Origin of the sequence: Streptomyces sp. NBC_01077 (assembly GCF_045162855.1) — a bacterium.
Classification (GTDB): Bacteria; Actinomycetota; Actinomycetes; order Streptomycetales; family Streptomycetaceae; genus Streptomyces.
In genome coordinates, this window is record NZ_CP108669.1 from 864,063 (window position 1) to 921,733 (window position 57,671).

The following is a 57,671-nucleotide window of genomic DNA, read 5'->3' on the forward strand; positions in this document are numbered from 1 at the left end:
GTCGGTTTCCAGACCGCCGCCAACTTTCTCGCGGGCAGCATGCGCATGCCGTTGCCGCGCTACCTCCCTGCCCTTTTCGTGGGCGGCGCGGTCTGGGCGCTGATCTACGCGACCGCGGGGCTCGGCGTGCTCGAGGTGCTGGGAAGGCTCTTCGCCGAGCGGACGGCCCTCGGGCTGTCCGCCGTGGCCGCCCTCCTCCTCGCAGTGTGCGGGGTGGTGGTGTACCGCAGAAGAAGGGCGGCCCCGTCCTCCGGTGACACCGTGGCCGACGAATCGTGAACCCGTCCCGCAAGGGGCAGATACCGGCGGCGGGCGAGATGTACGTACGGCCTCAGCTCTCCTCGGACTGCGCGCCGGACAGGACGGGGACCGGCGGAGATCCGGCCACGAGGTTCGGGAAGAGCGCGCCGCCTGCGAGGACATCGTGCCTCCACAAGCGTGCTGATTGCACCCTTGTCGCGCGGCCGCTGGAGCCAGCGGTCGCACTCCCTTCAGTACCTCGCCGGAGAGCAGCAGTGATATCCGGCTCCGGTAGTGAGGGGCGATCGTCCCGCATCGGTGGTGTTGGGTCCGGGCGGACGCCTACATCTGCTCGAAGTGGAAGGAGCGGATGAAGCAGTCTCGCGGCTGGCCGATCGCGAACAGGACGCAGTCGAGCACGGATTGGGCGGTCAGCGGGTCGTCTGCGGTCCGGGAAGTGTGATCCCAGGTGGGGTGGAGTGGGTCGCCGTCCATGAAGTCCGGCGGGTAGAGCGAGATGACACGGATGCCCTCGGGGCGGAGTCGGTGGGAGAGGATGTCGGCAAAGCCGGCCTGGGCGGCTTTGGCCGCGTAGAACGCGGGGTGTGCCTGCGAGCGGTGGTTCCGGGCTTCCGCGGCCGAGGAGACCAGGTTGACCACGTCCGCACCAGCAGAGGCGCGTAGCAGCGGCAGGAAGTGTTTGACCGTCAGCAGTGTGCCGGTGGCTCCGGAGGCGATGGTGTCGGTGATCGCGTCGTCGTCGGCGTCCCACATCTCGGGACCTTCCAGGTAGCGGGCGCCGTTGTTGACCAGCACATCCACCCGGTCGGCGTGGGCGGTGATCCCATCCGCGAAGGCCCGTATGGAGGCCGGGTCGGCCAGATCGCAGGCGAACGCTTCGGTCTTCGCCCCGCTGTCGGTCGCCACCTCCTCGGCCACTCTCTGGGCTGCAGCCAGAGAACGCGCGGACACGAACACGCGCGCACCCAACCGACCTGCCTCCAAGGACAACGCTCGCCCGAACCCACGCCCGGCCCCGGTAACCACCACCGTGTGCCCAGTGAGATCCACGCGCACACCTCCTTCTACCTCTTGTTGATCACCGTGAGCGTAGCCCTGCCGTCCAACGCGCTGAACCCCTCAGTCGAAGCACGAGTGGAGAGATCCACTGAGCACGTCTGGGCAGGACATGAGCATCACCCGGACGTGTTCACGGCTCTGGCCGGAGTTTCGTGAAGGGCCAGGTCGTCGGAGTGGAGGTGGCTGGGATGCAGCGGCCCCCTTCGTAGGTCGCTACCCAGCAGCCACAACCATGCCGGCCGTGACCTGAGGACGGTTGGGGAGCAGCGACGCGAGGTTGTCCCTTACGAAGTCCGCCGCCTGCTCGATCGACTCTTCGGCCCCGGACTGGTCTTCAAAGACGCTGGTAGAGACCATCACTCCGTCCCCGGCGTCCACCCAGTAGTAGGCCACGAAGCCGGGGACTCGGCGGAGGAGAGGCACGAATCCCTCATCCACTCGGCGTCCCGCCTCGGCAGAGTCAGTCACTCCTTCGTAACGCCGAATTACTGCGTACACAGCTGATCTCCTCACGGATCCCAAGGTCACCTTGCGCGAAGCGACCTACCCCCACCGAGCGTCTTTCGCTCGGAGGACGCCCGGAAGTGACCCGTATAGGCGCACGGTGATCCAAACCGGGGATCTGCTGTGGCCAGGGCTGGGCGAACCGGGACATCACCCAAGTCCGGTCAGAGCCGTGTTCACAGAGCGCCATCAGTAGCGCGCGGGCGGGATGCGCGGTCGGCCACGCGGAGGTGCCGAGATCCCGGACAGGACAGACGATCTCTCCCTGAGGCGACTTCCACCCGGCCACCCACCGGCGGCAGCAGCTCCGTCTGAGAGTGTGATGGCAGAACCCAGGCTCAGGCCCGTCGCAGGCGAGCTTCAGGTACCAGCTTCCGCAGCTCAGCGGGCTCCTTGGGGCGCATCTCGCCAAGCGTCTGCGATCGCGATCGCGAGAAGCGCCTCCCACGCGAGCTCGGCAGCGACGCCGGGCTGACCGGTGTCTTCGGCGAACAGTCGCTTGCAGAGTTGATCTCGGGTCGGCAGGGACGGCCGGGCGATGCACTCGGTCACCAGCCGACTCCATCGGTGCCGCTCCCGCCTGCCGCCCCGACGCTGGTCCCAACTCCCGTGGCCGGGTTCCCACTCCCGTGTCCCGGCTCAACCCTGCGGGCCACCCACCCCGCCCAGTGGACGACCAGAGCGCTCAGGGGCCAAGCAGAACGCTCAGTCGCAGCGCTCGCGCCGGCTCGCCTTCGCGCGCGAGGCACAGGGCGGGGCGTTCGGTCGCTATTCGATGCCGGTGTCGCCGAGGGCCTCCAGTACGTGTCGCAGGCCGGCGCCGGTGTTCGCGACCAGGTCGCGGTCCACGTCGGCGAGCAGCCGTGCGTAGTTCGCCAGGTGATCGGCGAAGGCGGCCCGGGTGACCTCGTGGCCGTGCTCGGTGAGGCGGATCTTGATGGTGCGCCGGTCCTCGCCGTCGCGTACCCGCTCGACCAGCCCCTTGGCTTCCATCCTGTCGATTCGGTTGGTGATCGCGCCCGACGTCACCATGGACGCCTTGAGGAAGGCCCCGGCGGTGAGGGCGTAGGGCGGGCCCGAGCGCTGCAGCGTGGTCAGTACGTCGAACTCTCCGTGTTCCACGCCGTGTGCGGCGGCCGACGCCTTGGCGGACTTGTCGATCACCCGGGCCAGTCGCTGGATCCGCCCGAAGAGTTCCACCGGCCACAGGTCCTCCGCCACGTCGGGACGCTCCTTGACCCACTGACCGATGATCGCGTCCACGGCATCACTCATCGCCGCACTCCTCTCCATAGGGATCCTCTCAACGTTAAGACACTTGACGTTGAGAGAGTCGGGCTGCTTTTATCTCAACGTTGAGATTATCAAGACTGAACGACAGGAGCATCCCATGTCCGCGCTCGCCCTCCACCCCGACGCCCAGGACCTCCTCTTCCGCCAGGCCCGTACCGCCAACACCTTCACCACCGAGCCGGTGACCGAGGATCAGATCCGGGCCATCTACGACCTCGTCAAGTACGCCCCCACCGCCTACAACCAGTCGCCGCTGCGGATCGTCGTCATCCGCACGGACGAGGCCCGCGAGCGGCTCCTGCAGCACATGGCCGAGGGCAACCGGCCCAAGACCGCTGCCGCGCCGCTGGTCGCAATCCTCGCCGCCGACAACGAGTTCCACCAGGAACTCCCCACACTGCTCCCGCACTTCCCTCAGGCCAAGGACCTGCTGTTCGCCGACCGCCCGGTCCGCGAGGAGTCCGCCCTGCTCAACGCGACGCTCCAGGCGGCCTACTTCATCCTCGGCGTACGCGCGGCAGGGCTGGCCGCAGGGCCGATGACCGGCTTCGACTTCCCCGGCGTACGCAAGGAGTTCCTGGACGACGACCACACGCCGCTGATGGTCGTGAACATCGGCCGCCCCGGTGCGAACCCCTGGTTCCCCCGAGGACCGCGGCTCGCCTTCGACCAGGTCGTCACGACCCTCTGAACCGACTCCCCCGCGCCGAGCACCCGCGCCCCTCGGTCCGCACCAGCGCCCGGACCTACCTCGCCGTCCCGGACCTACCTCGCCGTCCCGGCACTCGCAGTCCTGGTACCTCCCCGGCGCACGGGCCGTCCTCCGTGCGCCGGCACGCTCCGCCCACTCCCCCATCCCTCCCGCGCCGATCGGCCCCCCACCCCGACCTCCGGAGTCCGCCGTGTCCCTGCTCGACCGAACCCGCCCCCTCCACCCCACCCAGGCGCCACGCCACATCCCCGCCCTGTGGCTGGCGTTGCTCGCCACTCCCCTCGCCGCGAGCGCCAACAGCCCCGTCCTCATCCTCCCCGACATGGCCGAATCCTTCGGCGTCCGCACCGCCACGGCGACCTGGCTCGTCACCGTCTTCGCCTGGGCCGTCGCCGTCGGCACCCCGCTCATGGCCGCTCTACTGCGCCGCCGCGGACTGGGCGCCACGCTCCGACTCGGCGCCACCTTGATCGCAGCCGGCACCGTCGTCGTCGCCGTCGCCCCCTGGCTGCCCCTGGCCATGGCAGGCCGCGCGGCCCAGGCGATGGGCGGCGCCGGCCTGGTCACCGCGGCAATGAGCCTCGCGGGCTCGGTCCGCAGGATGGGCGTGATCACCGCCGGCTTCGGAACGCTCGGCGCGGTCGGCCCGCTCCTCGGCTCCACGATCGCCGGCGCAGTCTCCTGGCGCCTTTCCCTCGCCGTCGGAGCGGTCGCACTCCTCGCCCTCCCGGCGATCACCCGCCGCGCCGACCTGTCCGCCCCCCGAGACGACACCCCCTTCGACGGCCGCGGCGCTACCCTCCTCGTCCTCCTCGCCACGGCCCTGGTCCTCATCCCGCGCTTCCCGCTTCCGGCAGTCACCGCCTCCCTCATGGCAGCCGCGCTGCTGGCCCTGCACATCCGCACCCGCCCCACCGGCTTCGTCCCCGCAACGCTCCTGCGCACCAGGACCTTCGTCCTGGCGACACTGCTCGCGTGCACCTTCGCCACCTCGTACTTCACGCTCCTCTTCACCGTCCCCCAACTGCTCGCCGACCGCACCGACTGGACCACGTCCACGATCGGCACAGGCCAGCTGCTCGCCCTCCTCGCCGGCTCCGTGCTCTCCATGGCACTGGCCGCCGCCTCCGCCCGGATGGGCCGCCCGCGGGTCCTGACGATCCTGCTGACCACCGGAGCACTCGCCCCGCTCACGACAGTGCTCGCCCCCTGGCCGCCGATGCTCCTGCTCGCCGCGACACTGGCGGTCCTCACGACAAGCGCGGGCCAGGCCACCCTCGCGGTGTACGCGACCCAGGCCGCACCCACCCACCAACGCCCCACAGCGATCGGTCTGTTCAACCTCGGCTACCAGCTCGGCGGCGCCTTCGGCCCCGCCATCGCCACCCTCATCACCCTCAACGCCTGAGCCACACCGCACCCCACCAACCCCCACCACAGCCCGCCGAGCCTCGCAAGCGCGGGAGCGCGGGAGCGGACCGCGCAAGCGGCTGGGACGCGCGGGCGGCGACGACCCGGGTCTCACGGGGTGGCGATGCCGAACTAACCTTCGCACCATGGCTTTGCGACCTGACGAGTTCTACGACCACGCGCTCTCCGCCGCGAATGGTGAGCGTCGGCTCCCCCTCGCGCGCATGACAGGGTGGGATATCAGCCCGTTCGAACCGGACGGATTGCGCGTCGCGCAGCTGCGCCCTCCGGTTCTGCCCGAGCCTCCGCGACACGGTGACGACCCGTCGGACTGTGAGTCGTGCCGAGCCCGAGGCGAGGGGATCTGGTTCAACGACAGTTGGCGGCTCACTCGGATCAAGGGGGTCGGTGTGCCGCTGGTGCTCATGCTGCATCCGCTTGAGCACCATGACATGGCGGACCTGCCCGATGAGCTGGCGGCCGAGTTGGGGGTCCTGTCCACTCACATCGTCCGCCACGTGCAGGCCCTGCCGCACATTTCGCGAGCCCACGTCTACCGCATCGGAGATGGGGGCGCACACCTGCACATCTGGTTCTTCGCACGGCCCGAGGGACAGACCCAGCTGTACGGATCGTGGATGCCCGTCTGGGACGATCTGCTCCCGGAATACCCGGCAGATGTCGCAGAGGCGGATGCGGCGATCGTGGCAGACGCATTGATCGCCTCCATCGGGGGTCGCCGCTCGGCTGCCGGCGAATCGCCGCACGACTGATCCCCACCCGGCAAACTCATCCGTACGACCTGCGGCTGCTTCACGTGCGCTCCTGGTGGATGCGAAGTCGCAGCACCAGGTCGTGCGGGTCAGCCGCCCTGGCCTGCGCTTCCGACCGGGCCGACCTTCACCGGAGAGCCGGGGCCTTCCGTGACGGGCAGGGTGGCGGCGCCCGGCCAGTCGAGGGTGACCGTCTTCGTCTCGTTCGGCGGGGTCACCAGGAGTCCCGTGATGCGGACTCCGGAGCCGCCCGTCTTGTTGATCGGGTAGTTGATGCCGAAGGCCGCCGACTTCCCGCTCTTGAGGGTGATCGAAGTGGCCTGCTGACCCGTGCGCTTCGCGGACAGCGGGCCCGCGCCGGTCTTGAGGTCGACCCCCGCGTACCCGGAAACCACACAGTCCCGGCCGCCGCTGTTCGTCAACTGCACGACGACGGTGCCGTCGGGGTCACCCTCGATGGTGTTGTCCGTCGCCGTGATCTCCAGATCGTCGGCGCGGCACCTGCCGGCCTTGCCGCTCTCGTCGGAGCCGGTCCCGGCGGCCGCGCCCTGCCCGCCGGAGCCATTCCCGGCCGAGTCCCCTCCGGTCGAGTCCGCTCCGGCGGAGCCCTGTCCCGCCGAGTCCTGTCCGGCGGAGCCCTGTCCGGCGGAGCCCTTCCCGTCGCCCTGATCCGAACCACCCGAGTCCGGACCACCCGAGTCCGAACCGCCGGTCGAGGAAGACGTGGTGGACGCGGACGGCGGTGCACTCTGCCCCGTGCCGTCGTCGTCGTTGCAGGCCGTCAGCGAGAGACCCGCAGCAACGACCAGGGCGGCGGTGAAGGTGAGCTTGCGAACGCGCATCGATTCTTCCTCAGTGTCGGTGGGGGGCTACAAGCTGCTCGGTACGAGCGAGCGTTTCCGATCACCAAGACCTGCCCGGGACGGCGAGCCGTTCCGCCCAACCGCCCCGTAGTACAACTCTGTTACAGACAACCAGGCACGTCTTCACCCTCCCGGGCGTGACCAGTGGGCCGGTCGTCGGTCACTGGTCACTGGTCACGCCCGGTGGGTCACATCCGTGTCGAGAGGGGGACCGTGATCTGCTTCAGCCAGGTGCCCGCCGCGAAGTCGCGCGCCTTGACGACCACACGGTCGCGGTGGACCTCGATCTGGAGGCCCTGGTTGAAGGTGCCGGGGACCGTGACCTCGCCGCCCTTGCCGTCGTCCTTGTAGCCCGTCTGCACCGCGCCCGTGTTGATGACGGAGAAGCCGTCCAGGTTGGCGGTGCCGGGGACGACCCGGCGGACGTACCAGTCCGACAGGGCGAGATCCCAGTGGGTGTGTCCACAGAAGAGGAAGACGTCCTTGTGGCGGCCGAGGATCCCGAGCAGCCGGTCCGCCTGGAGGTAGTCGCGCGAGTACAGGCGGTTGTGGCTGCCCGAGACCGTGTTGGGGAGCGGATGGTGCGTGATGACCATGACGGGCCTGCGGCGGCGCGCCCAGTGCGCGAGGCGCTCCTCCAGCCAGGTCAACTGCGCCTCGCTGAGCCACACTTCGTCCCAGAGCTTCGGGTCGTGGAAGTGCATGTACTTCTCGGTGCCGAGACTCAGCACCGGGATGCCGCCGAAGGAGTGCTCCGCGTACACCGTGTTGCGGCCGGCGAAGTGGTGGAAGCTACTGAACAGGGAGTCCTCGGTGGTGCCGTTGGGCCAGGTGTCCTGTGCCAGGGTCGACGGGTCACGCCACTTGGGGACGTAGAACTCGTGGTTGCCGATGGCCCAGGCGACCGTCCTCGCGTGGGTGTGGTGCGCGAGTTCGGCGGTGACCGCCGCGTACTCGGCGTCGTACCCGCGCGGCGTGATGTCGCCCGCGACGGCGAGGCCCGAACTCGCGGGGTTGGTACGGTTCATGTCCTCCAGTGCCACACCGAGGTCCCGGAGGTCGCCCTGGATGTCGCTGATGACGTTGAACGTGGCGACCGGCCGCCCCTTGCCCGTGTGCGTGGGGGGCGCCGCGCCCGCCGGTACCTGGGAGGCGGCGAGCGCGCCCGCCGCTCCTGTCGCGACGGTGAGCAGAGACCTGCGATCCACTGGGAGTTCCTCTCGGATGGGCGGTGGCCCCGGCGAGCATGCGACCTGACGCTCCCCGTGTTCAGGTCGCATGCGCTCGCGTCCCGGGGTACCGCGTTGTGAACTAGACCCGTTATGGATACGCAACCTGATCGGCCCGTTGCCCGGCTCCGGGATGTCTGCCGTATGAACGTATCCCGACGGGAGGGCTGAGCACTCCGGGGCGTCACACGGGCTGGGTGTCCGGTGTCCTCTGTGTGTCGTGTGCGTCGTGAGCCCCGGTGCCGGTGCCCGTGCCGGTGCCGAGTTGTGCCGTCGGTACCCGGAACGTCTCCCGCAGGCCCCAGGCGCACAGGACGAGGACCAGCGCCGCCGCACCGGAGTACAGGCCGACGCCGATCGGGTTGTTGTCGTACGCGATGAACAGTGCGGTCGCGGCGGTCGCGGCCGTGCCGCCGCCCAGCGCCGCGCCGGTCTGGTACGTGGCGGAGATGGACGAGTAGCGGGTGGCGGCCGGGAACTGCTCGCCGAGGAAGGCCGGTATGCAGCCCTGCGGGGCGGCCATCAACACGTTCACCAGCACGTACGCGAGGGTTGCGAGACCGAGCACATGACCGTCCACCAGGGGGAAGTAGACGAAGAAGAAGCCCGCATAGGCCAGCGTGCCGACGATCACCACCGGCTTGCGGCCCCTCCTGTCCGAGAGCATCGCCATGGCCGGCACGGCGAGCGTGAACGCGATCGAGCCCGCCACCTGCAGCAGCAGCGACTCGGTGTAGTCGTAGCCGCGCTCCTCGGCGTACGTCACCGTGAAGATCGTGCCGATGTAGGCGAGGGTGTTGTAGCCGAAGGCCACGCCGATGGCCAGCAGCATCTGGCGCGGGTGCCGCTTGACTGCGTTCAGGATCGGCACCCGGGGAGCACGGTCGGTACGGCGCTCCTCGTGCGGCATGCGGCTGCGGGCCACGACGCCCACCAGGACGAGCAGGCCGCCGAGCCAGAACGGCACCCGCCATGCCCAGGCCTGGAGTTGCTCCTCCGGCAGCAGGGTGATCACGGTGAACACGCCCGTACCGAAGAGGCTTCCGATGCCGATCCCCGCGCTGGTGAAGCTTCCCCACAGGCCGCGCCGGTTCTCCGGAGCGTTCTCGATGCCGAAGAGCGACGCGCCGCCCCACTCGCCGCCGGCCGCGAAGCCCTGGACGAGACGGAGGGCGACGAGCATGACCGGTGCGGCGACTCCGACGCTCTCGTACACGGGCAGACAGCCGATGAGGAAGGTGCTCCCGCCCATGATCAGGAGCGTGAGCACCAGCATGGCCTTGCGCCCGATCCGGTCGCCGAAGTGACCGAACACGACGCCGCCGAGCGGGCGGGCGATGAACCCGCTGCCGAACGCCGCGAAGGCCACCAGGGTGCCCACCGTGTGATCGAAGCCGGGGAAGAAGACGGTCGGGAAGACGATCGCGGCGGCAAGGCCGTAAATGATGAAGTCGTAGAACTCCAGTGCCGTTCCGAAACCGGAGATGAAGAAGGTGCGTGCGCCTGTGGCCGTTCGGGCCTCAGGGCTCGGTCGGACGGTCTCCGTCATGGCGGATCCTTCGGGGTGGGGAGGGATGAGGTGGGGAGGGGAGGAGCAGAAGAGGACGGCGAGGAGGGGAGGGAGAGACGGGAGGGCCGAGGAGCGCGGCCGGGAGGGAGGGGAGCGGTGTGTCAGAAGCGGGCGAAGTCCCGCGTCGTGGCCTCGTGCGGCGCGCCGGTGAGGTGGTCCAGCGCGCAGTGGGTGACGTCGAGGCCGATGGTGAGGAGGGTTCCCCACTGCTGGTGCGGCGGCTTGCCCTCGTCGGGGCGCATGCAGACGACGGCGCCGGCTCCGTCGTCCCCGCACAGGGCCTTCGCTCGCCCGGCGGGCGACAGCCCCGGCATCGCGGCCCGCACGTCGCGCAGGTGCGCGAGGCGCTCCGTCGTCAGCGAGTCGGCCGGGCCCGTGTCCCCGGCCGCGAGTCCGGCGTCGAGGAAGTGGTTGGTGTGCAGCAGCCAGCCGCCCTCGCCGGCCGGGACGACCGCCAGGCCGGCGGGGGAAAGTTCCAGGCTCGCGGCCGGAGAGCCGGGGGTGACCACGGTCAGCGAGGTCGACGCGCTGACACGTGCCGTGGAGGCGATGTCGACGGCCTGGTCGAGGGTGTCCGCCTCGTCGAGGATGCGGCGGGCCACCGCGTGGACGGGCACGCCGCCGCTGCCCGAGTCGGACGCGTGGAACAGGATGTTGAAGTGCACGCCCAGGCCGGCGCTGTTGACCCCGATCTTGCCCGGCACCCCGAACTCGGTGAAGAGCTTCACCGTGCGTCCCGCGCTCGGCGTCAGCTCGTGCAGAAGTCCGTCCGGGACGAGCAGGTCGTGCCAGTCCCAGGTCTGCAGGGTCTGCGGCGTCGCTCCCGGGGGCGCGAACACCGCCGTCGAGCACTCCCCCACACCGGGCTCGGGACAAGCGGCGAGGATCTCGGTACGGGCGCCGACGGCAGCCACCTTCCAGCGCTGGACGCCGGCCGCGTCGGCACAGGCGTCCGACTCCTCGGCAAGGGCCGGCGCCCATGCCCGTAGCGCCTCGTGGCTCCGTGTCGCGACGGAACGCACCTGGTCCTCGGGCACACCCAGGGCGGCGAAGTGCTCCAGGTAGAGCTCCGCGACGCGGCGGACCTGGCCGGCGAATCGGGTGCCGAGCAGGCTTCCGCGCTCGCGGGGGTCGGTCGTCCCGGTGGTGAGGGTGTGCAGTTCCATGTGCGTTCCTTCGGGGGCCGTGACCAGGGCAGGGATGCACCGGGCGGGGCCACGTGATGGGGAGGCCACACGGCGGGGCCTCCTGGTGGGGCCGCTCACGGATGGTGTGCGGCGCGCTTCAAGCTAGGAACGTAAAACGTTTTATGCAATGCTTGGGGCACATGCCCGGGGAGCTACTTGTCGGTAATGGTCGGCGGCGGCACCCGGGCGGAGTTCACTTCGGGAGGGCGGTGCGGTGGCGCGGGCACGGGCACGTGGCATCACGATCAAGGACGTGGCCCGGAAGGCGGGGGTCTCCATCACCGCCGTCTCGCACGCCCTCAACGACAAGGGCACCCTGAGCGCTGCCACGCGTGAGCACATCCGTGCCGTGGCCGATCAGATGGGGTACGAGGCCGATGCCCTGGCCCGCGGCCTGCGGCGTTCCACGATGGGCGCGGTCGGGTTGGTGCTGCGTTCCCTCGACGTCCTGGGCGACTACGCGCCCGCCGGCGTGGACGTCTTCGAGAGGTTCGTGGGCGCCGCCGCCTCACAGGCCCTGGCCCGCAATCTGAGCCTCATGCTGGTGCCCGACCTGACGCGAAAGCCGGTTCCGCCGCTCGCGTTCTCCCTGGACGGCTACATCGTCACCAACCCGCACGTCGACGACCCGGTCATCGCCCTCCTCGAGGATCGCGGCATCCCCTACGTGACGTACGGGCGCCCTCCGGGCCGTACGGACTTCACCCACTGGGTCTCGGAGGACGACACGGCCTCCGCGCGCCTGATCCTGACCCATCTGGAGGCCGGTGGGGCCCGTCGTGTCGCCCTGGTCCGGGGCACCGACCCGAACGCCTGGAACCTCGAACACCAGGACACCTACCTGCGGTGGTGCTCCGAGCAGCGCGTCACTCCACGGTTGTACGAACTGGCCGAGCGCTCGGGTGTCGAGGGCGGCGTGGAGCTCGCCGCGCGGATCGCGGACGACGGCGTACCGGACGCGGTCTTCTGTCTCACGGGACGGCACGCGGCCGGGGTGCAGCGGGGTCTCATGGCGCGCGGGGTACGGGTGCCCGAGGACACGATGGTGGTCGCCGGCTCCGACTCCGAGCACGCCCGCAACAGCCGGCCCGCCATCTCGGCCCTGGAACTGAACCCGGTCGACAGTTCGGCGGCCCTGCTCGACATCCTCCAGTCCCTGATCGCCGGACGGCCCGCCACCGCGCCACGGCTCACCACGGCGCGCTTCCGGCCGCGGGCGTCGACGCGGCGGTAGTACCGCCGGTGCGGTGGTGGTCCCGCCGGGGCAGTCATCGCCGCCGCGGTGGTCGCCGGTGCGGCCCGTCAGCCGAGTTCCTCCGCCGGCTCGACGATGACCCTCGGGTGTGACAACCGGATCTTCTGACGGATGTTCACGCTTCACGAGGCAACCCCCGCCCCGTGGTTGTCATCCTCCGAAGGCGAGAGAGGCACCGAGGAACCCGGGGCGTCCGGGAGATCCGGAGTCCCCGACGGCGCTCCCGAGCGCGTTTCGAGGTGCCCCCGACGAGACCGATCGTGAGGAAGACCGCTTTGATACGTGTCACACGCGGCGTGGCCGCCGCCGCGGCGTTACTCGCGCTGGCGGCGGTGTCGCCCGGAGCGGCGTACGCCCAGCCGTCGCCGTCGTCCGGACCACCGTCGACCACGTCCCCGGGGAGCCGTCTCGGCAACCTCGAACTGCCCGAAGGCTGGCAGGTGACCGGGGCCGGTGCCGGCAGGCAGTTGGTCTGGACGTCGCCCGAACCCGTACCCATGGGAGACGCACGGGTCGAGTTCCATGCCGGTGACCGGCTGCTCGGCCACCCGGTGGCCCAACGGGACGGCCGTTCCTTCCGGTTGCCCCTGCGGGACGTCCAGCTCGCCGAAGGGACCCGGTTGCGCGTCACGGCCGGCGGGCGTCGGCTCGACGCGGCCGGGCCCGCCCGCTCCGCGCGCATCGCGCCCCTCGCCCCGAGCGCTCGGACCGAGGCCCCGCTTCCCGCGAACCGGGTGGACCCCGGTGTGCCGGGTCGCTACCGCACCGTCAGCGGCGAGTACGACCTGAAGTCCGTGCGGCTGCCCGGGTTCCCCGAGCCCGTAGAGATGCGCGCCACGGTCGTGGGACCGGCGGACGCACCGGGGAAGAGGCCGGTCGCCCTGTTCCTGCACGGCCGCCACGGGACCTGCTACACCCCCGGAACCGAGGACGTGACCGGCGACTGGCCCTGCGCGGCCGGTTCCAAGCCGATACCGAGCCACCAGGGGTATCTGCGGGCCCAGCGACTTCTGGCCTCCCAGGGGTACGTGACGCTGTCCATATCCGCCAACGGCATCAACGGCCAGGACTACCGTGCCGACGACGGCGGCGCCCAGGCCCGCTCGTCCCTCATACGGCTGCACCTGGCCCGCTGGGCCGACTGGTCCACGAACCGAGCCGCCGCCCCGGCCGCCGTACGCCGTGCTTCCGCCGCGGACCTCTCGCGCGTGCTCCTTGTCGGCCACTCCCGGGGCGGCGAGGGCGTCAACCGGGCCGCACTCGACAGCCTCTCCCCGGCGCCCGCCGACCAGGACGGCTACCGGGGGCCCGTACGGTGGAAGATCCGCGGCACCGTCCCGATCGGGCCCACGATCTTCGGCAACAACCCGGCGCCCGACGTGCCTTCCATGACCATCCTGCCGGGCTGCGACGGCGACGTGTCCGACCTCCAGGGCCAGAACTTCGTCGACGGCACGCGCGGCGTCAGCCGGGGCGCCGCTCTGCACAGCGCGGTCTACGTGGTCGGCGCCAACCACAACTTCTTCAACAGCGAGTGGACCCCCGGCCAGGCGCAGGCTCCCGCCTCCGACGACTTCTGGTCCGACGAGGCGACCGACCCGGTCTGCTCCCCCGGCACGAAGACCCGTCTCACCGCCACCCAGCAGCAGGCCGCGGGCGCCACCTACATCGCGGCGGCCGCCCGGCTGTTCGTCGACGGTGACGACCGGGTCCGTCCGCTCCTCGACGGCACCGGCCGCCGCGCGCCCTCGGCCGACCCGGCGCGGGCCCTCACCCACGCCGTCGGCGCGAACCGTACGCCGGCCTTCGTACCGGGTTCCTCCTCTCTCACCGTGTCCGGCGGGGGGCGGCTCTGCGCCCAGATCGACCCCGACGCCGCCCGCGCGTGCCTGTCCCCCGACGCGGGCGGATTGTCACCGCACTTCGCGTACTGGGAGGCCTCTCGCGAGCCGGGCCGCGACGCCGTCGCGCTGGAGTGGACGCGTTCCGGAACCCCGGTCGCGGTGCGCTCGGCGCGGCCGGTCTCCCTGGCCGGTTCCGACGCTCTGGCCCTCCGGGTCATCGTTCCGCCCAACAGCACGGGCACCGCGCTCGACGTCGCCGTGACCGACGCCTCGGGGCGCCGCGCCCACCTGGGCCGTACCCGTGTCGACGGGCTGCCGGGCAGCGAGCGGACCGCGTCCTACTGGGCGCGCGAGGTGCGCGTGCCGCTGTCCGCGGCGGCCCGGTCCGGATTGGACCTGAAGCGGATCACGGCGCTTGAGCTGACTCCGCGCGGTACCTCCGGCCGGGCGTGGCTGATGGACGCGTGGGGCTGGCGCCCCGGCACTCCGGCGGTACGTCCGGCCGCTCTCGCACGTGTCGACATCGGCCGCCTGACCGTCTCGGAGGGTGACTCCGGGGTCCGGACCTACCGGGTTCCGGTGCGGGTGTCCGGTCAGGGCAACGGCCAGGTCCGTCTGTTCGTCCCCGATCCGGCCACGGGCGAGTTCACCTCGCGCACGGTGACGGTACGTCCGGGACGCCACGACATCGACGTGCCGGTGGAGGTACGGGGCAACTCCCGCTTCGGCTACACCGTCACGCACGACGCGTTCGTCAAGGCGGTGCGCGGCACAGTGGTCGGCGCGCACCGCGGAGGCGTGACCGTGCTGAACGACGACCCCATGCCCAAGGTGAGCGTGACGCCCGTCGCCGGCGAGGTGACCGAGGGCGGCGCCCTCACCTGGCGGGTGACGCTGTCCGAGCCCGCCGACGCCGAGATCATGGGCGGCGTCACCTTCCTGCCGCCCCGCGACGGCACGGAGCTGTCCACGGCGGACGTCGACCAGGCGTGGCTGAAGGAGCAGCTCGGGGAGGTGCCGGGTACGGTCACGCCCCTCTCGCAGATCGAGTCCGGCAGCCTGTACTTGTCCGTCTCCGTCCCGGCCGGCGCGACGTCCACGGAGGTGAGCGTGCCCACGGTCAAGGACGACGTCAGCGAGCCGGTGGAGTCGCTGCGGGCTCAGCTGACCATCTACGACGGCGGCTGGGAGCCCCTCCCCGGGCCGGAGTTCACGGGAACGGTGCGGGACGCTTCGTAACGCGAAGCGCCGACCCTGTCCGGTCCTGACGTGACGTGATCCGGGGCGGGCACCGATCCCTTCGGGGTCGGTGCCCGCGTTTCGCGTCGCTGGGGTGCGTGGGCCCCGTCACCTTCGTTCACGATCGGCACCCCGACGGTCGCGGCATCGTGGCGGTCGCCGCGTCGTGACGTTCGCGGCAGACGTGATCCGTACGCTCAATCGGTGTGATCACTCGTTCGTGAGTTCCTCCTCGTTCGGGCCCACCGCGCCACGACGCTGGCGTGTGTGGCGCGTGACCTGCGCCGTATCGGTGCGTGCGGAGGGGGAGATGTCATGACGTGGGGAGCGACGGGGCGCCGCGGCGGGCCCGGGGAGCAGGCGGTGCTCCTGGTGGCCGGGCTGGCCGATGTGGCCGTCGGCACGCTGGGGTCCGCCCTCGGCGTCGTACGGGGGCTGGCGCGGCGCTCGGACGCGGCGGAGTTGGTCGCGGAGGCCGAGCGGGATCTGACGGCACGTGGGCGTCTCGTGCTGGATCGCTACGCGGCCGTGCCCCCGGCGCATCTGGAGATTCTCGCCCGGCACGCCCTGGCCCGGCGGGTGGGCGACAGTGGCTGAGCGGTGGGAGTCGGCCGCGTTCAAGGCGCGTGTCGACGAGGTCCTGCACCGTTTCGTCGCCGACGAGGCCGATCTGCTGGCGGCGGTCGATCCGGCCCTGGCGCCGGTGGCCGAGCAGCTGGAGGCGGCGGTCGCCGTCGGCAAGCGGTTACGGGCGGCGTTCTGCTACTGGGGGTGGCGCGCGGCGCGGCAGCCCGAGAGCGACGCGTTGGTGCGGGCGGCGGCCTCCATGGAGCTCGTGCACGCGGCCGCCGTCGTGCACGACGACCTCATCGACGACAGTCCGCTGCGGCACGGGCGGCCCACCGCCCACGTGGCCCTCGGCCGTGTCGTACGGCACCACCCGCAGGCGGCGGACGCCGCCCGGTCGCTCGCGATGCTGGTCGGGGACCTGCTCATGTCGCTGGCCGGGCAGCTGTTCGCCACGAGCGGTCTGCCCGCCGCCTACCTCGGACGCGCCCGCCCGCTGTGGGCGGCGCTGGCCCGCGAGCTGATCGCCGGCGAGTGTCTGGAGATCCTGCACACCGGCGTCACCCCGGACACGGCGGCGTCACTCAAGGTGATCCGGTACAAGACCGCCAAGTACACCGTCGAGCAGCCCCTGTTGATCGGTGGCGCACTGGCCGGGGCCGACCGGCGGCTGCGCGAGGGGTACAGCGCCTACGGGCTGCCGCTGGGTGAGGCCTTCCAGCTGAGGGACGACCTCCTCGGCCTGTTCGGGGACACCCGGCACACCGGCAAGGCCAACGCCGATGACGTACGCGGCCATCGGCCCACCGCACTCCTCGCGGAGACCTGGCGCATCGCCGGTGCCGACGAGCGCGAGCGACTGCGCGCCCTCCTTGGGCGCCACGACCTGGACACGGACGGTCTGGAGGCCGTACGCGAGGTGATGCGACGGCTCAAGGCGCCCGACCGGGTCGAGAGCATGATCGCCGCCCGGGTCGAGGAGGCGCTCGGTGCGCTCCACGAGCTGGACGTACCCGCGCCGGCGGCCCATGCGCTGACCGGCCTGGCGCACTCGGCCGCGGTCCGCTTGTCGTGACCTTGTCCCCACCTTGTCCGGTCTGGACCGGCCTCGATCGGCCTCGATCGGTCTGCCGTGGGCGGTCCGACCCGGCCTCACCTCCACTCACCTCGCCCCACCCCCAAGGAGTCCCCCGTGCCCCGCACCGCCGCATCGGTGAACGCCCTCCGGCAGAGCGGCGACGCGCTCGCCGACGCCACCGTCGCCGCTCTCTTCGAACGCGGCGAGATGGGCACCTTCAACACCCTGATGCGGTTCTTCTCCACCGCCGGCGCGCCCGTTCCGGACGGGTTGCCCGATGTCGCCAGGGAGTATCTGGAGGCCACGAGCGCGCCGCCGGCCTGGGTGGACTGGGACGAGATGGAGCGGGCCCGGCTGTTCTTCATCGACAACAACGTGCACATCGCCACCGCCCTGTCCTTCGCCTCCATGCCCGCCTGCTACCTCGTCCCGCACGTGGCGAAGCTGCTGTCGACGACCCACGGTCTCGACTACCCCTCCACGCGCATGGCGGCGACCGGCCAGTTCACCGTCTACCTGATGCAGCCCGACGCCTTCGAGTCCGGAAGCCGCTTCATCCCGGCCGCGCAGAAGGTCCGCCTGCTCCACGCGTCCATCCGGCACCACCTCACCCGCGAGGACCGCTGGGACGCCGAGGAGTCGGGGGTGCCGATCTGTCAGGAGGACATGATCGGAGGGCAGATGTTCTTCTCGCTGCTCGTCCTGGACAGCCTGCACCGCCTCGGCATCCACATGTCCGAGGAGGGAGCGGAGGCGTACTACTACGCATGGCGTGTGGTCGGCGCGATGCTCGGCGTCGACCAGGACGCCGTCCCCAAGTCCCTCGACGACGCACGCCGGTTCCTCGACCAGTACATGATCCGGTACATGGGGCCGTCCCCGGAGGGCGTCCAACTGACCCGGCAGCTCATCCGGCTCTACGAGGACATCGTGCCGGGGACCCTGCTCGACCCGGTCGTGCCCGCTCTCGTCCGGTACCTGGTCGGCGACACCAGCGCCGACTGGCTCGAGGTCCCCACCACCCCTTGGGACACCCTCGTCAAGGCCGTGCCCCATCTACTGGGGGTGCTGGAGACCATCGAGGACCACTCCCCGCTCGGCGCCTGGGCCCTCGACCGGCTCGGGCACCTCACCACGATCTTCGAGCTGTCCTCGCTCACCCGTGGGCGCGTCATGCACTACGCCGTCCCCGAGAACCTCAGGAAGGAGTACGGCGTCCCCGACGCGCCGTCCCGCACCCGTCGCTGGACTCCGCCGGCCGCCACGCTCTCCCTGTGAGCCGGCCCGCGCAAAGGCCAGGGGAGGGTGGCCGCGAGCGCCAGGCGCGTGGCGCGTCGGCTGCGGTACGCCGCGAGGTCGTCCGCGAGATGCCCGGGTGGCCGGAGCGCGCCATACAGCGCGACCAGTGGCCGTTCACCCTCCGCCACCGGGAGTCCGCTGCGCGGAAGTACTGTCGCGACCCCTCTACCCGACGGTAACCTTCAGGCCCGTCCACGACTTGGGGGAGTTGTATGGGTGCCGTCACGAGGTTCGATCCCGTCGCAGAGCACGAGAGGGCCCGTGCCGCTCTGCGGGCCGTGGTCCTGCGGCTGGTGCGGCTGATGCGGGAAGTTCCGGATGTGAACGCGGCTTCCGGTGTCCCCGTGTGGACGGTGGGAGACGTCGCTGCGCACCTCGCGGGCGTGCACTTCGCCTACTCCGCCGGCTTCACCGACGAGGCCGTGGAGTGGGACGCCGTCCTCCCGCCCGGCAACGGACCGTTCGGTGAGCGGATCGCGGCCATGAACGCCACCGCCATCAGCCTCTTCGACGGCGAGGAACGCGCCCGTCTCGGCGACTTCATCGCCGAACGGAGCGAGATGTTCCTGCGGGTCACCGAAGGACTCTCGCCGGACACGCCCGTCACCGCCCCCTGGCTCGGGAAGGACCTGCCCCTCACGCTGGCGGCGGCGACCGGGCTGATGCTCAGCGAAAGTCTCGTCCACGGCCTGGACATCGCCCGAGGCGCCGGACGCCCCTGGCCGATCGGCGCCGACGAGGCGAGCCTGGTGCTCGGGCAGTCGATGCCGACGATGATGCCGCTGGGCCTGGACACGGCGAAGGCGCGGGGCGTCACCATCGCGTTCGACCTCGCCATCAAGAGCGGTCCGCGTCTGGCCGTCGTCATCGACGACGGGACGGCGACCGTGACCCGTGACGCCCCGCCGCGCGCGTACGACTGCCGGATCACGGCGGCACCGGCGGCGTTCCTGCTGGTCTCGTTCCGCCGCACACCCATCTGGAAGGCGATCGCGCGCGGTCAGATGAGGGCGGGTGGGCGCAGGCCGTGGCTCGCCATGCGGCTCGGCGAACTCATCGGCAGTCCTTGACCCCTGCCCCCTGCCCCTGCCCCTGCCCCCCGGCTCTTAGCTCCTGGCCCCTGACCCGAGGGTGTTCGAGGATTCTCACAGGTCGCGCCGCTGCACCCCGATGATCGCCACGGCCGCCGCGCCCACCGTCCACGCCGCGTAGACCGTCCAGGCACCGCCGTTGGTCCAGGGAAAGTCGGTCGGCGAGGGAGTAGCGACGTCCACGAGTCGGACCCAGGCGCGGAAGGGCAGGGCGTGGCTCGCGAGCGCCGACCAGTAACGGCCGTCGGTGAGGACGTTGGGCAGGACGAGGACGACCGCGACCGTCGTGATCATGGTGGTCGCCGTGTGGCGGATGACGGTGCCGAGGGCCATCCCCGCCAGCGCGCACACCGGGGCGAGCAGCGCCGAGGCGAGTACGACGCGCTGGGCGCCCGGGTCGCCGAACGAGACCCCGATGCCCCGGGCGTCGAGGATCTCCTGGGTCAGGACGAACGAGGCACCTGAGACGAGTGCACCGAAGGTGGTCGCGACGGCCGCGACGACGACGGCCTTGGCCGCCATCACCGAACGGCGCGCAGGGACGGCCGCGAAGGTCGTACGGACGGTGCCCGTGCTGTACTCCCCCACCATCACGAGAGCCCCCATGGCCCCGATCGCCATCACCATGACCATGGCCGCGTTCCCGGTGAAGGCGATCTGCAGGGGAATGCCGTCCCGAAGGAAATCGGCCCGCTCCCCCGCGTTCTCCGCGGTCCAGTACTTGTACGTGTCGTACGCGGTGCCCACGTTGAAGGCGATCACGGCCAGCGCCGCCGTGCCGTACGCGATCCAGGTCGAGCGGAGCGACCGGAGTTTGAGCCACTCGGAGGCGACCAGGTCGAGGAAGCGGGGGCGGGGCTCCACGGTCGGGCCGGTGGGCGGGGTCGCGCCGACTGTCCCGGTCGCGCCGGTCGCGCCGGTCGTGCCGGTCGTCGGGGTCGACGTCGCGGTCGGGGTCGGGGTCGGGGTCGACGTCGCGGTCGGGGTCGGGGTCGGGGTCGAGGTCGGGGTCGGGGTCGAGGTCATCGGGGTTCTCCTGCGAGGTACTGGACGCTGTCGGCGGTGAGTTCCATGAACACGTCTTCCAGGGACGCGGACCGGGTGCTGAGCGCGCGCAGCGGGATGCCGTGCTCCAGGGCGATCTCGCCGATCCGGTCCGCGGTCAGGCCGGTGACGGTCAGCTCGTCGCCGGCCCCGTCCACCACGGCGCCCTCGGTCACCAGTAGGTCCCGCAGTGCGGCCGCGGCGCGCGTGCCCACCCGCACGCTCCGGCGGGTGCCCCGCGCCGAGAACTCCGCGAGGCTCTCCGCCGCGATCAGTTCGCCCCGGCCGATGACGATCAGCTGGTCGGCGGTGTGCTCCATCTCGGACATCAGGTGACTGGACACGAACACCGTGCGGCCCTCGGCGGCGAGCCGCCGGAACAGCTCCCGCACCCACTTCACGCCCTCGGGGTCAAGGCCGTTGAGGGGCTCGTCGAACAGCAGCACCGGTGGGTCACCCAGCAGCGCCGCCGCGATGCCGAGCCGCTGTTTCATGCCGAGCGAGAATCCGCCGATGCGGCGCCGTGCGACGTCGGCGAGACCGACCTCCCGCAGCACCTCCGTCACCCGCTGCTGCGGGATGCGGTTGGAGCGCGCCAGCGCGGACAGTTGCGCCAGCGCGCTCCGTCCGCCGTGCACGTCGTGCGCGTCGAGGAGCGCGCCGACGTGGCGCAGGCCGCGGGCCCGCTCGTGGAAGGGGCTTCCGTTCACGGTGACCGTGCCGCCGGTGGGCTCGTGCAGGCCGAGGATCATCCGCAGTGTCGTGCTCTTGCCCGCGCCGTTCGGGCCGAGGAACCCGGTCACCTGGCCGGGCCGCACGGTGAAGGACAGGTTGTCGACGGCGGTCGTGCCGCCGTATCGCTTGGTGAGTTCGTTGACTTCGATCACTTGACCAAGGTGCCGGTGCGTCACCCCTCCCGTCGTCCTGCCGCCGCCGACAATTCCCCGGCCCGATGTCGACCCCGGTCGTACAGCCTCGGGTTGACGACCCTGGCCCTGACTGGCCGTGATGGGCCCCGACCAGCCCTGACCGGCCCTGACCGCCGGGTTTGGAGCATGGTCCAAGATTCACATGGATGGGGCTCGGGGTCTTCTGTGGAATGCGCAGCTCCGCAATAGTGGCGCGCACAGCGGAAGTTGGTTTCCGCATGACAGAAGTCCGCTACGGAGGAGTGCCCGTGCCGCACGCCGCCCCACCTGCTCCACCCGCGCCGTCCCTCGCGCGCCGCGCAGCCCGTCTGCTGCGCACCTCGCTCTTCGCGCAGGTCGCCTGCGCGCTCCTGCTCGGAGTCCTCGTCGGACGACTGTGGCCCGAGGCCGCAGCGGCCGCCCAGCCACTCGGCGACGGCTTCGTCCGCCTCATCAAGGCGATGATCGCCCCGCTCGTCTTCTGCGTGGTCGTCGCCGGCATCACGAAGGCGGGTGACCTCAAGGCCTTCGGCCGCATCGGGATCAAGGCCCTGATCTGGTTCGAGGTGGCCACCACGGTCGCGCTCGTCTTCGGTCTGCTGGCCGGAAACCTCGCCGGTCCCGGAACCGGGATGAACGTCGACCCGGCGAAGCTCGACGCCACCGCCGTCGACGAGAAGACCGGCGGCGGCGAGCTGCCCTCGACCTCCGAGTTCATCCTGCACTCGCTGCCCGACAGCGCGGTCGGCGCCTTCGCCGAGAACTCGCTGCTCCAGGTGCTCGTACTGTCCTGCCTGGTCGGCGCGGCCCTGCTCCACCTCGGCCACACCAAGGTGCCGGCCATCCTGCCCGTGATCGAGCAGGCGCAGGAAGTCGTGTTCGCCATCGTCGGTTTCATCATGAAGCTCGCCCCGCTCGCGGTCTTCGGTGCGACGGCACATCTGGTCGGCGAGTACGGGCTCGGCGCGCTCTCCACGTACGGGAAGCTGATCGCCGTCTGTTACGGCGTCGCCCTGCTCTTCCTGCTCGCCCTGGCGCTTGCGCTCAAGGCGCTGACCGGGCTCAGCCTATGGAAGTTCATCCGCTACACCCGCGAGGAAATGCTCCTCGCGCTCGGGACGGCCTCCAGCGAGACCGTCATGCCACGCATGATGCAGAAGCTGCGCGCCGCCGGCTGCCGGGACGACGCGGTCGGGCTCGTACTGCCCACGGGCTACTCGTTCAACCTGGACGGCGCCTCGATCTATCTGTCCGTCGGTACGCTCTTCATCGCCCAGGCGGTGGGCGTCGACCTGACGCTCGGCCAGCAGATCACCGTCGTCCTGGTCCTGATGCTGACCAGCAAGGGCATGGCCGGCGTCCCCGGCTCGGCGTTCCTCGCGCTCTCCGCGACGGCCTCCGCCCTCGGGGTCATCCCGGCCGGCGCCGTGGCCCTTCTGCTCGGTGTCGACCGGATCATGGACGCCATGCGCGTCGCGACGAACCTGCTCGGCAACTGCGTGGCCGTCTTCGTGGTCTCCCGCTGGGAGGGCGCGCTCGACCGCGTGACCGCCCAGAAGGTACTGAACGGCGAGATCGAGTTCGTACCGGAGAAGACCACGGAGGTCTCGGAGGTCGCCGAGGTCGCCGAGGTCGCCGAATCAAAGACCCTTCAGGCGTAGGCGAACTGTCGGAGGTACGACGGTTGCGGGGCCCGGCCGGCGCGAGCCGGGCCCCGCTCGCGTAGCCGCTAGTGGCTGATCGGATGGGTCACGGGTGGTGCGGCGGAAGGTGCGACGCGCGACAACTTCGCCGCCGTGCCCCGGGCGAGTTCGAAGGCCACCTCCGGGCTGCCGTCGCCCCTGCGCCAGGGAGCGGCACCGCACCACGGGCCGATCAGGCGGAACTGCTCCAGCGCGGCGGCGTACATCCTCGCTCGCATCATGTGGTGCGCGAGCAGGTGACGCAGCGCGGGCAGGTGCTGGTCGTCGGGGCCGACCTCGGCGAGCGAGGCGGCGACCTCCTCAAGGCGCTTCTTCGCCGCCTGTGTGGGCAGCGTCGAAGGAGCGGAGGGTTTCACCAGCTCCTCCAGGGCGTGCAGGTACATCCCTGCGAGCGGACTGCCTTGCGGGGCCTTACGGACCGCCTGCTCGGCGAATCCCATCATCGACTTGTCGCTGCCGAACCACTTGGCGCACCAGTACTGAAGAGCCTGCCCATGGCCCTCGTAGTGGTACGGCGCACGGGCGGTCAGTCCGTCCCAGAGTGGCTGGAACTGATCGTGGTCGTACTGAGCTCCGCGGGCGGCGGTGACCATGACGACCCAGGGGCTGGGGTTCTCGGGGTCAAGCACCGCGGCTCTGCGCGCTTCGGCGATCGCGGCCGGGAGCAGGGTGCGGAATTGGCGCATCCGCTCGGACGGGACCTCGTGTGCGTACTCGCTCCCGCGGATCTCCCAGGCCTTGTGGACCATCCGGCCGGCAAGGACGGTCGCCGCGTCGCAGTTGTCGGGCCTGGCCGTACGCCATGCCTCCAGCCATGCGTCGTCCTCGCCGGCCAGCTGCTGCAACAGCTCGATCCGGGACCAGCGCTCGTCCCAGTCGTCACCGGCCGCCGCGACGTAGGCCTCGGCGGCCCGCCAGTCGCCTTCCCACGCCGCGTCGGCCACGGCTTGCATCTCCTGAAGCCGGTGCGGGGCCGGCGGTGGGCCGGCGCGCCGACGGTCGAGTGCCTCACGGGGTACGAGTCCGTAGTGGGCGGCCACGAAGTGCTCCCTCACCCAACGCGCCGCTCGATGGGGAGCGAGGAAGAGTCTGTGGAGCACGTAGAGGAGAGCGCCGAGCACGACGGCGAAGAAGATCGTCACGGCCGAGAATCATCCATCACTCCGTCACTCTCTGCAACAGTCCAGGCCAATGCCCCGTCGAGGCCGGAGCCTGTATCGATCGCTTCAGGGCCACCGTCCGCCGCCCCCATGACTATTGGGAAACTTTCCTAACAACGTATTGACCGGGCCCCGTCAACCCCCGAAGCTTTAGCCAGCTCCTCGCACAGCACCGACTGTCGGGTGACCCGGTACGGGCCGACCCGGCCTGTCGGCTCTCCCCCGACCACGACCTGATCCGTACCCCCACGGCCGCGTCGCCGTCGGACGCCGATGACACCGCCGGCCCGTTGCCCTACGTACCTCGACGGCCGCCGCGCCACTGGCCACCCTCCAGAGGTTCGTCCCTCGGATCGCGCTCTCCGTAATCAAGCATCGTGAAAGGGAGTTGACGTGCAGAAACCCATCCCCCCGTCCCTCCGTCCCTTACGGCCCCGACTGATCGGCGCGGTGGCGGTCGCCGTCCTCGGCTCGGCCGTCCTCCTGATCCCGCCCTCGGCCACGGCGGCCGCCGGTCGCACGTCCGCGGCCGCCGGCGCGGCGGCTCCCGTCCGCTACGAGGCCGAGTCCGCCGCACTCTCCCAAGGCGTGGCGGAGTCCAACCACACCGGCTACTCCGGCACCGGGTTCGTCAACGGGGACAACGTCGCGGGCAGCTATGTGGAGTTCACCGTGAACGCCGCGAGCGCCGGTACGGCGGTGCTCGCGATCCGGTACGCCAACGGGACCACCACGGACCGGCCGGCGAACGTCTCCGTCAACGGCGCGGTGGTGGCAGCCGCCCGGTCGTTCCCGTCGACCGGTACGTGGGACGACTGGACCACGGCCACCGTGACCGCCGCCGTCACCGCAGGGAGCAACAAGATCCGGCTGACCTCCACCAGCGCGGCCGGTCTGCCCAATCTGGACCACCTGGACGTCGAGCTCACCGCGCCGGTCACCGACTACCAGGCCGAGGTCGCCTCCATCGGCCAGGGCGTGGTGGCGACCAACCACACGGGCTACACGGGCACCGGCTTCGTCGACTACACCAACATCGCCGGTTCGTACGTGGAGTTCACGGTGAGCGCCGCCACGGCGGGCAGTGCCTCGCTCGCTCTCCAGTACGCCAACGGCACCACGGCCCCCCGGCCCATGGACATCTCCGTCAACGGCACGGTGGTCGCCTCCGGCGTCGCCTTCCCGTCCACGGGCAGCTGGGACACCTGGACCACGAAGACCGTGAACGCCGTGCTCCAGACCGGTACGAACACGGTCCGGGCCACCGCGACCAGCGCCGACGGCGGCCCGAACCTCGACCGGCTCCGGGTCGGCGCGGCCGCCGACACCACGTCCCCGACCCGGCCCGGCACCCCGGGCTGCTCCGCCATCGGGCCGAACGGTCTCACGCTCACGTGGGGCGCCTCCACCGACGAGGTGGGCGTCAGCGCGTACGACATCTACGAGCGCGGCAACAAGCTCGCCGAGGCGCCGGGCGACACCACCACGAAGGCCCTCACCGGGCTCGCCCCGGGCACCACGTACAACCTGACCGTGATCGCGCGGGACGCGTCCGGCAACGCCTCCCCGGCGAGCCCGGCCGTCGACTGCGCCACCACGCCCAGCAGCGACCCTCTGCCGAGCCGGCCGGGCACCCCCGCCGTCTCCGCCGTCACCTCCACCGGGGCCACGCTGACGTGGGGCGCCGCCACGGACGACCAGGGTGTCGTGGCGTACGAGATCCGCAGCGGTGCGGCGGTCGTGGGCACCGTGACCGGCGCACCGCCGGTCACGACGAAGGCCGTGACCGGGCTGGCGTGCGACGCGCCGTTCAGCCTGACGGTGGTCGCCAAGGACACGGCGGGCGGCTACTCCGTGCCGTCCGATCCGGTGTCCTTCACCACCGGCGCGTGTTCCGACGACGGTGGGGTCCCGGGCTCCCCGGCCACCCTGTCCAGCGGCTGGACGATTCCCTGGGGTGTCCACTGGATGCCGGACGGCACGTCCGCGCTCGTGACGGAGCGGGACAGTTTCAAGGTCTTCAAGCTGACCGCGACCGGTACGAGGACGCAGGTGGGCACGGTCCCCAACGTGGTGACCACGGACGGCGAGGGCGGGCTGCTCGGCGTGGCCGTCGACCCCAACTGGTCGAGCAACCACTACGTCTACCTGATGCACACCGCCTCCGAGGGCAACCGGATCGTGCGCATGACCTACAGCGGCGGCACGCTCAGCGGCTACACCGTGCTGCTCCAGGGCATCAAGAAGAACCGAGTCCACAACGGGGGCCGACTGGCCATCGGCCCGGACGGGTACCTGTACGCGTCCACCGGTGACGGTCAGACGCCCGCCCTGGCCCAGGACAAGAACTCGCTGAACGGCAAGATCCTGCGGCTGACCACTGCGGGCAGGCCCGCTCCGGGCAACCCGTTCGGCAACTACGTGTACAGCCTGGGCCACCGCAACCCGCAGGGTCTCGCGTTCGACCGGAACGGCCGTCTGTGGGAGGCGGAGTTCGGCGACGCCACGCGGGACGAACTCAACCTGATCAAGCCCGGGGCCAACTACGGATGGCCCACCTGCGAGGGCGACTGCGGCACCGCCGGCATGACCAACCCCAAGGCGTCCTGGCCGGTCTCGCAGGCGTCGCCGAGCGGCATCGCCATCGTGCGCAACGTCGTCTACATGGCGAGTCTGCGCGGTGAGCGGATGTGGCGGATCCCGATCAACGGCGACACCGAGACGGTCGGCACGCCGAGCTCGTACTACGTGGGCAGCTACGGGCGTCTCCGTACGGTCGCGAAGGTCCCCGGCGCCGACCGGCTCTGGCTGACCACCACCAACGCCGACAACAACGGCGGCGACCCCGACGGCTCCGACAAGATCTTCCGCATCGACGTCGGCTGACGCCCCGTCCCCTCGCCACCGGACCGCGGGCCGTCGGCATCACTGCCGACGGCCCGTCTCACGGTCGGGCGGAGCGAACCGACCGGCCGCTAGCCGCGGACGATGTTCTCCGCCTGGGGGCCCTTCTGGCCCTGGGTGATGTCGAAGGTCACGGCCTCGCCCTCGGTCAGCTCGCGGTACCCGTTGCCCGAGATGTTGGAGTAGTGGGCGAAGACGTCCGGGCCGCCGCCGTCCTGGGCGATGAAACCGAAGCCCTTCTCGGAGTTGAACCACTTCACGGTGCCGCTGGCCATGCTCGTCCCTCTGGTCAGTCCAGCGGTGGTCCGGGGTGGGACCACCGCGGCACCCTTCCGCGGGTGCCACTCCGGTCCTCCCCCGCCACGACCACCTCTACACCCACCGATCCGATCTTGTGACTACAGCCGACGGACAGGCGGAATGAAGATCAGTCATCATTGCGGCGGACCAGACCGAACCGGGGGCGGTCGCTCTCGCGGACTGTGAGGGCCTGTTCCCGGGCAGATCCACGGGGGCGATGATGCGGGGACACGGCGAGACGGTGCTGCTGGACGTACTGGCCGGCGCGGCGGAGGCCGCGCCCGACCAGGGGATCGTCCATGTGGACGGTGACGGCGGGGAACGGGCCGTCACCCATCGCGCGCTGCTCGCCGACGCGCTGAGCGTCGCGGGCGGGTTCCTCGGCGCGGGTCTCGCGCCGGGCAGCCAGGTGGTGCTGCCGGCCGATCGGAGCGAGGAGTTCCTGCCGCTGTTCTGGGGTGCCGTCGCCGCCGGTCTCGTACCGGTGCCGCTCGCCCCGGACGTACGACGGGTGCTGCCCGTCTGGGAGTTCCTCGACAGGCCGCCGATCGCTCTCGGCTCATCCACCGTGCCGCTCCTCGACGCGCTGCCCGACTCCGTACGCCCCCGCGCCCTGACGCTCGACGCGCTGCGTCGGCACACCGCTCCGCGGCGACTGCCGCAACGGAAGCCCGACGACGTGGCGTTCCTGCAGTTCTCCTCCGGCAGCACGGGGGCGCCGAAGGGGGTCGAGCTGACGCATGCCGCCGTGCTGGCCAATCTGGCGCAGATCCGCGCCGCGGCCGGCATCGCCTCGGCGGACGTGATCGCCACCTGGATGCCGTACTTCCACGACATGGGGCTGATCGGCACCCACCTCGTGCCGCTGTCCGCACGGATCAAGCAGGTACGACTCGAACCCCTGACGTTCGCCAAGCGGCCCGTACGGTGGCTGGAGGCCGCGGCCCGGCACCGGGCGACGCTGCTCTCGGCCGCCAACTTCGCCCTGGCACTGGTCGAACGGCGCGTACCGGAGGACGCCCTCTCCCGTCTCGATCTGACCTGTGTACGGATGATCCTGGTGGGCGCGGAGCCGATCTCCCCGGCCGTGTGGCGGGACTTCGTCCGGCGGATGCGGCCCACGGGGCTCGCGGCGGCCGCGCCCCAGCCGGTGTACGGCCTCGCCGAGGCCACGCTGGCCGTGACCTTCCCGCCGCCCGGCGAGGTGGCCCGACCGCTCGCCCTGGACCGGGCCGCGCTCAGCCGCGGGCGGGCGGTGGACACGGCGCCCGGCCCGGACGCGGTCGAGTTGATGGACGTGGGAAGCCCCGTGCACGGGTGCCGTGTACGGATCACCGACGAGGGGGGCGAGGCCGTCGAGGACCGTCGGGTGGGCAACATCGAGGTCCGGGGGCCGCAGGTGGCCCGTGGGTACCACCGCGCTCCGGAGGCGACGGCGGCCGCGTTCGCCGGGGGGTGGCTGCGCACCGGCGACCAGGGTTTCCTGAGCGAGGGACGGCTCTGTGTGACCGGTCGGTCCAAGGACGTCGTGTTCGTCGACGGGCGTACGTTCCACGCGGCCGACCTCGAAGAGGTGGCTGCGGGCACGCCGGGGCTCGGTCGGTGCCAGGTGGCCGTGGTGGGCTCCACGGATCCGCAGGGTGGCGGCGAGCGGGTGGTCGTCTTCCTCGCGCCCGCACCTCCCCTCTCCGCCGTGACCCCCGAGCTCCTGGAGGCGGTCGGCGGACGGGTCCGTGGGGCGCTGGGGCACGACGACGTCCGCGTACTCGCACTGCCGGTACGGGCGTTCCCGCGCACGACCAGCGGGAAGGTGAGGCGAGGGGTGCTGCGCGAGCGCTTCGAGAGCGGGGGGCATCCGGAGATCGCGGGGCGGGCGGCCACGGGGGTGGTGGGGAGCGGGTACGTGCCGGCGGCGCGGACCGGGTCCCAGCCGGGGAAGGGGGACGACTCCGTGGCCGCCTCTCTGCCGGGGAAGGGGGACGATCCCGTGGCCGCCTCTCCGCCGGGGAAGGGGGACGATTCCGTCACCGCCTCTCCGCCCGGGCCGCGGGGCGGATCGCCGTCGTCCGCGCCCCGGGCCCGGCCGGACGTCGAGGCCGTCGTGCTCCGCATCTGGGCGCGTGCGCTCGGGGTGCCGGTCGGTTCCATCGGGCTCCACGACGACTTCCGGGTGCTCGGGGGCTCTTCGCTCAAGGCCATGGAGGTGCTGGCCGGTCTGGAGGACGAGTTCGGGATACCGCTGCGGCCGTCCGACATACGTGACCACACGACCGTGGCCGCGCTCGCCGGGCTGATGCTCACCACGGACCACGCGCCGCTCGGCACGTCCAGCGGCCCGGGGGCCGAGGAGCTCGCGTCGTATGCGGTGCGGCGGGCGCCGGCTCAGGGCGCCGGACCCTTGGTCGCCGTCTCCGCACTCGCCTGCCGCTTTCCGGGGGCCGACACGCCCGAGGCGTTCTGGGACCGGCTCGTCGACGGGTACGACGCCGTCACCCCCGTACCCGACGGGCGGTGGGCCGATCCGGCTGACGGCCGCGCCCGGTGGGGCGCGTTCCTCGACGAGCCGGGCGGTTTCGACGCCGGGTTCTTCGGCATCGGCGAGGAGGACGCCCGGGCGACCGACCCCCAGGCGCGGATCCTTCTGGAGCTCGCCCACGAGGCCCTGGAGCGGGCCGGCTATGCCGGTCCGCGTCGACGCGGGCGCCGGGTGGGGGTGTTCGTCGCCGCCGGGGACAGCGGCTACCGGCGCGTTCTTGAACACGCCTGGGGAGAGGGCGAGTTGCCCGCCGCCGCACTGACCGGGAACCTTCCCAGCATGCTCGCCGCGCGCGTCGCCCACTGCCTGGATCTCACCGGGCCCGCGCTCGCGGTCGACACAGCGTGTTCCTCCGCGCTCGTGGCGCTGCACCTCGCGCGCCGCAGTCTTCAGGCCGGTGAGTGCGACATCGCCGTGGTCGGCGGCGTCCACCTGAATCTGACGCCGACCGGGTACGCGCTGCTCGAGAAGGCGCAGGCCCTGTCCCCTACCGGTCGCTGTCATGCGTTCGGCACAGCGGCCGACGGGTTCGTCCCCGGGGAGGGCGGCGCCGCCCTCGTCCTGACCCGTCTCGACGAGGCGGAGCGGGCCGGTGATCCGGTCCTCGCCGTGCTGCGCGGCACCGCCGTGAACAACGACGGCCGTGCGCTGAGCCTGATGGCGCCCAATCCCCTGACGCAGCGTGAGGTCATCACGCAGGCGTACCGCGACGCGGGCATCGACCCCGAGAGCGTGTCGTACGTGGAGGCCCACGGCACCGGCACGCCGATCGGCGACCCCGTCGAGGTGCGCTCGCTCGCGCACGCCTTCCCGCCGCTCGCCGACGGGCGGCTCCGACTGCTCGGCTCGGTCAAGACCAACGTCGGTCATCTGCTCAACGCCGCCGGCATGCCGAGCCTGGTGAAGGTGGTCCTCGCGCTCGGCCGGCGGCGTCTGCCGCCGTCGCCGCTCCAGTCGGTGCCCGCGCCCGGGCTCGACCTGGCCGGTTCCGGATTCGCCCTGGTGGATTCCGTACGGAGCTGGGAGGCGCCCGGACCGCTGGTCGCGGGAGTCAACGCCTTCGGCTTCGGCGGCACCAACGCCCATGCCGTACTGCAGGAGGCACCCGCCCGGCGCCGGCCGAACCGGGTTTCGTCGCGCGGGCCCCGGCTGCTCACCCTGTCCGCACACGGGGAGGACGGGCTGCGCGCCGCCGTCGTCGGTCTTGCCTCCCACCTCCGTGACCACCCCGGTCTCGACGAGGGTGACGTCTGCGCCGCCGTCGCCGCCGCCCGTGACGAGGGTCCCGACCGTCTCTCGCTCGTCGCCGACGGGGATCTCGTCGGCCGGCTCGACGCCGCACTCGACGGGGAAGCGCCGACCCGTTCCTCCGTACGGTCCCGGGCTCGTCTCGTTCTCCTCCTTCCCGGGCAGGGCGTACAGCCGCACGGTCAGGCCCGCGCCCTGTACGCCGGCGCGACCGCCTTCCGCGAGGCGCTCGACGAGGCTTCCGGCCACGCCGGGGTGATCGGCGGGCGCAGTCTCGCCGCCTGGTGCCTCGACCCCGACGTGTCGCCCGACGCGCTCGCCCGTACCGACATCGCCCAGCCGCTCCTCGTCGCGTACGGGGTCGCGCTCGCCCGCCAGGTGCGGGCCTGGGGCATCACGCCGGACGCCGTCGCCGGGCACAGCGTCGGCGAGATCGCCGCCGCGTGCGTCGCGGGTACGCTCTCGCTCGCCGAAGCCGTACGGTTCGCCGCCGAACGCGGCCGTTTGATGGCCGAGTTGTGCGCGCCGGGCGCCATGGCGGCGGTGCGCTGCGACGAGGCGACGGTCGCCTCCGTGGTGGCCGAGGCGCGCGGCGCGCTCAGTGTGGCCGCGGTCAACGGTCCCGGCCAGGCCGTCCTGGCCGGCGCCGAGGCCGCCGTCGAGCGCGCTGTCGCCGAACTGTCCGCCCGGGGCATCGCCGCACGTCGACTCGGTGTGTCGCGGGCCTTCCACTCGCCCCTGATGGATCCGGCCCTCGGTCCGCTCGCCGAAGCCGCCGGGGCTCTCTCGCTCCGGCCGTCGGTGACGCCGATGGTCAGTACGGTCACTGGCGCGTGGCAGCCGGTCCTGGACCCGGCCCATCTGCGGGACCATGCCCGGCAGCCGGTGCGTTTCGGCGCGGCCGTGGAGCGGCTGCTCGACGATGGGTACGACACGTTCGTCGAGCTCGGCGCCGGCTCCCTGAGCGGTCCCGTACGTGCCGTCGCGGCCGGGCACCCGCGCGCGGCCGGGGCGGTCGCGCTCGCGGCCGGGCACCGGGGCGGTGCTCGGGGTCTGCTGGAGACCGTGGGCCGGCTCTGGGAGCGGGGCGTGCCGCTGGACCGTACGGCCCTGGACGCCGGCCGAGCCCGGATCTCCGTACCGACGTATCCCTTCCGGCGGCGTCGGTTCTGGCCGTCCGCCGCACCCCGAACTCGCCCGCTGCTGCACCGGTTCGTCTGGGACGACGCCCCGCTGACCGTCGGCCCCGGGCCGCGTACCGTCCTCCTGGCGGGCCCGGACTCGCCCCTCACCCGTGCTTTCGCGGACCGGCTCGAGCGTCGGGGTGTCACCGTTCGGCGAGCCGGGGACCCGCCGCTTCACAGCGAGCCGCTGCCTGACGGTGACCGGCCGAGCAACAGCGGCCCTGCCCCCGAGGTCGCCGTGCTCCTCGCCGGTCCTGCCGTGGAGCCGGACTCCGCCGACGCACTCGACGCGGCGCATCGCGCCATGGTGAGCGAACTCCAGGATCTGCTGCCGGAGCTGGCGCTCCACCGTCCGCGCGTGCTCGTGGTCACCGAGGACGTCCATGTCACCGGTGCCGGGCCTGAGCGTCCGTGCCCGGCGCAGGCGGTTCTGACCGGGCTGGCCCTTGCCCTGCCGGCGGAGTTGCCCGGCGTCGCGGCCCACAGCGTCGACCTGTCGTCCCGGGACGGGATCGACGCGCGGCTGGCCGCGCTCGATCACGAACTCGCCGCCCGTCGCGTTGCACCGGGCAGCGGTGGTGGCCGACCGGCGCCCGCCATCGCCTGGCGGGCCGGGCGGCGTCTCGGCCGGACCGCCGAACCGGTCGACGCGCAGGTCGCCCAGCCGGTCGCCGGGGAACCCGTATCGCGGGAGGCGACTCTGCCGGCCGACGGCGTGTATCTGATCACCGGTGGCGCAGGAGGGGTCGGTGGCGCGCTGGCCCGTGATCTGGCCGGACGAGGTCGGCCGACCCTGGTGCTGACCGGTCGCTCTCCCGTGCCACCCGCCGGGCTGCTCGCCGAACTTCGGGCGCTCGGCGCCACCGTGGAGTACCGCGCCGCCGATGTCTCGCGCGAGGCCGACGTCGATGCGCTGCTGACCGGTCTGCCGCGGCTCGACGTGTTGGTCCACGCTGCGGGGGTGGTGCGTCCGGGCACTCTCCGGGCCAAGACGCCCGAGGAGGTGGCCGAGGTCCTGGCCGCCAAGACGCGGGGTACGACACTGCTCGCGCGCGGGATCCGTGCCCATGATCTGCACCCCGCGGTGTGCGTCGCCTTCTCCTCGGTCGCCGCGGTGCTGCCCGGTCTGGCGGGGGCGATCGGCGACTACGCCGCTGCCAACGCCTACCTCGACGCCTTCGCCGCCGCCGAGCGTGCGGCCGGCCGGCCGTGGCAGGCGGTCGGCTTCGCGGCGTTCGCCGATGCGGGCCTGCTTGCCGGACTCCGAACCGACGCCGGACTCCCCACCGCGACGCGCTCCCTCCCGGCCGTCACTCCCCACCCCGGTGCCGGACATGGACCCGTACCGCTGGCGACCGGCGAGGCCCTGGAGGCCCTGCGGGCCGCCTGCGGAACCGACGCCGCCCATCTGATGGTCGCCGACCTGGGTTCAGGCGCCGCCCACCGTCCCCGGGCCGATGCCACCGTGTCCCCGAACCCCGATCCCACGCCCCTGACGTCCCACCCTTCCCGTGGTGCCGGGACGTACGGTCCCCGGCACGCGCGCGGCATGCGCGCCGACGGGGCGGGTGGTGTCTCCGACGTCCTTCGGCGGCTGCTGTCCGAGGCACTTCAGGTGTCCTGGGACGACCTCGGTGACGACGTACCTCTGCTCGGCCTGGGTCTGGACTCGCTCATGGCCGTCGACCTCGTGAAGCGGCTGGAGAAGGAGCTGGACCGCTCCCTGCCCATCACGTTGTTCTTCGAGCATCGGACCCTGGGGGAACTCGCCCGCCGGCTCGGCAGCTCCGAGGCTCCCTCCCCCACCTTCGAGGACTCCGGGGCGCCGACAGCACCGACAGCACCGACAGCACCGATGAGCGACGACGGCGTGCCCTTCTCGCTGACGCCGGTCCAGCTCGCCTTCCAGAGCCAGGGCGGGCTGTACCCGGACGTCACCGCCTACGGCTACGTGACGCAGGACATCCGCGGCCCGCTCGACCCCGACCTGCTCGGCAAGGCATTCGGCCTGCTCGCCGACCGTCACCCGATGCTTCGCATCCGGATCGGGTCCGGGGGGACGGAACCCACCCAGGTCGCCGTACCACCGGCCCACGCCGGGCGGATCCCCGACTGGTACGAGGTCCGTGACCTGCCCGGCGCCCGCACCGTCGAGGAGGAGCTCGGTCAGCTCGAAGAGGCCCTGTGCAACCGGCCCTTCGACCTCGCCGCCGAGGCTCCGATCCGCGCGGTGCTCGCCCGTGCCGGCGGAGGCGATTCCACCCGTCTCGTGCTCGTGGTGCATCACGCCGCCGCCGACGGTTTCAGCCTGAACATCCTCGGCGAGGAACTCTGGACCCTCTATACAGCCCTTTCGCAGGGGCGCGCCCCTGAACTCCCCCCGCTCACCACGCACTTCGCCGCCTACGCCGTCCACGAGCAGGCGGAGCGGTCGGAGGAGGCCCTCGCCGAGGACCATGCGTACTGGCGTGAGGTGCTCGCCCGCAGCGGCGAGCCGCTCGCGCTGCCGTACGACGGCGATCCGTCCGGGCCCCCCGAACCCCCGCTCCTCGCCCACCAGGTGAACCCCGGCCCCGAGCTGTCGGCCGCGCTGCGGGAGACGGCCGCCGCGTACGGGGTGTCCCTCTTCCATCTTCTCCTCGCGGCGTACGCGCGCTGTCTGTCCCGGTGGGGCGGCGGCCAGGAGAACGTGTCCGTCAACGTTGCGCGGGCCCGTCGCGAGCCGCGGCTGCCCGGCATCGACAGGCTGGTGGGACCACTGGCCGACACCCTCCCGGTCCCCGTCCACGTCGGCGCGGACGACTCGGTGTACACCCTCGCGGTACGGCTGCGCGACGCGTGGCCCGAGAGCGAGCGGCACGGCCGGCTCACGAGCCTCGACCTCGCCCGGCTCCTGCCGACGGACGGGCCGGGACCGCGTACGGCGGCGCCCGCGTCGTTCAGCTTCGCGCGGTTCCCGGTCGCCCTCGACCCCGCCTGCCCGGTGGAGGTGCGTCCGGCCTCGGCCGGAACGGCCTCCGCCGCCACGCGGCTCAGCCTGCTCTGCTGGGAGTCCGACGGGGCACTGTCCTTCTCGTGGAACTTCCCGGCCCGGCTCTTCGGCCGGACCACCATCGCCCGTCTCGCCGACGAGCACCTGGCCGAACTCACCGAGGCCGCCGCGCCGCCCGACGACGACGAAACGATGGGGCTCCTCGCCCCTCAGCTGTCGGAGGACATCGTCACGCGGCTGCGCGCCCAGTTCCGGGCGACGCCCGACGCGGTCGCCGTCGACGCGCTCGCCGTCGACACGGGCGGCGGAAGCGCGGGGGACGGGGGCACCCTCACCTACGCCGAACTGGACCGCGCGTCCGGCGCGCTCGCCGCCCGCCTGCGCGCCCACGGCGTGGTCCCGGGTGACCTGGTGGGGCTTCTGACCGCGCCCGGGGCCGACGCCGTGACCGGTGTGGTCGGCATTCTGCGGGCGGGTGCGGGCTGGGTTCCGCTGGACGCCGCTCATCCCCCCGTACGCCTGGCCGACCAGCTGGCACGGTCCCGTGCCCGCGTGCTCGTCTGCCATGCGGCGACCCGCGCCTCGGCGGCCGAGCTCGCCTCGGCGGCCGACATCACGCTCGTCCCGGCCGACGGTCCCGCACCCGAGGCGTGGTCCCACCCTGCGGAGGACGAAGCCCCCGGCCCAGACTCCCTCGCGTACGTCATCTTCACCTCCGGCTCCACCGGGCGCCCCAAGGCAGTGCCGATCACGCGCCGTTCGATGACCAACTACCTCGACTGGGCGCTCGCCACCTTCCAGTACGGCGAAGACGACCGGCTCGCCCAGACGGCATCACTGTGCTTCGACGCTTCCGTACGCCAGCTCCTGGCGCCCCTCCTCGTCGGGGCCACGGTCGTCACGCTGCCCCGGCAGCTGCTCCGGGACCCCGAGGCGCTACTCGACCGGGTCGAACAGGCCCGGATCTCGGTGTGGAGTTCGGTCCCGAGCCTGTGGTCCCGGCTCCTCGAAGCCGCCGAGACGCGGGTACGGGACGGCGCTCGGGCGCCGGACCTGTCGGCCCTGCGCTGGATCCACGTCGGCGGCGAGGCGCTCCCGCCCGCCCATGTACGCCGCTGGTACGACCTGTTCGGCCCCGGCCACCGGATCGCCAACCTCTACGGGCCCACCGAGGCCACCATCAACGCCACCTTCCACATCATCGAAGGCCGCCCCGCCGACGACGTACGGAGCCTGCCCATCGGCACGCCCCTCACCGGCACGGAGGTCGACGTGGTGGCGGCGGACGGGCGACGCTGCGCACCGGGTGAGCCCGGCGAGCTCCTCATCTCGGGCATGGGGCTCACCCCCGGCTATCTGCACGCACCGGAGCTGACCGCCGCCGCGTTCACCGAACGCGACGGGCGCCGCTGGTACCGCAGCGGCGACCGGGTCCGGCGCGACGCGGACGGCGTCCTGGAGTTCCTCGGACGGCTCGACGACCAGCTGAAGATCCGCGGGCACCGGGTGGAACCGGGCGAGATCGAGTCGGTGCTCCTGACCCATCCGGAGGTCGCCCGCGCCGCCGTGGTCCACCGTGACGAACGACTGAGCGCCTTCGTCCAGTACCGGCCGGGCATCACGGCTCCGGAATCCACGGCACTGCGCGCCCATATGGCGCGGACACTGCCGGAGTACATGCTCCCGAGCCGGATCCACGTCATGGCGGAGCTCCCCCTGACGGGAACCGGAAAGATCGACCGTGCCGGGCTCACCCCGCCCGTCCCCACGCGCATACCCGTGACCGCGCCGGCCCCCCTGCCCTCGCTCGCCCTCGAAGGTGCCGCCGACGTCACCGCACGGGGCACCCTCCCCTCGACACCGACCGAAGTCCTGCTCGCCCACGTCTGGTCCGAACTCCTCGACGCAAACGCCGACGAGATCCGGCGCGAGGACGACTTCTTCGCGCTGGGCGGCGACTCCCTGCTCGTCCTCCAGGTGTTCGCCCGGCTGCGGGAGCGGATCCCGGCCCTGCCCCGGCCCACCGTCGTGTACACCCACCGCACGCTGGCCGCGCTCGCCGCCGCCGTCGACCGCGGCTCGACGGACGACCCTGCCGACTCCGACCAGGAAGTGGACTCGCGCGTCGGCGAGCGCGCGCACGGCGGACCGTCCCCCTTCCCCCTCTCCCCCTCTCAGCGCGGGTTCCTGCTCGCGGAGACCATGGCGAGGCCCGGCTCCCCCACGGCGTGGCTCGCCTGCATGCGGATCCACGGGCCCCTGCGGCCCGAGGCGTTCCAGCAGGCCGTCGACGCCTGCGTCGTACGCCATCCGATGCTGCGGACGGTGTTCCCCGCCGGGGTGCGACCGCCGGTCCAGCAGGAGCTTCCGCCCTCGCTGCGGCTCCCCGTCGACTTCGAGACCCTCGCCGAACCCGGCCTCCTCCCGTCACGGATCGCCGAGGAACGCGAGCGGCGCTTCGAATCCTGGGCATGGCCGCTGCTGCGGCTGCGGGTGCTCACCCTCGGGCCCGACGAGCACGCGCTCGTCGTCCACGCCCACCACCTGATCGGCGACGGCTACAGCGTGGCGGTCCTCGGCCGGGAGCTGCTCGCCGTCTACGACCGGGTCGTACGGGGTGAACCCGCCGAACTCCCGTCACTGCGCGGCACGTTCCGTGACCACGTCACCCTTCAGGAACGCGCGGTCACGCTCGGCGGCACCCACCGGGCCCGGCTCGACGAGCCGTACCGGCGTCCGGTCCTCGGAGGTCATGCGGGCGGCGGGCCGTCCGCCGAGGACCCTGCGGCGCCTCCGTACCGGTCCGCCGGGTTCACGTTGAACACCGACGAGGTCGCCGCCCTGCGCCGGATCGCCGCTGGCGCGGGTACGACTCTCTTCGCCCCGGTGCTCACCGCGTACTACCGGACGCTGGCCGCCGCGACCGGGCAGGAGGACCTGATCCTCGGTCTTGCCGTGTCCGGCCGGGACGACGCGCATCCCGACGCCCACCTCGTGTTCGGCCCGTACGCCGCCGCCGTACCGCTGCGGCCGGGGCCGACGCAGTGCGATGGAGGGGCAGGGTCGGGCCGGACGTTCGGCGAGGACCTGCGCGCAGTCGTGGAGGAGGTCGAGGCGGCCCGTGCGCAGGGGGTCCAGGCCCCTCGGAGTGACGGCGGGCTGCCGCCGGTCGCCCAGTTCTTCTTCACCTTCCTGGACTTCTCGGCCCTCGGGCCGATGAGCGGAGAGACGCTGAGCGTGCGCTGGGACGACGCCGACGCCGTCCTCGCGCCGCCACCGGTGGGGACGGACACGTTCCTGGCGGTGCGGCCGATCGGCGGGGGAGAGCTTCGGGTGACGCTCCGCGCGTCCACGGCGGCGTTCCCCGACGAGACGGCCTTCGCGTCGTTCACCCGTGGCCTGCGGCGTGGGATGACCGAGGCAGCCGAGGAAACGAACGGACGGCCACGCCACCTGGTTGCGGCCCCGTCCACCGACGTCCTGGACTCCGCCCTCATCGGCTACCTCCCCCCGCCCTCCCGACTCACCGCGCTCGCCTCGCTCGGCGGGCTCGGCGAGCCCGGCGGGTTCGACGGACCAGCGGTCGAAGCGGCGTCGCGCGAACAGCTCCGCGCGCTGCTCTTCCCCGACGGCCGTCCCCGGCTCGTGGAAGAGCTCGGCACGCCTCTCGGTCGTTCCGGGTTCGTCTCCCTTCCGCTGTTCGCCGACGAGCTCGCGTCGACCCCCGACCTCGCTCAACGCACCGCCCGCGCCGTCGAGTTGGCGGCGTCGCTGGGCGCCCGCAGCGTCTCGCTCGCGGGCATGATCCCCTCCCTCACCGCGTACGGCTTCGGCGTCCTGCGCGAGACGGACAGCCCCGCAGCCCTCACGACCGGGCACGCGGCGACCACCGTGTCCGTGGTCAAGACGGTCCACTCGGCGCTCGCCCGGACGGGCCGCTCACTCGGCGACCTCTCCGTCGCCGTGGTCGGCCTGGGCTCCATCGGCAGCTCGTCGCTCGAACTGCTCCTGACCCTCGCGTCCGAGCCACCCGCCCGACTGCTCCTCTGTGACATCGCAGGCAGCTCACCACGGATCCGCACCCTGGCCGATGACCTGCTCACCCGTGGCCTGGCCCCGAACATCGAGATCCACGAGTCCGGCCCGGCCACCCTGCCCGGCGCCGTGTACCAGGCCGGTCTCCTCGTCACGGCCGTCAGCGGAGGCGGCGCGATCATCGACGTGTCACGCCTCCGGCCGGGCGCGATCGTCGTCGACGACTCGTTCCCCCACTGCTTCGACACGACGAAGGCGCTGGCCCGGATGCGGGAGCGACGCGACGTCCTCATCGTCGGCGGCGGCCTGCTGACCGTGGGGCCTGCCGCCTCCATCGAACGCCGGACGGCTCCGGGGCTGCCGCCGGCCGTGGCGACGGTATACGCGGCACAGCCGTGGCTCCCCGACACGATCGCCTCGTGCCGACTGGAGTCGCTGCTGCACGCCATGGACCGGGAACTCCCCCCGGTCCACGGCCTGGTGGACGCCCGGTCGGCGCTGGCGTATTGGCGGGGCATGGAGGCGGCGGGCGTCACAGCCGGCCCGCTGCACCTGCTCGGGCACGCCGTCGCCGCCGAGGAGAGTGACCTCGACGGCTTCCCGCCGCCACCGGCCGGCGCCCACTAGGGCGCGTATCGAGACGAGATCATCGGGTGGTCCTGGTGAGGTCTTTGATCCAGATCATCGAGGCGTGCAGGTGGAGACTGGCGAGGTAGCTGTCGGGAGTCTTGTCGTATCGGGTGTCTCACCGTCCCAGTTCCGGCCTCCTGGTACGTCACGCTCTGGGGCGGGTGAGGCACGTGGAGCCGACGTGAGCCGACCGGTGCACTGATGTCCGGGCGGGGACTCATGGGACATGGCCCGGCACCCGGCTCAGGTTCCGGGGAGGATACGGCGCGTTTCGTAGGCCCACATCGCGATCTCGACCCGGTTGCGGGCGCCGAGTTTGGCCATCAGGCTGGCCAGATGCGTCTTCACCGTGCTGAGGCTGATGTGCAGTGCATCGGCGATCTCGGTGTTGGTCAGCCCGCGAGCGACGGCGAGGAGCACCTGCTCCTCGCGGGCGGTGACGGGGGAGACCGGCTGGGCCACGGGCCGGCCGGCGGGCAGGTCCGCGAATGTCTGGAGCAGACGGACGGTGACGCTGGGCGCGATGAGCGCCTCACCGTCGGACGCCGACCGAACGGCCTGCGCCAGAAGGTCCGGTCCCGTGTCCTTGAGGAGGAATCCACGGGCGCCGGCACGCAGTGAGCCGTAGACGTACTCGTCGAGGTCGAACGTGGTGATGACGACCACGGCCAGAGGGTCGGCGACGCCCGGGCCGGCGACCAGCCGGGTGGCCTCGAGCCCGTCGAGTACGGGCATGCGGATGTCGAACAGGCAGACGTCGGGGCGTAGTTCGCGGGCCAGACGTACCGCCTCCCGTCCGTCGGCGGCCTCGCCGACCACCTCGATGCCGGGCTGGGCGTTCAGCATGATCCGCAACCCGGTGCGGATGATCGTCTGGTCGTCAGCGACGAGGACGCGAATGGACACCGCTCTCGCTCCTCGCTCTCGGCAGTTCGGCTTCGACATGCCAGCCCCGGTCGGTACCCGGGCCGGCTCGTAGTGTGCCGCCGAGCAGGGTCGCGCGCTCGCGCAGTCCGGTAAGTCCGTATCCGTCGCGACCCCGGCCGGTGCGCCGGCCGTTGTCGCGCACGCTCACCCGTACCGTGTGCCGTTCCGCGGCGACCCGAACGACGAGCTCGGTCGCGTCGATCGCATGGCGCAGCGCGTTGGTCACCGACTCCTGCACGATCCGGTAGACGGCCGCGTCCACGGCCGGGGGCAGCGCGTCCAGTTCGCCGTCGAGCCCCAGGTCGACCCTGAGGCAACCACCCGGGGTGCGCACCAGGCGCTCCAGATCCGTGACTCCGGCAGGGGGCGCCAGCTCGGCGCCGACCCCACGGTCGCGCAGCACGGCGACCATGGCGCGCATTTCCTCCAGCGTGCGCGCCCCTTCCTCCTCGACCTCCTCCAGCGCCTCGACGGCGGCGGACGGGTCGGTGCCCGCGAGCACCCGGCCCGCCTGGGCGACGATCACCATGGCCGACACGTGGTGGGCCACCGTGTCGTGCAGTTCCCGGGCAAGCTGCTCGCGCTCGCGGGAGCGCACCTGCTCCACCTGCCGCTCGCGAGCGGTCACCCGGAACCGCACGGCAGCCCCGACCACGCCGGGCAGCAGCAGGAAGACGAAGCCCACGACCTTTTCGACGACCGGGGTCTCGTCCGTGACGACGCACAGCGCGCCGGCCGCGAGGATCACCGCTCCGCCCAGCACGATCTCGCGTCCCGATCCCCACCGGGGCAGCGCGTACACCAGCACGAGCACGACCGCGCCGGTGTGCAGGCCGACGGGCTCGCGCGGTGCGGCGACGAGCGAGGCCACCGGAAGCAGGATCACCGAGCCGAACGCCAGCGTCACCATCGCCAGCGGGCGGGTCCGGCGCCACAGGGGCAGCAGGCACAGCCATACGGCGATCACCACCGCCACCGGCCGCCACACGACGTTCTCGCGCAGGGCGGCCTCCAGCGCCACACCGGCAAGGCCCGCGGCGAGCAGCGCCCAGTCCCGCCGCACCCGGGCGGGCGCGTCGGGCGGCCGGGGTTCGGTCCACAGGGTTCGCAGGTCGTCTCGGAGCACGGTTCTCAGCTTAGGGACTGCGGCGTGCCGCGCATCGGCCGAAAGGACGGGTCGTCACTCCGCCCCGGGGCCGACGGATCCGCGGCCCGCGGGCCGATGCCGCGGAGCGCCGTGGCGACGAGCCTCGGCATCGGCGGCCGTACAAGGACGGCCGACGAGGTGGTTGGAGGACCCGATGCTCTCGAAAGCCCTGTTGCGCCTGGGCGCAAGCGCCGCCCACCACCCCTGGCGGGTGATCGCGGCATGGCTGATCACCGCCACGCTCGCCGTCCTCGCCGCCGTCGCCTTCGGCGGGCGGACCGCGGACTCGATGACCGCTCCGGGACTGGACTCCCGACGGGCCGCGGAACTGATCGAGCGGGCAGGCACCGGCCAGGAGGGGATGACCGCCCAAGTGGTCGTCACCCCCCTCGACGACGGTGCGACGTTCTTCGACGACGACGGCGCGCGCACCGCTCTCACGCGGCTGCAGGCCGAGGTGAAGCGGCTGCCGCACGTGCTCGGCACGAGCGACCCGGCGGGGGCGCTCGACGCACGCGGGGACACCGCCGTGCGCGGCGGCCTCGTCTCGGCCGACGGGCGGATCGCGGTCATCCGGGTGCAGTACCCCGACCAGAGCCGGCTGTCGGCCGAAGATCTCGACGCCCTCGTCGATCTCGGCGACCGGCTGCGCGCCGAGCTGCCCCTGCGCATCGAGATGGGCGGGAACCTCTTCTACGCCTTCTCCGATCCCGACGGCGGCGCGAGCGAGCTGATCGGCCTCCTCGCCGCAGCCGCGATCCTGTTCCTGGCGTTCGGTTCGCTCGTCGCCGCCGCGCTGCCGATCGGCATGGCGGTCTTCGGGCTGACCGTCGGGGTCGCCACGATGACGGTACTGGCGGGGGTGACAGACGTCCCCACCTTCGCACCCGTCCTGGGCAGCATGGTCGGGCTCGGAGTGGGCATCGACTACGCGCTGTTCGTGCTCGCCAGGCACCGGGAGTACCTCGCGTGCGGGCTCGATCCGCAGGCGGCGGCCGGACGGGCGGTGGCAACGGCAGGGCGGCCGGTGGTCTTCGCCGGCGGCACCGTCGTCGTGTCGATCCTCGGCCTGGCGGTCGCGAACGTGCCGTTCATGACGGTGGGCGGGGTTGCCGTCTCGATCGTCGTCCTGACGATGGTGCTCGCGTCGGTGACGCTGCTGCCGGCCTTCCTCGGCGCGGCGGGCCCGCGCCTGGCCCGGGCCGGCAGGATCGGCCGGGCTCTGCAGACCAGGAAGCCGGGCCGACTCGCACGGCGGCGGGACCCGGCGGCAGGCGCCGCCCACGCCGCCGGGTGGCGTCGCTGGATCGGGCACGTCAGCCGGCACCCGGTGCCGTACGCGGTCGGCGCGGCGGGGCTGCTGCTGACCGCGACGCTGCCCGTGCTCGGCCTGCGCGTCGGCCTGCCCGACGACGGCTCACTGCCCCACAGCCGTACCGAGCGCCGGGCCTACGACCTCGTCGCCGAGGGGTTCGGCCCGGGCACCAACGGTCCCCTCGTCATCGCCGCGGACCCCACCGGTGATCCGGGAGTGCTGGACCGACTCGTCGCAACGGTCGCGGCGGATCCGGGCATCGCATCCGTCGCGCCGACGCACATCGATCGGGCCACCGGCATCGCGACCCTCGTGGTGTTCCCGACCACCAGCCCTCAGGACAAGGCCACGGCCGACACCATCGCCCGGCTGCGCACCGACGTGCTGCCCGCGGCGATCGGGCCCGGCCCGGCCAGGGCCCACGTCGGCGGCGCCGCCGCGAGCCTGTCCGATGTGGGCCAACGCACCAGCCAACGCCTGCCGGTGTTCGTCGCCGCCGTGCTGGCGATGTCGTTCCTGCTGCTGATGCTGGTCTTCCGCTCGATACTCGTACCGCTCAAGGCGGTACTGCTGAATCTGCTGAGCATCGGCGCGGCCTACGGCATCATGGTCGCGGTCTTCCAGTGGGGCTGGGGAGGCGCACTCATCGGGCTGGAAGCGACGGTTCCGATCGTGTCGTTCATCCCGATGTTCCTCTTCGCCATCCTGTTCGGCCTGTCGATGGACTACGAGGTGTTCCTCCTCTCCCGCGTACGCGAGGAGTACCTGCGCACCGGCGACAACGGCACGGCGATCGTCGAGGGCGTCTCGCGCACCGCCCGGATCATCACCTCGGCCGCCCTCATCATGGTGGCGGTCTTCCTGTCCTTCGCCGTCGCCGAGGACCCCTCCACCAAAATGTTCGGGCTCGGCCTGGCCACCGCGATCTTCATCGACGCCACGGTCGTACGCATGGTGCTGGTACCTGCGACCATGACACTCCTCGGCCGGACCAACTGGTGGCTGCCGAAGTGGCTGGACCGGATGCTTCCCCGCGGCCCGGTCGGCACCGACGACACCGACGCGGAATCCACAGGTGAGGCCCCGCGTCCACGGCTGGTTGACCGTTGACTCAACTCCTGCCCGCCCTTGGCGTCCGGCACCTCAGCCCGTCACCTAGGTTCTGTCGTCAAATGTCACGCCCACATCAGGAGCGATGCGAGGGTGACGGCTGCTTCGTAGGACTGGGCGGTCTTGTCGTATCGGGTGGCGATGCCGCGCCACTGCTTCAAGCGGTTGAAGCACCGTTCCACGACGTTGCGGTGCTTGTAGACCTCGCGGTCGAAGGCCGGCGGGCGGCCACCGCGGCTGCCTCGCCGGGCCCGGTTGCCGACCTGGTCGGCCCGCTCGGGAATCGTGTGCGGTATGCCCCGACGGCGGAGCCAGGCACGGATCGCCTTCGAGCTGTAGCCCTTGTCGCCCAGGACGTGATCGGGACGGGTGCGGGGTCGTCCCGGTCCGGTCCTGGGCACCCGGATCGCTTCCATCACGGTGGTGAACCGGGTGCAGTCGTTGGTGTTGCCGCCCGTGACGACGAAGGCGAGGGGACGGCCCCGTCCGTCACAGGCCAGGTGAATCTTGCTGGTCAGACCGCCCCTGGACCGGCCGAGGGCCGGGCCGCGGAGCCCCCTTTTCGGGCCCCCGCCGCATGCTGGTGGGCCCGGACGATCGTGGAATCGACGGACACCAGCCACTCGATGTCGCCCGCCGCGTCCGCCTTCGCCTGCACCGCCCGCAGCATCCGGTCGAACGTCCCGTCCGCCGCCCACCCGCGAAAACGCGTATGCAGCGTGGCCCACGGCCCGTATCGCTCGGGCACATCCCTCCAGGCCGTCCCGGTCCGGAACTTCCACACGATCCCGTTCAGGATCCTGCGGTCGTCCAGCCGCTTCCGCCCCCGCAACGACTCGGGGAGCAGCGGCCGGACGAACTCCCACTCAGCATCGGACAGTTCATGGCGACGCATCACGACACCATGATCCACCAGCGATGATCATTTGAAGACACTGCCTAGTGCGGCGACGGCCTCTGTGATGGCGATCGGGCAGGTGAGTCGTCGGTGTGGGCGCGGGCGCGGCACCCGCCAAGGCGAGAGCCCCTCGACGACCGGCCGGTCGTCGAGGGGCTCTCGGGGTCGGGAGGGCCGTTCCTCCCGTCGGCCGGTTACCGCGAGGCGTACCCGAAGCGGACGCCGCCCGAGGGCACCCCGCCCGTCCCGGGCTTGTACGTGGTCACCGGAGCGACCGCTCCGCCGACGGTCACGTTGGACATCGGCAGGGCGTACAGCGCGCCGCCGGCGTTCGGGCCGTAGGCCATACCGACGTACAGGCGCGTACCGGTGAAGGAGAGGCTCTTTCCGAGGTACTGCTTCGCGCCCGGGGTGCCGGGAATGCCGTCGCCGTCCCCCGCCTCGATCCAGCGGTCGTTGGTCCCGGCCGAACCGGCCAGGGAGAAGGTGTGGACCGCACCGGCCTGGGCGACCGTACCGAGGGTCTCGCCGGGCGTGCCGACGGCGAGCCGCATGGACGCGGAGGTGCTCACGGCGTCCGGGGCGGTGTTGACGGCGGCCAGGGTCTCGCCCATGCGGTCCCCGGTCTCGGAGGTGCCGGAGACCGTGTCGTCCGCGGTGCCCTGCTTGAGCTCGCGCAGGTAGCTCCACGTGCCGTCGACCTTGATCCGGATCTGGACGACCCGGCCCGCGTTGAGGCGGTCCTCGCCGTCCACGACTACGCCTTCGCCGGGCGAACCGATCGCGAGGATCGACTCGGAGGCGGTGGCGGCGCCCGTCGCGCGGAACGGGGCGATGGCCAGCGCGAAGCCGAACTCGTCACCGGCCTCTGCGCCGCCGGAGATCGCGGGGTTGTCCTGGTCGAGGCCCGACAGCGGGGTGGGCATGCCGTCGGCGTCGAGCTTGTTGGGGTTGAAGATCACAGCCCCGCCGGACTTCGCCAGGGTGCCGATGGCCTCGCCGGGAGAGCCGATGGCGAGGAAGTTGGAGTCGCCGGCCACGCTGAAGCCGAACTTGTCGTCCTTCTCCGCGACCCCGGGAACGCCCGGCTTGTCCTGGTGGATGGCGATGCTGGTGTTGCCGTGTACGTAGAAGGCGCTGCCCGCGCTGGTGACGGTGTCGAGGGCTTCGCCGGGGTTGCCGATCAGGAGGTACGGCTCGCCCGACTTGGTGGTGCCGGCCGCGAGGGAGTGGCCCATGCGGTCGCCCGCCTCGGCCGCCGACGAGGCGATCGCGCCCGTGCCTTGCCCCTGCTCGAAGTGCGTGGCCTTCTTGCTGCCGGTGCCGAGGCCGCCGGCCGCGCCGCAGAGCACGTCGACGAAGCCCGCGTCGGCCGCGGAGCCCACGTCCTCCCCGGGGACGCCCACGACCAGGTCGGTGTAGCCGTCCTTGTCGTAGTCGACGGTGGCGAGCTCCTCGCCGAACCAGTCGCCCTGCTCTGCGCCGCCCGGCACCCAGTCGAGGTCCTGGTGGATCCCGGTGGTGCCCTTGCCTGCGCCGTACGTGATCCAGACCGTGCCGGCGCTCGTCACTCCGCCGACGGTGGCCGCCGGGTCGGCGATCGCGACGTCCTCGGCGCCGTCACCGTTGAAGTCGACGATGCCGGCCCGCTTCGGGGTGATCGCCTGGCCGAGGTCGATGCGCGGGTGGTGGCACCCGTGTAGCTGATCGGCCGGCCGCTGGTCTTCAGGAGCGTCTGGAGGTCCGTGACGCTCTTGTCGGGGTACGCCTGCCGCAGCACCGCGAAGGCGCCGGCCACGTGCGGCGCGGCCATGGAGGTGCCGTTCTTGGGGGCGTACACGCCACCGGGGACGGAGGAGATGATGCCGGTGCCGGGGCGAACAGGTCGAGCAGCGGGCCCCGGTTGGTGAATCCGGACAGCTCGTCGTCGGGGTGGTGGAGCCGACGGTGACGGCGGAGGAGACACAGCCGGGGGCGCTCACCGCGTCGGTGTAGCCGTTGTTACCGGCCGCGACCACGGTGGCGACGCCGGCGGCGAGCAGGTTGTCGATGGCCAGCTTGCGGGGGTCTGCGGTGCAGTCGGTGGTGTAGCGGCCGCCGCCGAGGCTGAGGTTCGCCGCGATGACGGGCGTACCGGCCTGACGCATCTGCAACACCGCCTCCAGGCCCGCGAGTTGGGCGCTAGTGAAGCTGAGGACGCACGGGGCCGAGCCGCCGCAGTAGTCCTCGGAGTCGAACTTGCTGAACACCTGGACGGCGATGATGTCGGCGCCGGGGGCCACACCGTGGGCCGGGGCTCCGGTGATGCCGGTGCCGTTGCCCGCGGCGATGCCGGCCACGTGGGTCCCGTGGTCGCAGCCGGAGATGGTCGCGCACGCCCCGGCCTCGGAGTCGGCGGTGCCGGTTCCCTGCTGCATCCCGGATCCGTCGGGGCACAGGCTGGAGGCGCCGAGGTCCGCGTCGCTCGGGGAGAAGCACGCCTCGGCCTTGACGCGGCCCTGCAGGAACGGGTGGTGGGTGGCGACGCCGGTGTCCAGGACGGCTATCGCGCTGCCCGCGCCGGTCTTGCCGGCGGCGAAGGCCTTGTCACCGCCGATGAGGGGGATGCTGTTGTCCAGCGTCGGCGGCACCGGGACGTCCTCGGTGACGCTGACCACGCCCGGCTTGGCGGCCAGCTTGTTCAGTCCGGCCTTGTCGACCTTGAGGGTGACGACCGGCAGGGTCGCGAAGGACTGCTTCGTCTCGCCTGCGGTCGCAGCGTCGGGGATGTCCGTGCGGTTCTCGGTGACGACGTTGACGCGGACGGTGCCGCCACCGGCGGTGGCGTCGTACAGCGGCGGGTCGACCACCCCGTCGGCCGCGTCGGCCGCCGTGCGGATACTCGTCGGCGCGGCGGCCTGGGCCGGTATCGCGCCGAGCGTCACGGTCGTCATCGCGGTGATGACCGTGACCCAGAACTTCTTCTTCACAGTTGCCTCGGAGAGAAAGAGGACATCGCTCAGCCCGTGGAGACCAGGGCATCGCTCAGCCCGGGGAGACGGTGGCAGCACACAGGTGCGGGAAACAGGGACGGAGTGCCGGGCGCGGTGTGCGGAGGGGAGAGGGCCGGGTGGCGATGGGTTCGCCCCCCGGCCCTCGATGCCCCGGGGCGTGCTCCGTCAGGAGAACGAGCCGCGGATCACGTCTTGTTGGCGCCGTTCTTCGGGTTGCCCGCACGGACGCCCTGGCGGTAGGTCCACGCGGTGGCGCGGCACGCCCGCTTCCAGAAGTAGCCCGAGCACACCTTGTCGCGCAGCGTGGTGTAAAAGACGTCGTCGACGGCGGTCTTCTTCCTGCGGTCCAGGTAGTACGTTTGACTTCCGCTCCCCGCCCTAAATGGCGTGGATTCCTACCACGGTCGTCTGACCGTCTCGGTGGGTTCCTGCTTCTTCGCGCTGTGCCGGGACAGGTCCCGGTCTTACCCTCGCTCGACAGGCTGATACCGCAAGTCCTGCGGCCTTGGCAACGTTGACCGCCGCGTTGATGTCCCGGTCGAGGACGGCCCCGCACGCCCCGCACGTCCACTCGCGGACGTTCAGGGGCTTGGGGCCGTCCTTGACGCCGCACTGTGAACAGACCTGAGACGTCGGCTCGAAGCGTCCGATGCGTACGAAGGTGCGCCCGTATCGGGCGGCCTTGTATTCCAGCATCGCGAGGAACGCCGACCATCCGGCGTCGTGGACGGACTTGGCCATGCGTGTGCGGGCGAGTGCCTTGACCGCCAGGTCTTCCACTGCGACCGCTTGGTTTTCGCGGATCAGCTTGGTGGATAGCTGGTGGTGGAACTCGCGCCGCGCGTCAGCCACCTGCGCGTGAGCGCGGGCGACCTTGATACGGGCCTTCGCCCTGTTGTCGGAGCCCTTGGCCTTGCGGGACAGGCGACGCTGTTCCCGTTTCAGTTTCTTCTCCGCCCGGCGCAGGAAACGCGGGCTGTCGATCTTCGTTCCGTCCGAGAGAATCGCGAAGTGCGTCAGCCCCAGGTCGATACCGACCTGACCGGCCGTCTCGGGCAGTGTCTCGTCCGGCTCGGTCTCGATGACGAAGGAGCAGAAGTACCGGCCGGCCGCGTCCTTGATCACGGTCACCGTGGACGGCGTGGACGGCAGAGTGCGGGACCACTTGACTCGCACGTCGCCGATCTTGGGGAGGGACAGGTCTCCACCGGTGGTGATCTTCCACCGGGCGTTGGCGGTGAACCTCACGGCCTGCCAGTTATCCCGCTTCGACTTGAAGCGGGGTGCGCCCATGCGCGGACGCTTGCCCTTGAGGCCGTCGAAGAAGTTCTTGTAGGCGGTGTCCAGGTCCCGAAGGGACTGCTGGAGAACCACGGCGGAGACTTCGCCCAGCCAGGCGCGTTCCTCGGTCTTCTTCGCCTCAGTGATCAGCAGCTTCGACAGGTCCCCGGTCTTCGGGAACGCCTCACCCTCGGCACGGGCGGTCTCACGAGCGCGAAGCGCATCGTTGTAGACCACCCGAGAGCACCCGAACGCCCTGGCCAGCGCGGAGCGCTGGGGACCATTCGGGTACATCCGGAACGAGTACCTGAGCTGCATGAGAACGAGCGTACTCCAGCTGCTTTATGACTGAACATCAAAACATTCGCACCGGTCGACACGCCTCTTTCGCCCTGCCCGCCCACTTGGTTCTCGTGACCAAGTACCGGCACAAGGCCTTCACCGCTGGCACAGACAGCGCGCATGGAAGAGATCACGCGCGCCGTCTGTGCCGACTTCGAATGTGAGCTGGTTGAGTTCAACGGCGAGAACAACCACGTGCACCTACTGGTGAACTTCCCACCGAAGGTCGCTCCCTTGAAGTACGGCTTGTGCCAGCCGTAGTGCGCGGCCCAGGCGGCGGAGCCGGTCTTCCAGAGGCACAGCCAGTGGCGGGCCCAGCTGCACTTGCGCGGGTAGGCCTCCAGGTCGGAGATCTCACCCGGGCCGATGTCCGTGGCGGGGGGAGCGATCGCGCTCTCGTCGGTGATCCCGGTCGCGCCCTCGATCGGCGCGTCCGCGGCGGGGCGGGCGGGGCCGGTCGGCAGCACGTCCGGCGAGGCCGACGTCGCCGGGTAGTCGAGGTCCCAGTCGCCGTTGTCCGGCGAGACGATGTCGGAGACACGGCCGGTGGAGTCGTACACGTAAGACGACACCGCCGCGCTGCTCTCGACCGGGTGGGTCACCCAGCGCAGCAGACCGGAGGAGTAGTACGCGTAGCGAGCGAGGGTCTACGTCGTGGTGGGGGTGACCTTGACCTCCTTGGCGCGGCCCGCATAGTAGCCGAGCGCCATCGTGGAGGCCGTGGTGGTGCTCGCCTAGCTGATCGCCACGGTCTCCTTCAGGGCCTCTCCGGCGGCCGGCTCCGTGATCGTGGACACCCGGCCCTGGGAGTCGTAGCCGACGGTGGAGACGCCGTGCGCGGTGTTGCCCGAGCCGGTGACCCGCCAGGCGTTGGTGCTGGGGGCGACCTGCTTCCAGATACGGGTGGGCTTGAGGTCCGCGGCGGGCACGGGCTCGTCGCCGGCCTTGCCGGCGGGCTGCCCCTCGTCCGGCACCGAGAGGTCCACGTTGAGGGTCTCGACGACGGTGGAGATCAGGATGCCGGAGGCGGCGTCCCACTTGGTGGTGTCGGTGATCTTGTCACCCTCGGCGTTCTCGTACTTCTCCACCCCGCCGCCGTCGGGGTAGTCGAGGCTGCTCTTGAGCAGGTAGCGCACCGACTCGCCGACGTTGAGGTCGGTGACGACGATGGCGTCGACCTGGTGCTCCAGCTTCTGGTTGAGCTCGCCGCCCAGGAACTCCGCTTCCCAGCCGGGGCCGAAGACGCCCATGCCGGTGCGGCCCGCGGGGGCTGACTCGGGCTTGGCGACGCCGCCCGCCTGGGCGGCGACGGTATGCCTGCGGCCGATGGAGCCGACGCCGACGTCGCTCTCGGCTATCTCGACCACCGGCCCGGCCGACACCGTGAGCAGCGCGGCTTTCGCCGCGATGCTGAACGAGGTGGCCCGGCCGTGCCCCTCGGGCCAGGCGCCCGCCGACCGGCCGAGCGCCGCTGGGGGGAGGTACGGAGGAGCCCTCGATCCGCCCCGGGGAGACGCCGCCGACCGATCCGATCGAGCCGGCCGTCCCCACGGCCGGGCCGGAGGTGGAACTGAGCGCGCGTGACTGGTGCGCGAGCGGTCTGCACGAGGAGCGCATCACCCAGGCGCTCCTGAAGCTGAAGGATCCCGCTCCTGACGAGGTCAGGAAGATCCTGAACGGCCTCGGCTACGTGGACGAGCGCATCCACGGCCTTGAGCGGACGGGTGCGGCCACGCACTTCTTCCTCGATCTGAGGGAGAAGGGGGGACGGCTGTGCGTCAAGGGGTCGGCGGCCGGCGAGAACACCGTCGTCGATACCTGCGTGGCGCCCGAGATCGGTCCGTTCTCACCCACAAATGTTGGAAACTAGCAGTTGAGTCGAAATGGCGGGCCGCGCGCCTTTCAGGTGGATGGCGGTCTCCTATTTTGCTCGGGATATCCCTTTCCCTGGTGTGCGGCGCGAACTCCGCGCGGCAATCGAAACCCCGCCGCCGGGTGAAAAGGCGGGCAAGAAACCCCTTTTCGTCACGGCGTCACCGGAAATAACGGCTCTTCTCTCCGTCCGTCCGTCCCTCCCCCACCACATGACTCACCCGCCCCCTGGGGTCGGGGGCGGGTGAGTCGGCCGGTCGGTGCAGGCACGCAGTGGTTACTTGGCGAGCTTGCCGCCCGCCGTGACCGCGAACCACGTGCCGCCCACGCCCTGGCCGTTGGTGTCGCCGGGAGTCTTGTCTCCGGTGAACCAGTACAGCGGCCAGCAGTCGATCGTGAGCTGCTTCGTGCCGTCCGAGCGGGTGAAGGTGATCAGCTTCTTCGGGTCGATGCCCTCGACCTTGTCGAGGTCGACCAGCTTGGCGGGCCGCCACTTCTCCAGGCAGGCACCCTCGCAGTTGGACTTCATGGGCCAGGCGGTGTCCTTCGTGAAGCGGTACAGGGTGCGGCCCTTGCCGTCACGGATGATGTCGCCCAGCTCGGCGTTGTCGACGAGCGAGAGGTCCGGGAGCGCCGCGCCGGCCGGCTCACCGGCCTCCTTCACGCCGGCCTTCTTGCCGTCCGGGGTGACGGCGAACCAGGTGCCGCCCACGTCCTGGCCGTTCGTCTGACCCGGCGCGGTGTCCTTGGCGAAGCGGTACACCGGCCAGCCGGCGATGGTCAGCTGCTCGGTGCCGTCGGCCCGCCGGCCCGAGCCGATCTTCGCGGCGTCGACGCCACCGGGCTTGGTGGCGGAGGCGGGGACCGGGGGCCAGGTCTTCGCGCAATCGCCGACGCAGGCGGACGAAGAGGGGTTGGCCGTGTCCTTGTCGAAGCGGTAGAGGGTGAAGCCGGCGGCGTCGGTGACCAGCGGGCCCAGGGTGGCGTCGTCGCGGACCGCCAGCGGGCCGGACGCGGTGGCGGCGGCTGCGCCGGCGCCGGTCGCCGCGCCGTTGCCGTACGCATCGCCGTTGCCGTACGCGTCGGCGCTGCTGTTGCCGTCGACGGGGGCGGCCGTCCGTGCCGGGGCCTGCTGCGGGGAGCCGGTCGTGGTGCCCTGCGTTCCACAGGCCGTCGCCCCGAGCAGGAGCGCGGTCCCGGCTGCGGCGATGGTGAGCTTGCGCAGGTTCATCATGAGAACTCCTCATATCCGGTGGTTCGTTGGTCTCTGTCGGCACCGGAAACACGCGGGCCGTACGGGGCGGGTTCAACGGATCCGGAAATTCTTTTCGAGGCCTCTCGCACGAGAGCGCCGGCCGGGGTTGCCCCCGGCCGGCGCTGCTCGTCCTCCTGTCGCCTCGGCCTTCGTCTTCTACACCGGCACGGTGACGAAGTTCTTGCCGGCCTCGTTCTCGACCACGACCGCCCGGACGTTAGCCGGGTCGACCGCCGCCGAGCCGTCGAGCGAGGCGCCCTTGCCCTCGCCGCCACCCGGGGCCTCGCCCACGACCCAGCTTCCGGCCGTGGTCCTGGTGCCGTCGCGGCCCACCACCACGAGCTTGCAGCGCTCTCCCGGGGGCAGTCCGGTCACGGCCGCGTGGACGCGGACCCAACGGGCGGCCGGGGTCACCCGTACGGTCATCCGCGCGCCGCTGGTGGCGTCGGTGGCCGAGGCCACGCGGGTGCCCGGCGGTGGGGTGGCGGGGGCCGTCGTGGAGGTCGGCGACGGGGGCGGTGGCTGGGCGATCGGCGTGCCGGTGCCCGAGGTCGCCGCACCGGCCCAGAACACGCCGGCGAGTGCCGCTGCGGCCGCCAGGCCGACGAGGCCGCGTCGGCGGTTCCGCGCGCTCGCGCGCTCGCCGCGCATCTGCCGCAGGGTGCGCTGCAGGAGCAGGTCGCCGCCGGGGGGCGGTCCGTCGAGGAACGCCTCCTGCGGTACTTCGCCGAGCGCCGCTTCCATCTCGCGCAAGGCGGACACCTCCTGCCGGCACGCCCCGCAGTCCTTCACGTGCGCTTCCAGGCGCCGGGTGTCGGCGTCGTCGAGTACGCCGAGCACGTACGGGCCGAGGAGTTCCTCCTCCTCGTGCTGCTGCCGGTTCATGCGACCACCTCCCTGAGTCCGGCGGGCTGCTGCGGCACGCTCGACCGGTTTCCTTCTCTGAACGTCTCGCGCAACGCCTTCAGCGCGTAGTGCGAGCGGGACTTCACTGTGCCCGCCGGGATGCCCAGGCTGTCGGCCGCCTCCGCGACGCTGCGCTCGCGGTAGTACAACTCGGTGAGCACGTCGCGGTGTTCGGGCGACAGTCGGTCGAGGGCACCCAGGACGGTCATCGTGTCGACGACCGAGTCGGCGTGGTCCTCCTCGACGGGGGGTGTCGCGGGGGACTCCGCCACCTCGGCGGGGCGGGCGGCCTTGGCCCGGTAGCGGTCGGTGATGATGTTCCGGGCGACCGTGAGGAGCCAACCGCGGACCGAGCCCTTTCCGTTGACGAGGGCGTCGGAGTGGCGCCAGGCGCGGATGAACGTCTCCTGTACGACGTCCTCCGCGGTGGCCCGGTCGCCGGTCAGGCGGGTGGCGTACGCGAGGAGGGCGTTGCCGTGTTCCTCGTACACCGCCCTGATCAGTGCTTCGTCGGTCGATCCCCGCCTGCTGCGGGGCCATAGAGGTCCGGCCATCCCATCCACTCCGTCTGCGGTGTCGGCATCGTCGGCGCCGTCCGCGCCGTGCCCCACACGCGGCCCCGGCGCGCCTGGTTCATGTGATGTGGGTCACTCTGCCGTGCTTCAGCAGTGGCGCCCCGTGTTCACGCAGGTGACGAGCTTCGCCATCTGGCCGTCCGTCATCACGTTGACGAACATCGCGTGGTCGGTCTTCGGGCTGTGCCGCTGCTCGGGGAAGGAGTCCAGGGCGATCGGCGCGTCGGCCGGGGGTGCCTCGTAGGCCAGGGTGACGCGCAGTTCGGGGACGGCGAAGGTGTTCTGGGGGCAGACACCGTTGGCGGCCGGGAAGAGCAGGTGGGTGCGCTCGGGATCGGCCGTGTCGAGGCCGTTCCAGCAGCTGGGGAAGACCAGGGTGCGGGTGAGGCGGTCGCCCGCCTGGCAGCGCGGGTAGCGGGTGGTGGAGCGGTCGGGCAGGCTCGCGCAGCCCCAGCGCGCCCTCACGCCTTCGTCGCCGCGCGCGGTGAACGCGACGGCGTCGCCCGTGAACGCGCGCAGGAAGCGCGGCATCGGGACGACCTTGCCGGCCGGATTGCCGTGGAATGCCAGGCGCACGTCGGCAGGCGTGAGGATCTGTCCCGTGTTGCCGTGGGCGGCCGCCTTCTCGTACGGCCGTGTCGCGGGGAGGTCGGGACGGCGAAGGACCGGCCAGTAGTAGGTGGAGCGGTCGCCGCCGCGGCAGGTGGTGGGGGCGGCGGCGAGGCTCTCGTCGGTGGAGAACGCGTCGGTGGAGCGGTTGCCCACGTAGGCGTGGGTGTGGTGGGCGCCGTTGCGGAGTCCGGGTGAGATCACCAGGTTGTCCTGGTTGTAGTGGCCCTCCTCGTTGCGGCCGCAGTCGACCGCGAACGAGCCTGTCGAGGCGTCAGGGCCGGGACGCGGGGCCCGTTCCGGAGCGGGCGGTACGTCGCGGATGTCGACGAAGTCGCCGGGCGCGGGCGCCCCGGACATCGCCCCGTGCGGCCCGCCCTCCTCGGACGCGCCGAGAACGGCCGCGGTCAGGACACCCCCCAGAACCAGGCAGACCAGCAGAACGAGCAGTCGGTGTTCTCTCCCCATGCCGGTCACGGTCGCCGCTGCGCACCGCCGACGTCAACCGGGGACCGGTGACCTCCGGCCCCCTTGCCGAACGTGACCATTTCACGGAGGAGTTGGCCAGAGGGCGTGTGCTCCGTGGAGGCGGTGCGGAGATGCCTTTAAGAAACCTTGTTGAAGAAGCCCGTACCCACGGTTCGCTCTTGATTTGCTCCTGCCAATCCGCACAGGGTTCTCTCGAACGTTTGACGCCCCACACGTCAACACGAGGAGAGATCCATCTTCATGGCAACTCACAAGCGATCCCACGGACTTCGCAACGCGGCCATAGCCACAGGTACCGCCGCCGCGGCTGCAGCAGCACTGTTCGCGGGCAACCTCGCCGGGGCAGCCGCCCCGGCCGAAGGCACCGTGCACGGACTCGGTGCCCCGGGCGCCGTCTCCGGCAGCTTCGTCGTCATCCTCGACGCATCCGCGAACAAGGCGGACCTCGCGAAGAAGTACGGCGGCACGCTCGTCCGCTCCTACGGCTCCGAGGTCAACGGCTTCTCGGCGTCCGGTCTGTCCGTCGACGAGGCCAAGCGCCTCGCCGCCGACCCCGCGGTCGAAACCGTCGTCCAGAACAAGCGCTTCAGCATCAAGGAGACGCAGGAGCAGCCCCCGTCCTGGGGCCTGGACCGGATCGACCAGGCCGACACGGCCGGCGACCAGAAGTACACGTACCCCGACAACGGCGGGGACGGCGTGACCGCGTACGTCATCGACACCGGCGTCCGGATCTCGCACAAGGACTTCGGCGGCCGGGCGAGCCACGGCTTCGACGCCGTGGACAACGACGACACCGCCGACGACGGCAACGGCCACGGCACCCACGTGGCGGGCACCATCGCCGGCACGGACCACGGCGTCGCCAAGAAGGCCAAGGTCGTGGCCGTACGCGTCCTCGACGACAACGGGTCCGGCACCACCGAGCAGGTCGTGGCGGGCATCGACTGGGTGACCAAGAACCACTCCGGTCCCTCGGTCGCGAACATGAGCCTCGGCGGCGGCGCCGACGAGGCCCTGGACGCGGCGGTCCAGCGGGCCATCGCCTCCGGCGTGACCTTCGCGGTGGCGGCCGGCAACGAGTCCTCCGACGCCGGACAGGGCTCGCCCTCCCGGGTGCCCGAGGCGCTCACCGTGGCGTCCAGCACCAAGGACGACGAGCAGTCGGACTTCTCGAACTTCGGCTCCGTCGTGGACCTGTACGCGCCCGGCTCGGAGATCACCTCGGCCTGGAACGACAGCGACACCGGCACCAAGACGATCTCCGGAACGTCGATGGCCAGCCCGCACGTGGCGGGTGCCGCGGCCCTCTATCTGGCGGCCAACCCGTCGGCGACGCCGGCCGACACGGCCGCCGCGCTGACCGGGGCGGCCACCGCGGACGCCATCAAGAACCCGTCCTCCGGCACCGCGAACAAGCTCCTGAAGGTGGCGCCGTAACCGCGCCGCACCACCCGACGGGAACCCTCCCGTCCCGATGAGCAGTGAAGAGGTGGCCCTCCACACCCCCGTGGAGGGCCACCTCCTTCGGGTCGGTGCCCGATACTGCTGGGATGCCGCAGACGCAGCCCGCCGTGCAGCCCGAACCGATACGGGCCGACCCGCCGCACCGCCCGGACCGCACCCTGCTCACCCAGTCCTGGCTCGACCTCGCGTTCCTGCACTGGGCCGCGGACCCCGCCGACGTGGCCCCGCTCCTGCCCGCCGGCACCGTGCCCGACACCCTCGACGGCGTCACCTACGTGGGCCTGGTCGCCTTCCGGATGCACCGGGTCGGCTGGTTCCGGCTCCCCGGGATCCCCTATCTCGGGACCTTCCCCGAGACCAACGTCCGGCTCTACTCGGTGGACGCTCACGGACGCCGTGGTGTGGTCTTCCGCTCCCTCGACGCGTCCCGGCTGATCCCCGTGACCGTCGGACGGTGGGCGTTCCGGATCCCGTACGTCTGGTCCAGGACGAGCGTCCGGAACGACGGCGCCACCGTGACGTACACCAGCAGTCGGCGCTGGCCCGGCCCGCGCGGGGCGCGCAGCGCGATCAGCCTGGAGATCGGCGAGCCGGTCGAGGAGCCCAC

Annotated in this window: 40 protein-coding genes and 2 pseudogenes (2 of these 42 cut by a window edge); 19 read left to right on the forward strand and 23 right to left on the reverse strand. The window is 71.7% G+C overall.

All coding sequences use genetic code 11. The features are described from left to right. Nucleotides 1–279, forward strand: partial view of a DedA family protein gene (locus OG462_RS03975; RefSeq protein WP_406054479.1) — the 3' portion only. The gene continues 204 nt to the left of window position 1, outside the view; only the last 279 of its 483 coding nucleotides appear in the window; its start codon lies off the left edge, out of view; it ends in the stop codon at nt 277–279. Between the two features lie 303 nt (nt 280–582). On the opposite strand, the gene OG462_RS03980 is transcribed toward OG462_RS03975, so the two are convergent. The 3 genes from OG462_RS03980 to OG462_RS03990 all read right to left on the reverse strand — a co-directional run bounded on the left by OG462_RS03980 (nt 583) and on the right by OG462_RS03990 (nt 3,099). Beyond that, nucleotides 583–1,311 (reverse strand): SDR family oxidoreductase, encoded by a 729-nt coding sequence (locus OG462_RS03980; RefSeq protein WP_406066350.1) that lies wholly within the window; start codon nt 1,309–1,311, stop codon nt 583–585. A 222-nt stretch (nt 1,312–1,533) separates the two neighbouring features. Beyond that, nucleotides 1,534–1,758, reverse strand: coding sequence for a hypothetical protein (locus tag OG462_RS03985; protein ID WP_406054481.1), 225 nt, complete (start codon nt 1,756–1,758; stop codon nt 1,534–1,536). 834 nt (nt 1,759–2,592) lie between these two features. Beyond that, nucleotides 2,593–3,099, reverse strand: coding sequence for a MarR family winged helix-turn-helix transcriptional regulator (locus OG462_RS03990; RefSeq protein ID WP_406054483.1), 507 nt, complete (start codon nt 3,097–3,099; stop codon nt 2,593–2,595). A gap of 115 nt (nt 3,100–3,214) precedes the next feature. On the opposite strand from OG462_RS03990, the gene OG462_RS03995 reads away from it, so the two are divergent. The 3 genes from OG462_RS03995 (at nt 3,215) to OG462_RS04005 (ending at nt 6,012) form a co-directional block, all read left to right on the forward strand. Further along, complete coding sequence (locus OG462_RS03995) at nt 3,215–3,808, forward strand: malonic semialdehyde reductase (protein WP_406054485.1); 594 nt, start codon at nt 3,215–3,217, stop codon at nt 3,806–3,808. A gap of 211 nt (nt 3,809–4,019) precedes the next feature. Beyond that, the gene (locus OG462_RS04000; protein WP_406054487.1) at nt 4,020–5,237 is read left to right on the forward strand and encodes an MFS transporter; all 1,218 of its coding nucleotides are present in this window, start codon (nt 4,020–4,022) and stop codon (nt 5,235–5,237) included. A gap of 148 nt (nt 5,238–5,385) precedes the next feature. Beyond that, the gene (locus OG462_RS04005) at nt 5,386–6,012 is read left to right on the forward strand and encodes a hypothetical protein (protein ID WP_406054489.1); all 627 of its coding nucleotides are present in this window, start codon (nt 5,386–5,388) and stop codon (nt 6,010–6,012) included. An 89-nt stretch (nt 6,013–6,101) separates the two neighbouring features. On the opposite strand, the gene OG462_RS04010 is transcribed toward OG462_RS04005, so the two are convergent. From OG462_RS04010 to OG462_RS04025, 4 genes are all read right to left on the reverse strand, one after another. Beyond that, the gene (locus OG462_RS04010; RefSeq protein WP_406054491.1) at nt 6,102–6,854 is read right to left on the reverse strand and encodes a DUF4232 domain-containing protein; all 753 of its coding nucleotides are present in this window, start codon (nt 6,852–6,854) and stop codon (nt 6,102–6,104) included. 209 nt (nt 6,855–7,063) lie between these two features. Continuing rightward, the gene (locus tag OG462_RS04015; RefSeq protein ID WP_406054493.1) at nt 7,064–8,083 is read right to left on the reverse strand and encodes a metallophosphoesterase family protein; all 1,020 of its coding nucleotides are present in this window, start codon (nt 8,081–8,083) and stop codon (nt 7,064–7,066) included. 205 nt (nt 8,084–8,288) lie between these two features. Continuing rightward, nucleotides 8,289–9,653: an MFS transporter gene (locus tag OG462_RS04020; RefSeq protein WP_406054495.1), complete on the reverse strand. Its 1,365-nt coding sequence runs from the start codon at nt 9,651–9,653 to the stop codon at nt 8,289–8,291. Nucleotides 9,654–9,775: 122 nt separating this feature from the next. Beyond that, the gene (locus OG462_RS04025; RefSeq protein WP_406054497.1) at nt 9,776–10,840 is read right to left on the reverse strand and encodes a C45 family autoproteolytic acyltransferase/hydolase; all 1,065 of its coding nucleotides are present in this window, start codon (nt 10,838–10,840) and stop codon (nt 9,776–9,778) included. A 274-nt stretch (nt 10,841–11,114) separates the two neighbouring features. On the opposite strand from OG462_RS04025, the gene OG462_RS04030 reads away from it, so the two are divergent. The 6 genes from OG462_RS04030 to OG462_RS04055 all read left to right on the forward strand — a co-directional run bounded on the left by OG462_RS04030 (nt 11,115) and on the right by OG462_RS04055 (nt 19,213). Further along, nucleotides 11,115–12,095, forward strand: a complete 981-nt coding sequence (locus tag OG462_RS04030; RefSeq protein ID WP_406054499.1) for a LacI family DNA-binding transcriptional regulator — start codon at nt 11,115–11,117, stop codon at nt 12,093–12,095. A 296-nt stretch (nt 12,096–12,391) separates the two neighbouring features. Continuing rightward, a complete protein-coding gene (locus OG462_RS04035; RefSeq protein ID WP_406054501.1) occupies nt 12,392–15,199 on the forward strand; it encodes an alpha/beta hydrolase family protein in 2,808 nt (935 codons plus the stop codon). Nucleotides 15,200–15,514: 315 nt separating this feature from the next. Then, nucleotides 15,515–15,796, forward strand: coding sequence for a polyprenyl synthetase (locus OG462_RS04040; RefSeq protein WP_406054503.1), 282 nt, complete (start codon nt 15,515–15,517; stop codon nt 15,794–15,796). Then, nucleotides 15,789–16,841 carry a polyprenyl synthetase family protein gene (locus tag OG462_RS04045; protein ID WP_406054505.1) on the forward strand — a complete coding sequence of 351 codons (1,053 nt, stop codon included), beginning with the start codon at nt 15,789–15,791 and terminating at the stop codon, nt 16,839–16,841. The genes OG462_RS04040 and OG462_RS04045 overlap by 8 nt, the downstream gene beginning before the upstream one ends. A gap of 117 nt (nt 16,842–16,958) precedes the next feature. Continuing rightward, a complete protein-coding gene (locus OG462_RS04050) occupies nt 16,959–18,122 on the forward strand; it encodes an oxygenase MpaB family protein (protein WP_406054507.1) in 1,164 nt (387 codons plus the stop codon). A 233-nt stretch (nt 18,123–18,355) separates the two neighbouring features. Beyond that, on the forward strand, nt 18,356–19,213 hold the full coding sequence (locus tag OG462_RS04055) for a maleylpyruvate isomerase family mycothiol-dependent enzyme (protein WP_406054509.1): 858 nt from the start codon (nt 18,356–18,358) through the stop codon (nt 19,211–19,213). A 75-nt stretch (nt 19,214–19,288) separates the two neighbouring features. On the opposite strand, the gene OG462_RS04060 is transcribed toward OG462_RS04055, so the two are convergent. Further along, nucleotides 19,289–20,260, reverse strand: coding sequence for an ABC transporter permease (locus OG462_RS04060; RefSeq protein ID WP_406054511.1), 972 nt, complete (start codon nt 20,258–20,260; stop codon nt 19,289–19,291). Beyond that, entirely contained in the window at nt 20,257–21,165 is a 909-nt protein-coding gene (locus OG462_RS04065) for an ABC transporter ATP-binding protein (protein WP_406054513.1), read from the reverse strand. Before OG462_RS04065 ends, OG462_RS04060 begins: the two co-directional genes overlap by 4 nt. 260 nt (nt 21,166–21,425) lie before the next feature. Between OG462_RS04065 and OG462_RS04070 the strand changes: the two genes are divergently transcribed. Next, nucleotides 21,426–22,847 carry a cation:dicarboxylate symporter family transporter gene (locus OG462_RS04070; protein WP_406054515.1) on the forward strand — a complete coding sequence of 474 codons (1,422 nt, stop codon included), beginning with the start codon at nt 21,426–21,428 and terminating at the stop codon, nt 22,845–22,847. A gap of 68 nt (nt 22,848–22,915) precedes the next feature. Here OG462_RS04070 and OG462_RS04075 read toward each other — a convergent pair whose 3' ends face one another. After that, the gene (locus OG462_RS04075) at nt 22,916–24,031 is read right to left on the reverse strand and encodes a hypothetical protein (protein ID WP_406054517.1); all 1,116 of its coding nucleotides are present in this window, start codon (nt 24,029–24,031) and stop codon (nt 22,916–22,918) included. A 411-nt stretch (nt 24,032–24,442) separates the two neighbouring features. On the opposite strand from OG462_RS04075, the gene OG462_RS04080 reads away from it, so the two are divergent. Then, nucleotides 24,443–26,935, forward strand: coding sequence for a PQQ-dependent sugar dehydrogenase (locus OG462_RS04080; RefSeq protein WP_406054519.1), 2,493 nt, complete (start codon nt 24,443–24,445; stop codon nt 26,933–26,935). Nucleotides 26,936–27,024: 89 nt separating this feature from the next. Here the strand turns inward: OG462_RS04080 and OG462_RS04085 are convergent, their stop codons facing one another. Next, entirely contained in the window at nt 27,025–27,228 is a 204-nt protein-coding gene (locus tag OG462_RS04085) for a cold-shock protein (RefSeq protein ID WP_030213732.1), read from the reverse strand. A 245-nt stretch (nt 27,229–27,473) separates the two neighbouring features. Here OG462_RS04085 and OG462_RS04090 point away from each other — a divergent pair, with 245 nt between their 5' ends. Next, nucleotides 27,474–39,875: an amino acid adenylation domain-containing protein gene (locus OG462_RS04090; RefSeq protein ID WP_406066352.1), complete on the forward strand. Its 12,402-nt coding sequence runs from the start codon at nt 27,474–27,476 to the stop codon at nt 39,873–39,875. A gap of 246 nt (nt 39,876–40,121) precedes the next feature. Here the strand turns inward: OG462_RS04090 and OG462_RS04095 are convergent, their stop codons facing one another. After that, nucleotides 40,122–40,784, reverse strand: coding sequence for a response regulator transcription factor (locus tag OG462_RS04095; protein WP_093906458.1), 663 nt, complete (start codon nt 40,782–40,784; stop codon nt 40,122–40,124). Beyond that, entirely contained in the window at nt 40,759–41,931 is a 1,173-nt protein-coding gene (locus tag OG462_RS04100; protein ID WP_406054522.1) for a sensor histidine kinase, read from the reverse strand. The genes OG462_RS04095 and OG462_RS04100 overlap by 26 nt, the downstream gene beginning before the upstream one ends. 175 nt (nt 41,932–42,106) lie before the next feature. Here OG462_RS04100 and OG462_RS04105 point away from each other — a divergent pair, with 175 nt between their 5' ends. After that, nucleotides 42,107–44,377, forward strand: coding sequence for an MMPL family transporter (locus OG462_RS04105; protein ID WP_406054524.1), 2,271 nt, complete (start codon nt 42,107–42,109; stop codon nt 44,375–44,377). A gap of 65 nt (nt 44,378–44,442) precedes the next feature. Here OG462_RS04105 and OG462_RS04110 read toward each other — a convergent pair. From OG462_RS04110 to OG462_RS04130, 5 genes and pseudogenes are all read right to left on the reverse strand, one after another. Beyond that, nucleotides 44,443–45,272, reverse strand: a pseudogene (locus OG462_RS04110) (IS5 family transposase). Nucleotides 45,273–45,469: 197 nt separating this feature from the next. Next, nucleotides 45,470–46,846 (reverse strand): FG-GAP repeat protein, encoded by a 1,377-nt coding sequence (locus OG462_RS04115; protein WP_406066354.1) that lies wholly within the window; start codon nt 46,844–46,846, stop codon nt 45,470–45,472. Continuing rightward, the gene (locus OG462_RS04120) at nt 46,843–47,088 is read right to left on the reverse strand and encodes a S8 family serine peptidase (protein WP_406066356.1); all 246 of its coding nucleotides are present in this window, start codon (nt 47,086–47,088) and stop codon (nt 46,843–46,845) included. Before OG462_RS04120 ends, OG462_RS04115 begins: the two co-directional genes overlap by 4 nt. Nucleotides 47,089–47,212: 124 nt before the next feature. After that, nucleotides 47,213–48,208 (reverse strand): annotated as a pseudogene (locus tag OG462_RS04125) (S8 family serine peptidase); the annotation flags it as partial. A gap of 438 nt (nt 48,209–48,646) precedes the next feature. After that, a complete protein-coding gene (locus OG462_RS04130) occupies nt 48,647–49,867 on the reverse strand; it encodes an RNA-guided endonuclease InsQ/TnpB family protein (protein ID WP_406054526.1) in 1,221 nt (406 codons plus the stop codon). A gap of 144 nt (nt 49,868–50,011) precedes the next feature. On the opposite strand from OG462_RS04130, the gene OG462_RS04135 reads away from it, so the two are divergent. Both OG462_RS04135 and OG462_RS04140 read left to right on the forward strand, forming a co-directional pair. Continuing rightward, a complete protein-coding gene (locus tag OG462_RS04135) occupies nt 50,012–50,152 on the forward strand; it encodes a transposase (protein ID WP_406054527.1) in 141 nt (46 codons plus the stop codon). A 105-nt stretch (nt 50,153–50,257) separates the two neighbouring features. After that, a complete protein-coding gene (locus OG462_RS04140) occupies nt 50,258–50,386 on the forward strand; it encodes a hypothetical protein (RefSeq protein WP_406054529.1) in 129 nt (42 codons plus the stop codon). A gap of 239 nt (nt 50,387–50,625) precedes the next feature. On the opposite strand, the gene OG462_RS04145 is transcribed toward OG462_RS04140, so the two are convergent. After that, nucleotides 50,626–51,258, reverse strand: coding sequence for a hypothetical protein (locus OG462_RS04145; protein WP_406054531.1), 633 nt, complete (start codon nt 51,256–51,258; stop codon nt 50,626–50,628). Nucleotides 51,259–51,455: 197 nt separating this feature from the next. Between OG462_RS04145 and OG462_RS04150 the strand changes: the two genes are divergently transcribed. Beyond that, on the forward strand, nt 51,456–51,761 hold the full coding sequence (locus tag OG462_RS04150; protein WP_406054533.1) for a hypothetical protein: 306 nt from the start codon (nt 51,456–51,458) through the stop codon (nt 51,759–51,761). A 279-nt stretch (nt 51,762–52,040) separates the two neighbouring features. Here OG462_RS04150 and OG462_RS04155 read toward each other — a convergent pair whose 3' ends face one another. The 4 genes from OG462_RS04155 to OG462_RS04170 form a co-directional block, all read right to left on the reverse strand. After that, nucleotides 52,041–52,997 (reverse strand): SCO0930 family lipoprotein, encoded by a 957-nt coding sequence (locus OG462_RS04155; RefSeq protein WP_406054535.1) that lies wholly within the window; start codon nt 52,995–52,997, stop codon nt 52,041–52,043. A gap of 177 nt (nt 52,998–53,174) precedes the next feature. Further along, a complete protein-coding gene (locus OG462_RS04160; RefSeq protein ID WP_406054536.1) occupies nt 53,175–53,903 on the reverse strand; it encodes a zf-HC2 domain-containing protein in 729 nt (242 codons plus the stop codon). Continuing rightward, nucleotides 53,900–54,478 (reverse strand): sigma-70 family RNA polymerase sigma factor, encoded by a 579-nt coding sequence (locus tag OG462_RS04165; protein ID WP_406054538.1) that lies wholly within the window; start codon nt 54,476–54,478, stop codon nt 53,900–53,902. Before OG462_RS04165 ends, OG462_RS04160 begins: the two co-directional genes overlap by 4 nt. 108 nt (nt 54,479–54,586) lie before the next feature. Continuing rightward, nucleotides 54,587–55,576 carry a DUF1996 domain-containing protein gene (locus tag OG462_RS04170; RefSeq protein WP_406054540.1) on the reverse strand — a complete coding sequence of 330 codons (990 nt, stop codon included), beginning with the start codon at nt 55,574–55,576 and terminating at the stop codon, nt 54,587–54,589. Between the two features lie 261 nt (nt 55,577–55,837). Here OG462_RS04170 and OG462_RS04175 point away from each other — a divergent pair, with 261 nt between their 5' ends. Both OG462_RS04175 and OG462_RS04180 read left to right on the forward strand, forming a co-directional pair. After that, nucleotides 55,838–57,037 (forward strand): S8 family serine peptidase, encoded by a 1,200-nt coding sequence (locus tag OG462_RS04175; RefSeq protein WP_406054542.1) that lies wholly within the window; start codon nt 55,838–55,840, stop codon nt 57,035–57,037. Between the two features lie 113 nt (nt 57,038–57,150). Then, nucleotides 57,151–57,671: the 5' portion of a YqjF family protein gene (locus OG462_RS04180; protein ID WP_406054544.1), read on the forward strand. It continues 274 nt past the right edge of the window; the window shows 521 of its 795 coding nt (coding positions 1–521); it begins with the start codon at nt 57,151–57,153; its stop codon lies beyond the right edge, outside the window.

Bases quoted from the DNA above. Each gene is read 5' to 3' on its own strand.
- OG462_RS03990 (WP_406054483.1), bottom strand. From the start codon at position 3,099: ATGAGTGATGCCGTGGACGCGATCATCGGTCAGTGGGTCAAGGAGCGT.
- OG462_RS03995 (WP_406054485.1), top strand. From the start codon at position 3,215: ATGTCCGCGCTCGCCCTCCACCCCGACGCCCAGGACCTCCTCTTCCGC.
- OG462_RS04005 (WP_406054489.1), top strand. From the start codon at position 5,386: ATGGCTTTGCGACCTGACGAGTTCTACGACCACGCGCTCTCCGCCGCG.
- OG462_RS04010 (WP_406054491.1), bottom strand. From the start codon at position 6,854: ATGCGCGTTCGCAAGCTCACCTTCACCGCCGCCCTGGTCGTTGCTGCG.
- OG462_RS04020 (WP_406054495.1), bottom strand. From the start codon at position 9,653: ATGACGGAGACCGTCCGACCGAGCCCTGAGGCCCGAACGGCCACAGGC.
- OG462_RS04025 (WP_406054497.1), bottom strand. From the start codon at position 10,840: ATGGAACTGCACACCCTCACCACCGGGACGACCGACCCCCGCGAGCGC.
- OG462_RS04040 (WP_406054503.1), top strand. From the start codon at position 15,515: ATGACGTGGGGAGCGACGGGGCGCCGCGGCGGGCCCGGGGAGCAGGCG.
- OG462_RS04055 (WP_406054509.1), top strand. From the start codon at position 18,356: ATGGGTGCCGTCACGAGGTTCGATCCCGTCGCAGAGCACGAGAGGGCC.
- OG462_RS04060 (WP_406054511.1), bottom strand. From the start codon at position 20,260: ATGACCTCGACCCCGACCCCGACCTCGACCCCGACCCCGACCCCGACC.
- OG462_RS04070 (WP_406054515.1), top strand. From the start codon at position 21,426: ATGACAGAAGTCCGCTACGGAGGAGTGCCCGTGCCGCACGCCGCCCCA.
- OG462_RS04085 (WP_030213732.1), bottom strand. From the start codon at position 27,228: ATGGCCAGCGGCACCGTGAAGTGGTTCAACTCCGAGAAGGGCTTCGGT.
- OG462_RS04090 (WP_406066352.1), top strand. From the start codon at position 27,474: ATGCGGGGACACGGCGAGACGGTGCTGCTGGACGTACTGGCCGGCGCG.
- OG462_RS04105 (WP_406054524.1), top strand. From the start codon at position 42,107: ATGCTCTCGAAAGCCCTGTTGCGCCTGGGCGCAAGCGCCGCCCACCAC.
- OG462_RS04120 (WP_406066356.1), bottom strand. From the start codon at position 47,088: ATGGCCGCGCCGCACGTGGCCGGCGCCTTCGCGGTGCTGCGGCAGGCG.
- OG462_RS04130 (WP_406054526.1), bottom strand. From the start codon at position 49,867: ATGCAGCTCAGGTACTCGTTCCGGATGTACCCGAATGGTCCCCAGCGC.
- OG462_RS04135 (WP_406054527.1), top strand. From the start codon at position 50,012: ATGGAAGAGATCACGCGCGCCGTCTGTGCCGACTTCGAATGTGAGCTG.
- OG462_RS04140 (WP_406054529.1), top strand. From the start codon at position 50,258: ATGTCCGTGGCGGGGGGAGCGATCGCGCTCTCGTCGGTGATCCCGGTC.
- OG462_RS04155 (WP_406054535.1), bottom strand. From the start codon at position 52,997: ATGATGAACCTGCGCAAGCTCACCATCGCCGCAGCCGGGACCGCGCTC.
- OG462_RS04160 (WP_406054536.1), bottom strand. From the start codon at position 53,903: ATGAACCGGCAGCAGCACGAGGAGGAGGAACTCCTCGGCCCGTACGTG.
- OG462_RS04165 (WP_406054538.1), bottom strand. From the start codon at position 54,478: ATGGCCGGACCTCTATGGCCCCGCAGCAGGCGGGGATCGACCGACGAA.
- OG462_RS04170 (WP_406054540.1), bottom strand. From the start codon at position 55,576: ATGGGGAGAGAACACCGACTGCTCGTTCTGCTGGTCTGCCTGGTTCTG.
- OG462_RS04175 (WP_406054542.1), top strand. From the start codon at position 55,838: ATGGCAACTCACAAGCGATCCCACGGACTTCGCAACGCGGCCATAGCC.